This window comes from Rhizobium zaerense (assembly GCF_051810725.1).
In the GTDB taxonomy this organism is placed as follows: domain Bacteria; phylum Pseudomonadota; class Alphaproteobacteria; order Rhizobiales; family Rhizobiaceae; genus Rhizobium; species Rhizobium leguminosarum_I.
The window spans coordinates 462501-519438 of the sequence record NZ_CM132690.1 but is presented as its reverse complement, the minus strand read 5'-3'; the positions used below and the strand labels follow the sequence as shown (position 1 = coordinate 519438).

The following is a 56938-nucleotide window of genomic DNA, read 5'->3' as shown; positions in this document are numbered from 1 at the left end:
ATCCGGCTCCCTATGATAGTCCTCCTCGTCGAGATCGACCACCTTCGAGTTCGGCTTGCGGTCGCGGAAATCGGGCTGCGGGCCAGAGGAAGAGCCGCCCTTGGCATTAACGACGACGAAGCGTTTGGCGATCGCCCGCCAGACGAGATCGCGCACCGGCGGAATGAGAATGAGGATCGCGATGATATCTGTGAGGAAGCCGGGAATGATCAGGAGCAGCGAGGCAATGACGTTCATCGCCGGCCGCAGCAGGTCGCGGCCCGGCATCACCCCATTTCGTCCTTCGCTCGACATTTGGCGCAAAATGCCAATGCCCTGCCGGCGCAGCAGAACCACGCCGAGAGCGAAACCCAGCATGACGAGCGCGAGCGTCAGCCACAATCCGATCGCCCGGCCGACGACGACGAAACCGGCAATTTCGGCGAGCGGCAACAGCAGAATGAAAGCTGGCAGGATCGAAAAACGCATGTCGGTCATGTCCCGGGCTCACCGGTCTCCTCTTGGCGCCGGCGAAGATGCCAGCCATCATTTGAATCATCTGTATAGGCAGACTATATGGGAGTACAAATCAGAGATGTTAACGGCGGCTGCGATACGATATGAGTTCGAACGACTTCATCACATTGTTTTTCCTGGTGGCGGCTGTGCTGATTTTCTTTCAGCTCCGCTCCGTGCTCGGACGCCGCACAGGAAATGAGAAGCCGCCGCGCGATCTCTATACGCCGCGGGATGCGGCTCCGGCCGAAGCCGCCGATGCCGGCAAGGTCGTGACGCTGCCGCGTCGCGATGCGACGACGGAGGATGAGGATCGCTTCGCTGCCATCGATGCTATCGCCGCACCCGGAACGCCGCTTAACGAATCGCTACGCGCGCTGAACAAGGCTGATCCCGCCTTCAGCCCGAAGGAGTTTCTGAACGGCGCCCGCATGGCTTACGAGATGATCGTCATGGCCTATGCCGATGGCGACCGGAAAACGCTGAAGAACTTGCTGTCGCGCGAAGTCTATGACGGCTTCGATGCGGCGATTGGCGAGCGCGATGCCCGGGGCGAGAAGGTGAAGTCCACCTTCGTCGGCATCGATAAGGCCGAAATCACCCATGCGGAGACGAAGGGCAGCGAAGCGCAGATCACCGTGCGCATCGTCAGCCAGCTGATATCGGCCACCTACGACAAGACGGATGTGCTGATTGAAGGCGACGCCGAAAACGTCGCCGAGGTCAACGACCTCTGGACTTTTGCCCGCGACACCCGCTCGCGCGATCCGAACTGGAAACTCGTGGCGACCGAATCGGAACATGAGTGACCACGCATTGGACTTCGTCCTGCAGGCCATAAGCTTCGACACTCTGGAAGGCTGGAAGGATGACGATCCCTCCGGCCTTTTTGAAGTCATGCGAAGCTGCCGACGGCAGATCACCGATGTCAAACCATACCGCACCGGATCGCTGGGCCTGAGTTCGGAAGACCTGCTTCCGCTTCTCGCTGCCGCCGAAGATTTCACGCCGTCATCTCCGGCGTCGGCGCGAAGTTTTTTCGAGACGCATTGTCGGCCCTTTCTGATCCGCCGCAAGGACGGCAATTCCGGCTTCGTCACCGCTTTCTACGAACCCGATATCGACGTGTCGGAGCGGCCGGACGAAATTTTCCGTTTTCCTTTCTATCGGCGTCCGGACGATCTGATCGATCTCGACGATGCCAATCGCCCCGCCGAGCTCGACAAGGCCTACGCTTTCGGCCGTCTGCATGAGGGCCACGTCACTGCTTATCCGGACCGCCGCGCCATCGATCAGGGGTTTCTCGAAGGCCGTGGCCTCGAAATCGCCTGGGCGAAGTCGAAGGTCGATGTCTTCTTCGTGCATGTGCAAGGTGCCGCCCGCTTGCGTTATGAGGATGGTCGTATCGGCCGCATCACCTATGCGGCGAAAGCCGGCCATCCCTTCTCGGCGATCGGCAAGCTGCTGATCGAGCGCGGCGAGATCGATCGGGCGGAGATTTCGATGCAGGCGATCCGTGCCTGGCTGGCGCGCAATCCCGAGCGCGTCGACGAAGTGTTATGGCATAACCACTCTTATGTTTTCTTCCGTGATGCGCCGGTGGCCGATCCGCAGGCAGGTCCGATCGCGGCCGCCAAGGTGCCGCTTCTCGCCGGGCGCGCGCTTGCTGTCGACCGAATGATCCATACCTTCGGCTTTCCCTTTTTCATTCGCGCCGAAAGCCTCACCCATCTCGACCAAGGCCGGCCGTTCCGCCGGCTGATGCTGGCGCTCGATACCGGCTCGGCGATCGTCGGGCCGGCGCGGGGTGATATCTTCACCGGCTCGGGGGACATGGCCGGGGAACGTGCCGGCACCGTCCGCAACGACGCCGATTTCGCCATTCTCATTCCCAATGCCGCCGCCGGAAGATTCGACTGATGGCCAGGGATCGCAAGCTGAGCGCGGATGAGAGGATCCTCTGGGGAAAGGTCGCCCGCAGCACGCGGCCGATGCCCGGCAAGGCGGGGGCGTTGACCGAACTCGATGCCTTTCTTGCCGAAGCCGAAGCGGCGGCCGAACGGGAACAAGAAAAGCAGACGCCCGCCACGCCAACGCCGCTGCAGCCGCCAGCACCGTCGACGGCCAAGCCATCGGCCCGGGTACATCATCCGCTGGAAAAACCGGTCAAGCGTAAAATCGCCAAGGGCCGGCTGGCGCTCGAAGCGCGGATCGACCTGCACGGGCTGGTGCAGAGCGAGGCCCATGCCATCCTTCTCGATTTCCTGATCCGCGCCCATGAGCGCGGCATGCGACATGTGCTGGTCATTACGGGCAAGGGCAGCTCAATGGGCAGCGAGGGCGCGCTGAAGCGGGCTGTGCCTCTCTGGTTCTCGAAGCCGGAATTCCGCTACCTGATCTCCTCCTATGAGCCGGCCGCACAGCATCATGGCGGTGAGGGCGCGCTCTACATTCGCCTGTCGCGGCGGCATGGGGAAAGGCCATGACACCCTTCGGAGAGGCGGTTCGCAGGCTGAGAGCGCGCAAGGGCGTCTCGCAGAAGGAAATGGCGGAAGCCCTGAATGTCTCTCCTGCCTATCTCTCGGCGCTCGAACATGGAAAGCGTGGGCTGCCGACATTCGATCTGCTGCAGCGCATCGCCGGTTATTTCAACATCATCTGGGATGAGGCTGAGGAACTGTTCCTGCTCGCCCGTTCTTCGGACCCGCGCGTCGTGATCGACACCTCCGGCCTGCCCCCCGAATATACCGAATTTGCCAACCGGCTGGCGCGCCGAATCCGCAGCCTTGACAGCGCCGAGATAGGCCGGCTATCGGCTCTTCTCGAAAATAGCGGCAAAGGCGACGGAAAAGCGTCATAATCCCCTGTTTTATGCCTTGTTTTGGGGGGTTGCCATTGGGAAGTGGGTTCAAAAAACCTATATACGAGAGTGAAGAAAGCCGGTGATTCGCAAAGCGCGCCGCAGCTTTACGACAACAGGGAAAATCTCGACAGAATGAGCGATACATCCGCGACGGAAAACGGCGTAAGCACCGAATATGGCGCAGATTCCATCAAGGTTCTGAAGGGCCTCGATGCCGTGCGCAAACGCCCCGGCATGTATATCGGCGATACCGACGACGGCTCCGGCCTTCATCATATGGTTTATGAAGTCGTCGACAACGCGATCGACGAAGCGCTTGCCGGTCATGCCGACATCGTCACCGTCACCCTCAATCCGGATGGCTCGGTGACCGTCACCGACAATGGACGCGGCATCCCGACGGACATTCACACCGGCGAAGGCGTGTCGGCGGCCGAAGTCATCATGACGCAGCTTCATGCCGGCGGTAAGTTCGATCAGAATTCTTATAAGGTTTCGGGCGGCCTGCACGGCGTCGGCGTCTCCGTCGTCAACGCGCTGTCCGTCTGGCTGAAGCTGAAGATCCGTCGTCACGACAAGATCCATGAAATGAGCTTCACCCATGGCGTGGCCGACGCTCCGCTGAAGGTTACGGGCGACGCGCCGAATGAGACCGGCACGGAAGTGAGCTTCATGCCGAGCACCGACACCTTCACCATGACCGAGTTCGACTACGGCACGCTGGAGCATCGCCTTCGCGAGCTCGCCTTCCTGAATTCAGGCGTCCGCATCCTGCTGACCGACAAGCGCCACTCCGATATCAAGCAGGAAGAACTGCGTTATGACGGTGGCCTCGAGGCTTTCGTCGCTTATCTGGACCGCGCCAAGAAGTCGCTCGTCGACAAGCCGGTTGCCATCCACGGCGAAAAGGACGGCATCACCGTCGAAGTCGCGATGTGGTGGAACGACAGCTATCATGAGAACGTGCTCTGCTTCACCAACAACATCCCCCAGCGCGACGGCGGCACGCATATGGCCGGCTTCCGCGCGGCGCTGACGCGCCAGGTCGTTTCCTATGCCGACAGCTCCGGCATCACCAAAAGGGAAAAGGTAACGCTGCAGGGCGAAGATTGCCGCGAAGGCCTGACGGCGGTTCTGTCGGTCAAGGTACCGGATCCGAAATTCTCCTCGCAGACCAAGGATAAGCTCGTTTCCTCGGAAGTCCGTCCTGTTGTCGAAAGTCTCGTCAACGAGGCGCTGAACACCTGGTTCGAAGAACATCCGAGCGAAGCCAAAATCCTCGTCGGCAAGGTCGTCGAGGCCGCCGCAGCACGTGAAGCGGCCCGCAAGGCCCGCGAGTTGACCCGTCGCAAAGGCGCACTCGATATCGCTTCGCTGCCGGGCAAGCTCGCCGACTGCTCCGAGCGTGATCCGACAAAATCCGAAGTCTTCCTCGTCGAGGGCGATTCTGCCGGCGGCTCGGCCAAGCAGGGCCGCTCGCGCGAGAACCAGGCGATCCTGCCGCTGCGCGGCAAGATCCTGAACGTCGAACGCGCCCGTTTCGACAAGATGCTGTCGAGCCAGGAAATCGGCACATTGATCACCGCGCTCGGCACCGGCATCGGCAAGGACGAGTTCAATGTCGAAAAGCTGCGCTACCACAAGATCATTATCATGACGGACGCCGATGTCGACGGCGCCCATATTCGCACCCTGCTGCTCACCTTCTTCTTCCGCCAGATGCCGCAACTGATTGAGCGCGGTCATCTCTATATCGCCCAGCCGCCGCTCTATAAGGTCTCGCGCGGCAAGTCGGTGCAGTATCTGAAGGATGAGAAGGCGCTCGAAGAATATCTTATCAGCCAAGGCCTGGAAGATGCGTCGCTGAGGCTCGGTAGCGGTGAAGTTCGCGCCGGCCAGGATCTGCGCGAGGTCATCCTCGATGCTTTGCGCATGCGCGCGCTGCTCGACAATCTCCATTCGCGCTATAATCGTTCCGCCGTCGAACAAGCGGCGATTGCCGGCGCCCTCAACGCCGAGCTCGCCAGCGATCCGGGGAGAGCGCTGGCGCTGGCAAACGAAGTCGCAGGGCGCCTCGACATCATCGCCGAGGAAACAGAGCGCGGCTGGCAGGGCGATGTGACGACCGATGGCGGTCTGCGCCTGGAGCGCATGGTCCGCGGCGTCAGGGAGATCGTCGTGCTCGACATGGCGCTGATCGGTTCCTCGGATGCCCGCCACATCGACCAGTTGACGGCGCGCCTCAAGGAGATCTATCAGACGCCGCCGTCGCTGCATCGCCGGGAAGGCGACGTCGAAATCTCTGGCCCCCGCGCCCTGCTCGACGCGATCTTCGCAAGCGGCCGCAAGGGCCTCACCATGCAGCGCTACAAGGGCCTTGGCGAGATGAATGCAGAGCAGCTCTGGGAAACGACGCTCGATCCGAACGTGCGCTCGCTGCTGCAGGTCAGGGTCAACGACGCCACCGACGCCGATGGCCTCTTCGCCCGCCTGATGGGGGACGAAGTCGAGCCGCGGCGCGAATTCATCCAGGACAATGCCCTAAGCGTCGCAAACCTCGATATCTAACTGATTTGTCGAAAGTAAAGCCCCGCCGTCCGTGGACGACGGGGCTTTCGTTCGCCTGGTTACGGCTCAGTTCGCAACGAAGCGCCCGTTGAAGGCAACCTCGGAGAGCGGCTTGCGCCGGCTGGGGAATTCGCGGGCCTGATTGCGTTCGGAAAGGACGCTCTTGTCGGCCAGACGACCGACCGCAACGCCAGCTTCGACGCGGTAACCCTCCGGAATATCGAAAGCCTGCCTGATCTCCCCATGCTTGATGCCGCCCATGCCATGGGCATAAAAACCGGAAAGGCGCGCCTGCAGCGCCAAGTACCCCCAGGCCGCACCGGCATCGAAGGAATGGGTGTAGCTCGGCTTTTCCTCAGCTGAGCCGGCGGCCCCGGTGAAGGCGCGCGACACGACGAAGATCAGCGCCGATGCGTTTTTTGCCCATTCCTGATTGGCGTCGACGAGCAACGCGACGAATTTCTCCCAATGCTCCGAGCCCTTGAGGGCATAGACAAAGCGCCAGGGCTGCTGGTTGGAAGAGGACGGCGCCCAATGGGCGGCGTCGAGCAGACTGAGCAGCTGCGCTTCCTCGATGATTTCGCCGGTGAAGGCGCGCGGCGACCAGCGATCGAGAAACATCGGATCGATCGGATAGTCGGATTCGCGGTTATTGCTCTTCGTCATGCTTGTTCCAGGGTTCGGGGCAAAGTTTGGATTGGCGATGGGCTTAGTCCGTCCAGACGATGTCGAGTTCTTCGCGGAAGGCGAAGCGCTTCAGATGATCGTCGATGACATCCTGCATCCTTTCCCGTTGCGAGGGATCGGCGACGGAAAGTGTCATGGTCAGCGCCGCATCGTCGGCTGCAAATGTGACCTCGGCGGCATCGCTGAACGGCACCCGGCCCTGCAGAGGATCGAATTCGACGCTGAACTTGTGGCTCCAGTGTTTGCAAAGCTGCTGCAGGTAGCGGCTTGCATGTTCGGTCCGCACGACGGCCTTCGAGAGATGCATTTCGAACTCCACGTCATTTCGTATAGCAGAGACATATTTCCTGCTTCGCCGGCTTGGCAAGCGCAGCATCGTCGCAGTTGGGGTGTACAGACTGTCTTCAAAAACGCGGCCTCACGCCGGCGTCGAAGCAGGGTAATGAGCCATTTAGTCGATCGATCGGAGAGTTGCGCATGCTGGTGAACGGAAAGTGGACGGAAGACTGGCAGCCCGTTCAGGCAAAGGACGAAAAGGGCGGCTTCGTCCGCCAGACGTCGAGTTTCCGCAATTGGGTGACCCCGGATGGCAGCGCCGGGCCGACCGGCGAAGCCGGCTTTGCAGCCAAGGCCGGCCGTTACCATCTCTATGTCGCCTATATCTGCCCCTGGGCCTCGCGCACACTGATCGGCCGCAAGCTCAAGGGCGTGGAAGACGTCATCTCCGTCTCGGTCGTCGAACCGCTGCTGAGCAAGCAGGGCTGGCGCTTTGGTGATTATCCCGGCGCGACGGAGGATCACGTCAACGGCGTAACCTATATGCATGAAATCTATACCAGGGCAGCACCCGATTTCACCGGCCGAGCCACCGTGCCGGTTCTCTGGGACAAGCAGAGAAAGACCATCGTCAACAATGAATCGGCCGATATTCTGCGTATGCTGAACAGCGGCTTCGGCGGTCTGGCAAAAAATCCGATCGATCTTTACCCGGCGGAGAGGCGCGCCGAGATCGATGCTTTCAACGATCGCATCTATCCTGATCTCAACAACGGCGTCTATCGTGCCGGTTTCGCCACTACGCAGATCGCCTACGAAGAAGCCTTTGCCGATGTGTTTTCCTGCCTCGACTGGGTTGAACAGCAGTTCGAGGGTCGGTCTTTTCTTTTCGCCGACCATCCCACCGAGAGCGATATCCGGCTTTTTGTAACGCTGGTCCGCTTCGACGTCGCCTATCACGGCATCTTCAAATGCAATCTGCGCCGGCTTTCCGATTATGCCAATCTGCGCGCCTTCTGCCGTCGCATGCTGGATTGGCCGGGCATCGGTGAAACGGTGAACCTCAATCACATCAAGCGCGGCTACTATTCGATCGAAAGCCTCAACCCGACGAAGATCATTCCTGTCGGCCCTCATCTGGCGGAAATTTTTAGAGTGTAATGCCGACAGGTACGGGCGATTTTCGGCAGAAAATCATCCGAATCGCCGAAAAGCCGTACCGCTTCGCGGTAAAGCCGTAATGACACCGATGAATAATTCGTTCATAGGTGGCTGCAAATCCGTTTTCGATGAGGAGGAATTCCATGAAGCTGATGCGTGTTGGCGAAGCGGGCAGTGAAAAACCCGCACTTCTCGATGCCGATGGCAAGATCCGTGATCTCTCCGGTCATGTCGCCGATATCGGCGGTGAAGCGATCACACCGGCAGGCCTTGCAAAGATAGCGGCGATCGATCCGAAGAGCCTTCCGGAAATCGCACCCGGCCGCATTGGTGCCTGCGTCGCGGGCACTGGCAAATTCATCTGCATCGGCTTGAATTATTCAGATCATGCTGCCGAAACCGGCGCGACCGTGCCGCCCGAGCCGATCATCTTCATGAAAGCAACATCCGCAATCGTCGGGCCGAACGACAATGTCGTCATTCCCCGCGGTTCGGAAAAGACCGATTGGGAAGTCGAACTCGGCGTCGTCATCGGCAAAACTGCCAAATATGTGACGGAAGCCGAAGCGCTGGATTATGTCGCCGGTTATTGCGTCTCCAACGACGTTTCCGAGCGCGCCTTCCAGACCGAGCGGTCCGGTCAATGGACCAAGGGCAAATCCTGCGACACCTTTGGCCCGATCGGCCCCTGGCTCGTAACCAAGGATGAAATTCCCGAACCGCAGAACCTCGGCATGTGGCTGACGGTCAACGGCCAGAAGATGCAGAACGGCTCATCGAAGACGATGGTTTACGGGGTTGCCTTCCTCGTCTCCTACCTCAGCCGGTTCATGTCGCTGCATCCCGGCGACGTGATCTCGACCGGTACGCCTCCGGGCGTCGGCATGGGCCTCAAGCCGCCGCGCTATCTCAAGAACGGCGACGTGGTCGAACTCGAAATCGAAGGTCTCGGCACGCAGAAACAGACTTTTGTAGCGGATCGTTAACGACGCTTCCTGTTGAGAAACTTAAGTTTTCAGGTCGATTGTGATGCCGGAGATCAATTCTCCGGCATTTCTTGTGTATGTCTGGTTCGCCAATGTTGCTGTGCAACAAAAACCTGTTAGGCTGCGCGACGTGCCCGCGTTACGAAAAGGTCCGATGCCTCTCAATCGGTGTCATCTTTTCGATAGAGAAAGGTGGCGCCTTCCATGTTTTATCAGTTTTATGAATTGAACCATGCCGCCATGGCGCCGTTTCGCGCCGCGGCCGATATCATGCGATTTGCCTATGCCAATCCGCTGAACCCCTTCTCCCACACGCCATTCGGCCGGACGATGGCGGCAAGCCTCGAAATGTTCGAACGCACGACGCGCCGCTACGGCAAACCGGAATTCGGTCTGAAGCAGACGACGATCGGTGAAAAGACGGTTTCCGTCCGCGAAGAAGTCGTCTGGTCGCGACCCTTCTGCAATCTCCTGCATTTCGCCCGCAGTGTTCCAGCTGCCCGCGGCAATGATCCGCGCATTCTGATCGTCGCGCCGATGTCCGGCCACTATGCCACGCTGCTGCGCGGCACGGTCGAGGCGCTGCTGCCGAGCGCCGATATCTACATCACCGACTGGATCGACGCCCGCATGGTGCCGATGACGGAAGGCACGTTCGATTTCGATGATTACGTCGACTACGTCATCGAGATGCTGCATTTCCTCGGTCACGACACGCATGTCATCGCCGTCTGTCAGCCTTCCGTTCCGGTGCTGGCAGCTGCTGCGGTGATGGAGGAAGCCAGAGATCCGCTTTCGCCGGCGTCGATGACGCTGATGGGCGGACCGATCGACACGCGCATCAACCCGACAGCGGTCAACAAGCTCGCCCAGGAGCGGTCGCTGCAGTGGTTCTCCGACAACGTCATCATGAACGTGCCCTGGCCGCAGCCGGGCTTCATGCGCCCGGTCTATCCAGGGTTTCTGCAGCTTTCGGGCTTCATGTCGATGAACCTTGATCGCCACCTCGTCGCGCACAAGGAATTCTTCATGCATCTCGTGAAGAACGACGGCGAGCCGGAAAGACATCGCGATTTCTACGACGAATATCTCGCCGTCATGGATCTGACCGCCGAATTCTATCTGCAGACGGTGGAGGAGGTCTTCATCAAGCATTCGCTGCCGAAGGGCGAACTGATGCATCGCGGCAAACGCGTCGATCCGGCGGCAATTCGCAATGTGGCGCTGCTGACCGTCGAAGGTGAGAATGACGATATCTCGGGGGTCGGTCAGACAATGGCGGCGCAGACCATCTGCGTGAACATTCCCGAAGACATGCGCATGCATTATCTTCAGCCGGATGTCGGCCATTATGGTGTTTTCAACGGCTCGCGTTTCCGCCGCGAGATCGCGCCGCGCATCATCGATTTCGTCCGCCAGCATTCCCGTTCTGCCGTCAAGCCTCCGGTGCCGCGTGTCATCAAGGGCGGCCGGGCAGGCTGAATCAGGGATAGCTGAATTAGCAAAACGGATTCAAGGCCTTGTCCGATTTCGCGGGCAATCGTCTTGAAGGCGGTTATTGCGGTAACCACATCGATTTCAGCGTTCGGTATCCTGCCGGGCGCGGAAAGCGAGGGATACCCGCACGATGAACCAGTCAGCATTGCTTCGACCGGATTGGACTCCGGCTACCATTGCCCTGATGATTCTCGGCTTCATGGTTTTCTGGCCTCTGGGTCTTGCCATGCTTGCCTACATCATCTTCGGCGACCGTCTGCGCGGCTTCAAGCGTGACGTCAACCAGGCGACCGATGGCTTCTTTGCCTCCTGCCGCCGCCCGCATGGCCGTCACCGCTCGCATTTTTCGACCGGCAACGTCGCCTTTGACGACTGGCGCAAGGCCGAACTTGACCGGATCGAGGAAGAGCGCCGCAAGCTTGACGAAATGCGCGAGGAATTCGACTCCTATCTGCGCGAACTCCGCCGCGCCAAGGATCAGGAAGAGTTCGACCGCTTCATGCGCGACCGCAGGAACGCCAAGCGCGATGACAACGGCCCGGTCGCTGAATATCAGACGCCGTAAACGCCTGAGCGATGAATCGATGACCGGCATCTCCCGATGCCGGTTTTTCCATGACTGCCCTTTCGGCGATCATTTAGATTTGCCGGCGAATCGTATAGAAAACACACATGTTCTCGCTTCTGAAAACAAGGTCGAAGGCGCGAAAGCCGGATCCGCCCGAAATGCGGACGCTCGACGTCGCCGGCCGGCTTATGCCGCTGACGATCAAGCAGCATGACCGGGCGACACGCATCACGCTGCGCATCGAACCGGGTGGCCGCGCCTTGAAGATGACGGTGCCGAAAGGCCTTGCGGCGCGTGAGGTCAATGCCTTCCTCGATCGTCATCAGGGGTGGCTGCTCACCAAGCTTGCCAGGTTTTCGACCGATGCCGTCCTGCGTGACGGCGGCGAAATCCTCCTTCGCGGCGTTTCCCATCGCATCCAGCATAGCGGCAGCTTGCGCGGGCTGACGGAGGCGGTTTCCATGGACGGCAGGCCGGTGCTGCGCGTCAGTGGCATGCCGGAACATGTCGGACGGCGCATTGCGGCCTTTCTCAAGAAAGAGGCGCGTGCCGACCTCGCAAGATTGGCGACGACGCATGCCGCAACGATCCGGGCGCCGATCCGCTCGATCTCGATGAAGGATACCCGCAGCCGCTGGGGCTCGTGTTCGTCGGAAGGAAATCTGAGCTTTTCCTGGCGTATCGTCATGGCGCCGCCTTCGGTGATCGATTATCTCGCTGCCCATGAGGTCGCCCACCTCAAGGAAATGAACCACGGTCCGCGCTTCTGGGCGCTCTGTGGCAAACTTTGCCCGGGCATGGACGAGGCGAAATCCTGGCTCAAGCGGCATGGCAGCCAGTTGCATGCCATTGATTTCGACTAGCGCATAACCCCGAAAATCGGAATCGATCTTTCGGAAAGGATTATGCGCAGATTTAAAGTGCCAGAGCGTCCTTAGCGCGTCTTGGACGCGCGGCGCTCCAGCCGAGAGCCGCGCTAAATTCAATGTTCCGTCGCAAATTGGCTCGACTCTTTCCGCATTTCGTGTCACTTCGCTGCCATGAGACCGGATATCAAGATCTGTGGCTTGAAGACGCCTGAGGCTGTTGATCGCGCGCTGAAGCGCGGCGCGACCCATATCGGTTTTATCTTTTTCGAAAAGAGCCCACGCTACATCGAGCCGGACCTGGCGGCAAAACTCGCCGAACCGGCGCGTGGCAAGGCCAAAATCGTCGCCGTCGTCGTCGATCCGACCAATGACGAACTCGATGAGATCGTATCGTTGTTGAAGCCGGATATGCTCCAGCTTCACGGCAATGAGAGCCCCGAACATGTGCTGACGATAAAGGCGCTCTATGGTCTGCCCGTGATGAAGGCCTTTTCGGTACGCACGGCAGACGACCTGAAGCGCGTCGAGGCCTATATCGGCATCGCCGACCGTTTCCTCTTCGACGCCAAAGCGCCGAAGGGTTCGGAACTGCCTGGCGGCAACGGTATTTCCTTTGATTGGAGCCTTCTCGGCTGGCTTGACGGCAGCGTCGACTACATGCTTTCCGGCGGACTGAACAAGGACAATGTCGCGGAAGCGCTTTTCATCACCAAGGCACCGGGTATCGACGTCTCCTCGGGAGTCGAAACTGCGCCTGGCGTGAAGAGCGTCGCGAAGATCGATGAATTTTTTGACGCGGTCGAAAAGGCGAATGCGCCTGTCATGGCCTCAGGGAGTTGAGAGTGAACGAGACGCCTAAACCCAATTCCTTCCGTTCCGGCCCCGATGAAGATGGCCGTTTCGGCATTTATGGCGGTCGTTTCGTTGCCGAAACGCTGATGCCGCTGATCCTCGACCTGCAGGACGAATGGAACAGGGCAAAGATCGATCCGGAATTCCAGGCCGAATTGAAGCATCTCGGCACGCATTATATCGGCCGCCCGAGCCCGCTCTATTTCGCCGAGCGGCTGACGGCCGAACTCGGTGGCGCCAAGATCTATTTCAAGCGCGAAGAGCTGAACCACACCGGCTCGCACAAGATCAACAACTGCATCGGCCAGATCCTGCTTGCCAAGCGCATGGGCAAGACCCGCATCATCGCCGAAACCGGTGCCGGCCAGCACGGCGTCGCCTCCGCGACCGTGGCCGCCCGCTTTGGCCTTCCCTGCGTCGTCTATATGGGCGCCACCGACGTCGAGCGTCAGGCGCCGAACGTTTTCCGCATGAAGCTGCTCGGCGCGGAAGTCAAACCGGTCACGGCAGGCAGCGGCACGCTGAAGGACGCCATGAACGAGGCGCTTCGCGACTGGGTCACCAATGTCGAGGATACCTATTACCTGATCGGAACGGCAGCCGGGCCGCATCCCTATCCGGAGATTGTCCGCGATTTCCAGTCGGTGATCGGCATCGAAGCGAAGGAGCAGATGCTGGCGGCCGAAGGCCGTCTTCCGGATCTCGTCATCGCTGCCGTTGGCGGCGGCTCGAACGCCATCGGCATTTTCCATCCTTTCCTGGATGATCCCTCTGTCAAGATGGTCGGCGTCGAAGCCGGCGGCAAGGGTCTACAGGGCGACGAACATTGCGCCTCGATCACCGCCGGTTCGCCGGGCGTGTTGCACGGCAACCGCACCTACCTGCTGCAGGACGGCGACGGTCAGATCAAGGAAGGCCATTCGATTTCGGCCGGTCTTGATTATCCCGGCATCGGCCCCGAACATTCCTGGCTGAACGATACCGGCCGCGTCGACTATGTGCCGATCATGGATCACGAAGCGCTCGAGGCTTTCCAGATGCTGACCCGCCTCGAAGGCATCATCCCGGCGCTCGAGCCATCGCATGCGATTGCCGAGGTGATCAAACGCGCACCGACGATGGGCAAGGACGAGATCATCCTGATGAACCTCTCCGGCCGCGGCGACAAGGATATCTTCACCGTCGGCAAGATTCTGGGAATGGGACTGTAAGACATGACCGCACGCATGGACAAACGCTTTGCCGAGCTGAAGGCCGAGGGCCGTCCGGCGCTTGTGACCTATTTCATGGGCGGCGATCCTGACTACGACACCTCGCTCGGCATCATGAAGGCGCTGCCGGAAGCGGGCTCCGACATCATCGAACTCGGCATGCCCTTTTCCGACCCGATGGCCGACGGCCCAGCGATCCAGCTCGCCGGCCAGCGGGCGCTCAAAGGCGGCCAGACGCTGAAGAAGACGCTGCAGCTGGCAGCCGATTTCCGCAAGACCAACGATGCGACGCCGGTCGTGATGATGGGTTACTACAACCCGATCTATATTTACGGCGTCGAGAAATTCCTCGACGACGCGCTCGTCGCCGGTATCGACGGCCTGATCGTCGTCGATCTGCCGCCGGAGATGGATGACGAACTCTGCATTCCGGCGATCCGCAAAGGCATCAATTTCATCCGGCTGGCGACGCCGACGACGGATGAGAAGCGCCTACCGAAGGTACTGAAGAACACATCCGGCTTCGTCTACTACGTCTCGATGAACGGCATCACTGGTTCGGCGTTGCCCGATCCGTCGCTGGTGTCGGGCGCGGTCCAGCGCATCAAGCAGCATACCAAGCTGCCCGTCTGCGTCGGCTTCGGCGTCAAGACGGCGGAACATGCAAAGGTCATCGGCGGTTCCGCCGACGGCGTCGTCGTCGGCACCGCGATCGTCAATCAGGTCGCGACCAGCTTGACGCATGACGGAAAGGCAACGGCGGACACCGTTCAGGCGGTTGCCACGCTGGTGCGCGGCCTTTCCACGGGAACACGTTCGGCGCGCCTTGTTGCTGCCGAATAGTTTGCCCACATTGGCAATAAAGCATGTCGCGCAAAAGCGTGCAGCGGTTTTGCGGCAACGATATGCGGGAAACCAGAACCTACGGCGTGGCAGCGAATGAAAGAACGCGACGCGCTTTAGACTATCAGGAGTATTCGAGTTGAACTGGATCACCAACTACGTTCGCCCGCGGATCAATTCCATGCTGGGCCGTCGCGAAGTGCCGGAGAACCTCTGGATCAAGTGCCCGGAAACGGGCGAGATGGTCTTCCACAAGGACCTGGAAGGCAACAAATGGGTCATTCCGGCGTCCGGTTATCATATGAAGATGCCGGCCAAGGCCCGCCTGACCGATCTTTTCGACAATGGCGAGTTCGAATCGCTGCCGCAGCCGAAGGTCGCGCAGGATCCGCTGAAGTTCCGCGATTCGAAGAAATATAGCGATCGCTTGCGCGACAGCCGCCTGAAGACCGAACAGGAGGATACGATCCTTGCCGGCGTCGGAAAGGTGCAGGGACTGAAACTCGTGGCCGTCGTGCACGAATTCAACTTTATCGGCGGTTCGCTCGGCATGGCCGCCGGCGAGGCGATCGTCAAGGCTTTCGAGCGTGCGACATCTGAAAAGTGCCCGCTGGTGATGTTCCCCGCTTCCGGCGGTGCGCGCATGCAGGAAGGCATCCTGTCGCTGATGCAGCTGCCGCGCACGACGGTTGCCGTCGACATGCTGAAGGAATCCGGGCAGCCCTATATCGTCGTGCTGACCAACCCGACGACCGGTGGCGTCACGGCCTCCTATGCCATGCTTGGCGATATTCACCTGGCTGAGCCCGGCGCCGAAATCGGCTTTGCCGGCAAACGTGTGATCGAGCAGACGCTGCGTGAAAAACTGCCCGAAGGCTTCCAAACCGCCGAATATCTGCTGGAGCATGGTATGGTCGATATGGTCGTCAAACGTCACGATATTCCGGAAACGCTGGCGCGCCTCTTGAAGATCCTGACGAAGAAGCCTGTTACTGTGGCGAACGACATGAATAGCGGCGCGATTGCTCTGGCGGCGAGCGCCTGATAACCGACAAGCAGGCGGGGTGCCGAATTGATACCCAGAGGCCAAACCGCGGTGAGCGAGGCAGCACAGGAGATCGACAAGCTCATGGGATTGCATCCCAAGGGCTTTGATCTGTCTCTCGATCGCATCACCCGTCTTCTCGATATGCTCGGCAATCCGCACAGGAAACTGCCGCCGGTTATCCATGTCGCCGGCACCAACGGCAAGGGGTCGGTCACCGCCTTCTGCCGCGCTTTGCTCGAAGCCGGCAGCTACAGCGCTCATGTCCACACCTCGCCGCATCTCGTCAATTGGCACGAACGGTACCGCATCGGCGTCAAGGGCGGACGCGGACAGCTTGTCGACGACGCTGTCTTTGCCGAGGCCGTGCGTCGGGTAGCCGATGCCAATGCAGGACAGCACATCACCGTCTTTGAAATCCTGACGGCGGTTACTTTCATCCTGTTTTCGGAACATCCGGCCGATGCCGCGATCATCGAAGTCGGTCTCGGCGGCCGCTTCGACGCCACCAATGTCATCTCCGATCCGGCCGTCTCGGTAATCATGCCGATCTCGCTGGATCACCAGCCTTATCTCGGCGACAGGGTCGAGTTGATCGCGGCCGAAAAGGCCGGCATCATGAAGCCGGGCTTTCCCGTTGTCATCGGTCATCAGGATTATGACGCAGCACTTGACGTACTGATGTCGACGGCCGAACGGCTGCATTGCCCGAGCGCCGTCTTCGGGCAGGATTTCATGGCGCATGAGGAATATGGCCGGCTTGTTTACCAGGACGAGTTCGGTCTTGCCGACCTGCCGCTGCCGCGCCTTCCTGGCCGGCATCAGTATGCCAATGCCGCCGCCGCCATTCGCGCCGTCAAGGCGGCGGGATTCATCGTCACCGAAACGATGATGGAAAAAGCGATGAGTTCGGTCGAATGGCCGGGCCGGCTGCAGCGTCTGAGCGAGGGCCGGCTGCTGTCGCATGCGCCCGCCGGCGCCGAGATCTGGATCGATGGCGGACATAATCCGGGGGCCGGCGAAGTGATCGCCGAAGCCATGGCCAATTTCGAGGAGCGCCAGTCTCGGCCGCTTTTCCTGGTTACCGGCATGATCAATACGAAGGATCCGGTCGGCTATTTCAAGGCCTTTACCGGCTTGGTCGAGAAGGTTTTCTGCGTGCCGATCCGCGGCAGCGAAGCGATGATCGACCCGGTGATATTGTCGAATGCCGCTTATGATGCCGGCCTGGTTGCCGAACCAATGTCGACGGTCGGCGATGCACTGGAAGCGATAAAAGCCGTCGTCGATCCGGAGGCATTGCCGCCGCGCATCCTGGTCGGCGGCTCTCTCTATCTCGTCGGCGACGTGCTTGCCGACAATGGCACGCCCCCGAAATGAAGGCTGCAAAATGAAAAAAGCCCGGTCGAAGCCGGGCTTTTTCTTCAACGTGCTATGAATTAAGCGAATATCAATCAGGCAGCGCTCGAAATCCAGTTCGAAAGAGCCGTCTTTGGCTTTGCTCCGACCGAGATATCGGCAACTTCGCCGCCCTTGAAGATTGCAAGGGTCGGAATGGAGCGCACGCCGAACTGTGCGGCGAGTTCCGGGTTCTCATCGATGTTCAGCTTGGCGACCTTGACCTTGCCTTCCATCTCGACGGCTATTTCTTCGAGGCTCGGAGCAATCATCTTGCACGGGCCGCACCATTCGGCCCAGAAATCGACGACGACGGGTTCTGCGGATTCCAGAACTTCCGACTGGAAGTTATTGATATCGACTTTCACGGTAGCCACGGGCTGCTCCTTTAACGGAATTGGGTGTTGAACCACATGTGATGGTGCGGTGCCGAATTTTCAATGTCCGGTATTTCACTTTGTCTTGACCGCTGCAAGCGCCAAACCGAGCGCCTCTTCGCTCAACGTGAAGAGCGAGGCGTTCTCGGTATAGACAAGCATGCAGTCGATGGACTTATCGGGATAGAGCGGCGCCAGGATCTCCCGATAGATCGCCAGCTGCGCCCGGTGTGCGAAGGGGATGGCCTCCTCTGTCGCCGGCGGCACCCGATTGGTCTTGTAGTCGAGAATGACGACGCGATCGGCAAGAACGGCAAGCCGGTCGATGCGGCCGGAGACGGCATAGCGCCGGTCTTCGAGCGTCAATGTTCCCATGATCGACACCTCTGGCTGGGCCTGCGCACCGAGGACGGACTGAAGACCTTCCTCGTCCAATAGTTTCAGAACCGAATCGACAAGCTTGCGCCGTTCGGCTTCCGGCCAGAATCGAGCCGCTCGTTCAGCATAACGGCTCGCCGCATCAGGTCGTTCGCCAGGTGGAACTTCGGGAAGCGCCTGCAGCATGCGGTGGATCAGCCTGCCTTTCTCCAGTGAACGATCGCTGCGCTCCTTCTCGCCGAACAGCGGCGAAACGACCAGCAGGCCGCCTTCGTCCTCATCGATGATCGTCCCGGCGCCGGAGGGGCTGAGCGGCCGCGGCAGCTCAGCCTGCGGCGGCAATGGCCGCAAAAGGCCATCCGGCAAGGTCTCCTCGCTGCCGCGCTCCTCGCTGCGGTCGATACGCTCAAAGCTTCGTTCCACCCGCGGCACGCGCCATTTGATGCCCGGCCATTCCCCATCGGGACCGGAGAACGTGGTCGCCTCCACATGCGGATGGTCGTCGCGCAGCGCCGTCGAAATCATCATATGCCAAGTATCGTTGTTCACACGTACGCCACGATAGCCGCAGACGACCAGCCGGTCGGCCGCGCGCGTCATGGCGACATAGAGCAACCGGCGATATTCCTCTTCCGCCAGCATCTGGATACGCGTCGCATCGTCCTGGGTCAGCGAGTTGGCGAGATCGGAGACAGGAACCCAGACGGGCATCGGCGGCTCGTCGGGACCGGTCTCGATCAGGCGAAGCTTCGGCAGATGCGTATGCGTAAAGGCCTTCGAACCGCCGTCGACGAGGAAAACGATCGGCGCTTCAAGACCCTTGGAGGCATGCACCGTCATGATGCGCACCTCGTTGCGTCCCTTGTCCTGCTCGCGTTTCACTACGGGCGCCTCGAGCTCCAGCGTCGAGATGAAGGATTGCAGCCCGGGAAGACCGGAGCTTTCGTGGTCGAGTGTGAAGGTCAAGAATTCGTCGAGGATATCGCTGACTTCGGTCCCGAGACGGGCAAGGAATTGCCGCCGCCCGCCATGACTGCCCAGCACACGCGCATAGAAATCATGAACGGACAGGCGCCTGGACTGCCGGAGAAACAGCTCCAGCCTCTCGACGGCTGCACGGAAACGTTCGGTGCCGTCGGCGGCGAAGCTTTTCAGATGGCTCCAAACGCTCTCATTGTCGCTGCGTAGCGCGGCAACCGCAAAGATGTCGTCCTCGGAGAGATCGAAAAGCGGGCTCTTGAGCACGGCGGCGAGCGAAAGGTCGTCTTCCGGTAGAAGCAGGAAACGGCCGAGCGCCAGCAGATCCTGCACGGCGATATGGCTGGTCAGCACCAGCCTGTCCGCGCCGGCGACCGGAATATCGCCGCGGCGTTTCAACGCCCGTGTCAACGCATTGACGAAGGCGTCGCGCTTGCGCACCAGCACCAGGATGTCGCCGGCCTCGATCAGGCGTTCCTTGCCTTTTTCGACGATCGTCTCGCGGCCAACAAGCGTGCCGATCGAATGGGCGATCCGCCGCGCGAGGATTGCGGCCGGCGCGCTTTCCGGCGTCGCGTCGAAGGGCGCCGTCCAGTCTTCTTCCTTCACCACCGCTTCCGGCGCAACCATCTCCCAGAGATCGACGGCGCCGGGATGTCCGATGCGGCTGGAGCGATGCACGACCGGTTCGTCAAGCGCGCTGAGGCCGCGCGCGTTCTCGGGCGCCTTGAAAATATGGTCGACGGCCTCGAGCACATCGGCGGTCGAACGGAACGACAGCGGTAGCCGCACGGAGGAAAAGCTCTGCCCGCTATCGGAAACTCGCCGCCGCGTTCGGTCGCTTTCCTCGGAAAAACGCTCTGGCCGCGCGCCCTGGAAAGAATAGATCGACTGCTTTTCGTCGCCGACGGCAAAGAGCGTGCGCACGATCGGCCGGGCACTTTCGCCGGAGAAGAAATCCCCGGCGAGCGACTGGATGACACTCCACTGGATCGGGCTGGTATCCTGCGCCTCGTCGACGAGGATATGGTCGATGCCGCGATCGAGCTTGTAGTGGATCCAGGGACCGACGCCACTTTTCATGAGCAGGTCGGCGGTGCGGGTGATCAGATCCTCGAAATCGAGCTGGCTGCGCTGCTTCTTCAACTCCTCGTAGTCGTGGTTCAGCCGATCGGCGAGCACGAGTGCTGCCTGCGTGGCGCCGTACACCCGCATCAGTTTCAGCCGGTCGCGGCTTGCTGCGACATGCGCGCGGGCAATGGCGATGGCGTCCGCCAGCTGCGGTGCCTCGGCAAGCATGGCCTTGACGAAGAATTGCGAGTCCGCCTTGGGCTCGCCCTTCATTGTCAGAAAGATTTTCTCGAGGAACTCAGCGCGCCTTGCGTCATCGCGCTCCCGCCCGGTGAGCCTGAGGCCGTAGGCAACCTCTTGCGCCTTCGTGCCACCCTTCTGGTCGGCCAGCGAGAGATAAAGCTCTAGCGTGCCGCCCGAAAGCCCCGGCAAAGGCCAATATTGCGCCGCGATCCGGCTTTCCGTGTCGCCGGCTGCAAGGCCAAGCCTTTTGCGCAGGACCTTCTCCACACCGCCCTGCTGTTCGGCCGTCGCGGTAAAACGACGAATGGCGTTGCGGTTGGCAACGATGTCGCCGAGCAGGTTTTCCAGTCCGGATTCGTCGCCGAGGTTGAGCACGTAGGTGAATGCCTCGGCAAGGGTGCTGTCTCCCTCCGGCGCGGTTGCGGTCAGCAGCGCCCGGCGCGCATCGGAAAGCAGCGCCACCGCCGCGCGATCGTCGAGAACCGAGAAATGCCCGGCAACGTTGGCCTCCAGCGGGAACTGATGCAGAAGCGCTTCGCAAAAGGCATGAATCGTCTGGATCTTCAATCCGCCGGGCGTCTCCAGCGCCTTGGCAAACAACCGACGGGCCTCGGCAAGCTTCAGTCCGTCGGGAGCCGTACCCTCGATCTGCGCGATCCGCCGGCTAAGCTCTTCATCATCGAGCACCACCCACTCCGCCAGCCGTTCGAAAACGCGGTTCGACATTTCTGAGGCGGCAGCCTTGGTATAGGTGAGGCATAAAATGGCGGAGGGCCGCGAGCCCGCAAGCAGCAGCCGGATAACGCGCTGTGTCAGGACATGCGTCTTGCCGGACCCGGCATTGGCCGAGACCCATGCCGAACGCAACGGATCGGAGGCAATCGCCTGCTGAATTGTCGTCCAGCCGATCCAGGCACCCGGATCGTCGTCGTTGGGCAGGGCGGTCACATCACTCATCACCGCCCTCTTCGGTTTCGGCCGTCGACCATTCGGAGACGCGGGCGAGATGATCGTAGGCGCCGCCGAAATCGAATTGCTGGGCCGGGATCAGCCGAGAGGTGAAGCCTCTTTCGTTGGATTGCAGCAATCCGACGAACTTGACCAGCTGATCGATCGATTCGGCGGCGAGATCCATCGCCGATTTCGCTTTGTCGCTGCGGGCCGAGCTCTCGTTGTTGACGGTATCGACCTGGAAGCGGCTTCCGGGTCGCAGACGCACATAGAGAAGGTCCTGCGGCACGAGGCTGCCGGCATCGCGGAAGGCGCCGGCGTTCAGGGCTGCGGCCTCTAGAGCGAGCTGCGGATCGAGAAGCACGCGTGCCTGCGCCGGCGACGGATTGTAGCCGGTCTTGTAGTCGATGATGTCTGCCGAGTTTGGTCCTGTCATGTCAATCCGGTCTGCGACGCCAGTGAGCCGGATATTGATCGACTCCAGCTCCATGCCGCCCCGTACTTCCGTCAGCGTTTTCAGGATGCCATGTCGTCGTCCGGACTCCCATTCGAGGAAGGCGCGGGCCACTTCGCGAAAGCGCGGTCGCCACACGGCATCGATATGCGGCGGCAGTTTTTCCATGTCGAAAAGCTCGGAAAGGATACGCTCCATCGCCGCTGCCGCATCAGGCGTCCCGGCGATGTGAGCCTCGCGGATGAAGCGGTCGACGATCTTGTGGTAGAGCGTTCCGCGTTCGGCCGCTCCTGGATCGCGGTTGAACGCATCGACCGGGTCAAGCCGCAGGACACGGCGGGCATAGATGGCATAGGGATCACGGCGCAGCCGGCCGACTTCGCTGAAGGAATAGGATTTCGGCTGCAGTGCGAGCGGCGGTTTCGGCGAGGGTCGTTGCGCCGGCGCTTGGGCCTCACCCCGATCGATGAGCGCGGCCCATTGGAGAAACCGGTTGCCGCGACCCCTCAATTCCGCTTCGAACGCTTCTCCGCCGAGCGCCAGCAGCCGCTGCAGGCAACGCGAGGCGACGGTCGGCGTCGAGCCCTGGCGCAGCGCACGCGAATAGATCAGATGGCGGGTGCCGTTCGCCGTCTCGAAATCATGCGCCAGTTGGCCGATGCGCCGTTCCGGTGGCTCGAGGCCGATCTCCGTCTTCATCATGCGCGGAATGAAAGGATTATTGGCGGTCTGCCCCGGCCATGTGCCCTCGTTCAGTCCGCCGAGGATCAGCGTATCGACGCTCTGCAGGCGAGCTTCCAGCGTGCCGAAGATGAAAAGCCTGGGATGGCTGAGCGCCCGTGGCTTCACCGCATGACCGGCGGCAAGGGCTGCCATGATGTCGATCCATTGCGGTCCGTCGGCCTCCATCTGGCCGTCCGTATCGATCACTTCACCGAGCAGGGTGGCGAGGGCATCTCCCGCTTCGTTCGACCAGAGATCGGCGAGATTGCCTTGCGGATCGACCGCGACCGCTTCAAGCGAACGGCCGGTGCGCTCTGCCCATTCGGACAATGTGAAGCGCACTGTTCTTCCGCGATCTTCCGGCCGGTGCCGGATCAGCGCCGAAGCCAGAGGCTCGGTGGCTTGTGCGACCCGGCGGGCAAGGTCGTATGCGGCGTCGGCGGCATCGGGCGAAAGCGCTTTTCGCCATTGCGGCGCGTGCCTGTCGAGGGCCTGTTCGGCAAGTTGGTGCGTGAGCAGCGGTTCGAGCGTACTGATATCCACCTCTGCCACGCCGCCGCGCAGTGCCAGCAGCTCGAGCGCCTCAGTAGCGGAAATCAATGCACCGCGCTCGAGGCCGAAGCGGGCAAGCGGATGTTTGAGCAGCGAGATGATCGCCACCGGATCGCCCGGCCGCAGCGCTGCCTCCAGCAGCAATTGCAGCAAAGTGCCCTGCGGCATGGCCGAAAGCGGTGTGCCCGCCGAATCATCGGCGAGGATGCCGAAACGGGAAAGCTCGGCCATCACCCGCCGCGCGAGATTGCGGTCCGGAGTGATGAGTGCTGCCCGGCTCTCGCCGTCCTGTCCCGGCCTCTCTAGTGCAAGCCGGAGCGCGATGGCAATCGCGGTGGCTTCCTCGCGCTCATTGGCGGCTTCGATTATCGAGACATCAAAGAAGGCCGAAGTCAGTGCGCCGGTCGGGAGGTCGCTCTTCCACGCCCCCCAGTCGCTGGTCGCCTCCGCCGGGGCAAGGGCCCGCGACAGGATTTCGGCGCGCCGCTCAAGATCAGCCTCCGGTCTGTCGAGAAGCGTGACATCGGCGCGTGTCAGCTTCAGCCGCTTGAGCAGCACCGACAGGCCATATTGCGGATGGCTCCGGCTTGCGGGATTGGCGTGTTGGCCGGGCGCCGGTTCCGGCGTGACCATCTGCCAGTGCCTTTCGGGCATGGAGAGATCGAGACCTGGAAGCACGATCACTCCTTCCGGCAGATGGGCGACGGCGGCAATGAGATCGGCGGTGGCGGGAACGGAACCCGTCGAACCCGCGATGATGATCGGTCCAACGGGTTTCATCGCCGAAAGCCGACTTGCCTCCGCCCTGAGAATGGCGTTTCTGTGCCGCGCCGGCGAGGATTTGCCGAGTTCGGACAGCCGCCCGGGCCAGAAGGCGCTGGCGATCTGCAGGAACTCCGCCGTCAGCTGCCACCAGGCGGCATAATCGCCGGTATCGAGTTTTGACAGCTCCGACCAGTCGAGATCCTCGGTTTCGATGGAATCGATCAGCTCCGCAAGGTTGCGGGCGAGCCAGATCGCATCCGCCGGACTTGCGGGCGCAACCAGCGGTGAGTCTGAATGAATGTGGCGGACGATCTCCGGCAGCTTGTTTCGCCAGGCGAGGATCAGGCGCGCAAGCTCCAGCAGACGGGCGGTATTCGACAGCGGCTGGGCGAGATCAATCGTTGCCGGCAGTGCCTCGTCGAAATAGCCGCTATCGTCATCGGTTTCGCCGAGAGGACGGATAACCGGCAGGATCGCCGATCGGCCGCCGAGCAAATCGACGAATTCGGACCGCAGCACACGCACGGCGCGCCGGGTCGGCAGGTAGATCGTCACCCTGGCGAGCGATAGCGGATCATCGGCGTCGTGCCCGAAAAACGGCGTCAATCGGCCGTCGCAAAGTGTCGTCGCCAGCGTTTTCAGGAAAGAGAGACCTGCCGGGATCGTCAGGATGCGTGGCTGGTGCCGCTCCGCCATGGCTCACGCAAACGTCCGCAATCGCCGGATCGTTTCCTCCGCCTCGCCAACCGCGTCGGGCGTTCCCACAGTCAGCCAGTGACCTTCGAGCACGATGCCGAAAAGCCGTCCGCGCGCGATCGCCTTGTCGAAATAGATATTGAGGTTGAAAGCATCCTTCGGTGCATCGTCGAGCAACGACGGGTTCATGACGATCGCTCCGGCATAGACGACGGGATTGGACGGATCGTCACGATAACGCGTCAGCCGACCATCGGCTGCGAGACTGAAGTCATTTTTGCCGTTGTGACCCGTCGTATCCTCGATCCCAACACAAAGCAGGGCCATATCCATGCGTTCGGCATCGAAGAATCCGGCTAAGCGCTGCAGGTTCGTCGGCCGGCCCGGCTGTTCGCCGATCCAGAAGAGATCGGCATTCATGACGAAGATATTGTCGCGGTCAAGCAGCCTCAGTCCCTTCGCCAGGCCGCCGCCGGAATTCATCAGCGCGTCCCGCTCGTCTGATATGAGGATGTCGAGGCCGTGATAATTCCCGAGATGTTCGAGCATCTGGTCGGCGTGGTGGTGAACGTTGACGACGGCGCGTTCGATGCCGGCCGCCACCAGGCAATCCAGCGCGTAGTCGATCATCGGCTTGCCGTCGATCTTCACCAGCGGCTTCGGGATCGTGTCGGTGATCGGGCGCATGCGGGTTCCGAGACCCGCGGCCAGTACCATGGCTTGTCTGATGGTCATTCTGATCCGAAACTTATGATCTGCTCCGGCCTATTCCAGCCCTTGCGCACCAATCGCGCAAGGGGGCAAGCGTTTCATGCTCAAGCGCGACGTTCAGATAGGAAAGCGTGCGCGGCATATGTTTCAGATAGCCCGGCTTGCCGTCGCGCTGCAACAGGCGCACCCAGAGGCCGGCAAGCTTGCAATTGCGCTGCGCCGACATGATCGCCCAGGCCTTCATAAATCCGGCTTCGTCGAAACCGCGCTCAGCGCGGCGAAGCGTCAGATAATCATCCATCAACTGCCGGAAGAGATCCGGCTCGATCGTCACACGCGCATCCTGGACGATCGAGGCGAGATCATAGGCCGTGGGGCCGATCATCGCGTCCTGGAAGTCGATGAGGCCGATCCGTTCGATGCCCTTCGCGTGCGCTCTCCAGATGATATTGGGCGAGTGGAAGTCGCGCAGCAGCAGGTTCTTCTCGGCCGTAGCAAGCTCGTCGACGAGCGCATCCCAGATCGCCAGATATTCCGCCCGTTCTGTTTCCGTTGCGGGAGCGCCTTGGCGCTTCCATGGCAGGTGCCAGTCGAGCACCAACTGCACCTCCATCTTCATCGCCGTGCGGTCGAAATCAGGAATATGGTGGATATGGCTCTTTCCAACCGGGATGTCCTGCGGAAATTTCAAGGCGTGCAGCCTGGCCAGGCAGGCAACGCTTTCGCGATAGCGTTCGATAATAGGCCGTCCCTGGGCATCCAGCACGCCCTCGCTGCCGAGATCTTCGATCAGCAGGATACCCTTGTTATAATCCACCTTGTAGACTTCGGGCGCCGCAAAACCGTCCTTGCGCAGCGCATCGGCGATCGCCACGAAGGGATAGGCGTTTTCGGCAAGATGAGCGACTTTGGGATAGGGTTTGCCGTCGAAAACCGGCGGGCCTTCAGCAAGCGGCGGCCAGTCCATCAGGATGATGCGTCGGTTCCCAGGTTGCGGATAGATCGCCTCATAGGCGCGCAGCGAGGCATCGCCGGTCAGGAATCGGCGTTTCGCTGCGGGGTAACCGGCGGTATCGAGGAACTCACGGATCGCCAGGACCCGGCGGATGCGTGAATTTTGCGCGCCAGCGGCTTCGATCGTCGCCCGCCGGCCGCTGCCTTCATGCGCCAGCGTCAGGGTGATGCGCTCCGCGGGCAGCTCGCTCTCCGCCATCTCAGGCCATTCGACGAGACAGATACCGTTCTGGAGGGCCTCGTCGAAGCCGAGTTCAGTCAATTCGGCAGGGTCGCCGAGCCGGTAGAGATCGAAATGCGAAAGGGGGATGCGCAGATCGTAGGATTGTACCAGCGTGAAGGTCGGGCTCGGGACTTCAAGCCCCTCGTCATCGGCCATGGCCCGCAGGATCGCCCGAGCGAGCGAGGATTTCCCTGCGCCGAGATCGCCGGAAAGGGCGAGGCAATCGCCGGCTTTCAAGGCCAGCGCCAGGTCCTCGCCGAGGCGGATGGTAGCCGCTTCGTCCTTCAGGAACAGCGAAATCGTATCATTGGTCGTCATTCGGCAGCGGCGGAATGCGGTACATTGACCGAGGGGATACGGCAGACGACCGTCGTGCCCTTGCCCGGCTCGCTGTCGATCGTCACGTCGCCATGATGCAGACTGACAAAGCTGTCGACGATTGAGAGGCCGAGGCCGGCGCCGCCGCGTTTGCCGCTTTTCGCCCCCGTGGCAAAACGGTCGAAGACGGTGGCGATCATGTCAGGTGAGATGCCGGGGCCGCGATCGCTGACGGAGAAAACGAAATCCGTGCCTTCGCGATGGCATTCCAGCGAGATCGAAGTGCCTTCGGGCGAGAAATTCGCCGCATTGGAAAGAAGCTTCAGCAGGATCTGCTTCAGCCGCTGCGGATCGGCAACGATCGAGCCGAGATAGGCGGGTGCCGTGATTTCAAGCGCAACGCCGCTTTCGTGGAGACGATCGGCGATCTGCATCGAGACGTCGTCGAGCAGATCGTTGAGATCGATATCCGCATAATTGAGGCGCATGATGCCGGCGTCGACGGTCGCAAGGTCGAGAATATCGTTGACGAGCGTCAAGAGAACCGAGGACGAGGTCGAGATATGGTCGATATATTCGGCCTGCCGTTCGGTGAGCGGCCCGACGCCCGGCGTGCGCAAGAGATCGGTGAAGCCGATAATGTTGGTCAGTGGCGAACGCAGTTCATAGGAAACATGCTGAACGAAATCGTTCTTCAGCTCGTCGGCCTTGCGCAACGCTTCGTTCTTCTCGGTCAGCGCGCGCTCGGCACGCACACTGTCGGTCATGTTGACGAAGGTCAGCATGGTCTGGGCGTTCGGCAGCGGAATGACGGCGTAGTCGAGCACGAGGCCGGAGAAGAGTTCCAGCGTTCCCTGACCCGAGCGGCGTTCGTCGTCGAAGCTGGTGATCAGTTCCGCGAAAGTCTTCCAGCCGTCCGGTCGGTCATAAGACTGGGTGCAGGCCTCGCCCAGCGCGCGGATATGGGTGCCGGGCTTGGCTTCGGTTTCGGTGATCCCCCAGAGCGCGCGGAAGGCCGGGTTGGAAAGTCGGATGCGCCCGTCCGGGCCGAACACCGCCACACCTTCGGAAAGATGGTCGATCGTTTCGCCCTGCACCTTGACCAGCGTGTTGTAGCGCGTTTCAAGATCGACCTGCTCGGTCAGATTTTCGAACACCCAGGTGGCGCCACCCTGCGGATGCGCGGTCGCAAAGACCCGCAGCGTCTGCCCGTTCGGCAGGTGCCAGAGATCCGTTTGCGTGTCGAGCGCGCGATAGACGGAAAGGGCTGATTCCTTCCAGCTTTTCCAGTTGAGTTGGTCCGGCAACTTCTTGGCTGCGCGCAGCCGCTCGAGCAACTCGCTATTATCGGGCCGGCCTTCGAGGAAGGCGATATCAAGCTCCCAGAGTGCGACGAAGGCCTGGTTGTAGAATTGCAGCCGGCGGTCGCCGTCGAAGATGGCGACGGGCGTGGCGAGATGATCGAGCGTTTCGGCATGGCTCTTCAGCGTCCGTTCCAGCTCGGCGCGCACCGCCTCTATGTCGGACACGTCGATCGCAATGCCGGCCGAGCCGCCTGGAACCCTGACGTCGACGACGTCGAAGAATGTGCGGTTGCCGTGCACGACCGTCGAGATCTTGTCGTGGAAGGGTGATTCCGGCGTCGTCGTGGCGCGAATGCGTTCGCGCGCCACGGTCGTCAGCATCTCACGGCCTTCATTGATCGCCTGCTGCGGCGATCGCGCCTCGACAGCCTCGCCATAGGCCTGGTTGACCCAGGTGAGGCGGCCCACCGGGTCGCGCTGCCAGGCCGGCATGTCGATCGCGTCCAGCATGGTCTGGAAGGCCGAGATCGAGGTCATCAGCCGGTCGCGCTCGATCCTGAGCTCGGCGAGCTCGGCGCGCAGATTGTTGAGCGCCACGAAACGGACAAAGGCGCGCCCGCCGGAAACCCGGCCCTGCGCCTCGAGGATTTCGTCGCGGATGGTTTCGACCACCATGTCGAAGCTCTGTGCCTCGTCGCGCAGCCGGTCGATCGCCTTTTCCAGCTCGGAAGCCGAGCGTGATTTCAGCCATAGGCCGAAGGCCAGGAATTCGCCGTCCTGCGGCGCGCCGGTTTCAGGCGGAAGCTGGCCGAGCAATTCGGGACGCGCATTGCCGTCCCAGATGACGATCCGCCGGTTTTTGTCGGCGATCAGAGCCTGGTATTGCGAAATGCGCTGCTGGGCATCGGAGAGCGCCGAGCGGATTTCCCGGCTCTCGTTTTCGAGGTTGCCACGCTGACGCACGAGCCACAGCGTCGACAGCAGTGCTGCCGATATGACGCCGATGACAACGGAAACACCGATCACTTGCGAGGATGTGAAGAGGTGAGCCGTGGCCGCCGCCTGCTGCTCCGCCTGTGCCAGGGCCGGCCGCGCCAGCGCGGCGAGCGCCGTGCCGGCCGCGCAGCTTTTCAGGAAGCGCGCCAATGGTCCGTGCTCTTGCTTTACGGCCTCGTGTGCCGTTGCAGATTTATATCCTTGACCTGCCATGAGCGGGCGGCGATGGGCGCGAGCGCCATCATCCGCCTGACCGGGCAGGCTGCTTTCTATTTCCGACATCCGCGGTATGTCTCCGTCCTTCAATGTGCCGCATTACGACAAGACATCCCATTTTCGCGACGGCCGGACAGGGTCCGGCGCCACGAATCAAGTCTTAAAACAATACTTCGGAAGGGAATCGGCGGGAAGGGAGCGCCCAAAAAATAAGCCGCGGCATTTGTCAATGCCGCGGCTTCTACATCTTGTGGATATTAACTATCGGATTAATATCTGTAGTGGTCGGACTTGAACGGGCCCTTCGGCGAGACGCCGATATAGGCAGCCTGTTCCGCGGAAAGCTCGGTCAGCTTCACGCCGAGCTTGTCGAGATGCAGGCGTGCGACCTTTTCATCGAGATGCTTCGGCAGGATATAGACCTGGTTGGAATACTGGTCGGGCTTGGTGAAAAGCTCGATCTGCGCCAGCGTCTGGTTGGTGAACGAAGCCGACATCACGAAGGACGGATGGCCGGTGGCGTTGCCGAGGTTGAGCAGGCGGCCCTCGGAAAGAAGAATGATGCGGTTGCCCTTGGGGAATTCGATCAGGTCCACCTGCGGCTTGACGTTGGTCCATTTGAGATTGCGCAATGCTGCGACTTCGATTTCGTTGTCGAAGTGACCGATATTGCCGACGATCGCCATATCCTTCATCGCCCGCATGTGGTCGATGCGGATGACGTCCTTGTTGCCGGTCGTTGTGATGAAGATATCGGCCGAGGAAACGACGTCCTCGAGCAGGACGACTTCATAGCCGTCCATCGCAGCCTGCAATGCGCAGATCGGATCGGCTTCGGTCACCTTGACGCGGGCGCCGGCGCCGGAGAGCGAAGCGGCAGAACCCTTGCCGACGTCGCCATAGCCGCAGACGACGGCAACCTTGCCGGCCATCATGACGTCGGTGCCGCGGCGGATGCCGTCGACCAGCGATTCCTTGCAGCCATATTTGTTGTCGAACTTCGACTTGGTGACCGAGTCGTTGACGTTGATCGCAGGGAAGGGCAGCAGGCCCTTCTGGCTAAGCTGGTAAAGGCGGTTGACGCCGGTCGTCGTTTCTTCGGTGACGCCCTTGATCGCATCGCGCTGTTTGGTGAACCAGCCAGGCGAAGCGGCAAGGCGCTTCTTGATCTGCGCGAAGAGGATTTCCTCTTCTTCGGAATGCGGATGAGACAGCACGTCCTCGCCGGCTTCGGCGCGGGCGCCAAGCAGGATGTACATGGTGGCGTCGCCGCCGTCATCGAGGATCATGTTGGAAAGGCCGCCGTCAGCCCACTGGAAGATCTTGTCGGTGTAGACCCAGTAATCTTGGAGCGACTCGCCCTTGATGGCGAAGACAGGCACGCCGGAAGCGGCGATCGCGGCAGCGGCATGATCCTGCGTCGAGAAGATGTTGCACGAGGCCCAGCGGACTTCGGCGCCGAGCGCGACCAGCGTTTCGATGAGCACGGCCGTCTGGATGGTCATGTGCAGCGAGCCGGTGATGCGCGCGCCCTTCAACGGCTTTGTCTGGCCGAATTCGGTGCGGCAGGACATCAGCCCCGGCATTTCGGTTTCGGCGATCGTAATTTCCTTGCGGCCGAAATCCGCAAGCCCGATATCGGCGACGACATAATCTTTTTCAGTGCTCATAGAGGCCTCCAGGCTGAAAAACGTCTCAAAATTGGCGCAGGCGCGAAGATGACCCACGTGCAAGCGCACGGCATGTCCGCCGTTTAGCAGGCTTCGCCGGTGATGGCAATAAGGATATAAAGAAGTCTTTATATGTTTATATGAACTCGTCGGAGCTCACATCTCCTCGCCGAACCTGTTCTGGATCAGCTGATCCAGCGCCTCCAGCGCTTCCTCGGCCTGGCTGCCGCTCGCCGAGACGACGACGCTCGAGCCGGGGCTTGCCGCAAGCATCATCAGCCCCATGATGGAGGTGCCGCCGACCGTCATTCCGTCCTTGGAAACGGTGATGGCGGCATCGAAGGTCTCGACCATCTGCACGAATTTGGCGGAAGCGCGCGCGTGAAGACCGCGCTTGTTGATGATAAGGAGTTCCCGGGAGAGCGATGTCATGAATGCCCGTTATTTTCCGCTGAGCACGCGGCTCGCGACATTGATATATTTCCGCCCGGCTTCGGAGGCCTCCACCAGCGCCTTCTCCATGTTGTTCTCGCCGCGCACCCCGGCAAGCTTGATCAACATCGGCAGGTTGACGCCGGCAATGACTTCGGTATGGCCGCTGCTCATGACTGATATGGCAAGATTGGACGGCGTGCCGCCGAACATGTCGGTCAGGATGACGACGCCGTGGCCATCATCGGCACCGGAAACGGCTTCCAGAATGTCTTGCCGTCTCTGGTCCATGTCGTCTTCGGGGCCAATGCAGACCGTCTCGATGAATTTCTGAGGACCGACGACGTGCTCGACAGCATGACGAAACTCTTCAGCCAGCTTGCCATGAGTGACAAGCACAAGTCCGATCATGATATTACTGCTCCCATATACGCAAACGGTGGCCCCAATATCGCAATGCAGCAATTACGTCCACCGGTGGGGGCACATCTTGGCTATGAAAAGCCGAAGTGCAAGATAAAAATGCGAATATATAAGGCAGATTGACCAATCCGGAAGGCCTCAGCGCCCGATATCCGGCACTTTTGCCATCAGGATCGCAAGGGGTGAGGAAACGCCTGTGAGCAACCGCAATGCGGGAAGCGAAAAACCGGCGGCAAGGTTCACCATTTCGCCCTCGGGAGGCACCCGGTTTTCACCGGTAGCGCTGCCGGGAAGCACGGCATAATGCATGGCCGCCCTGGGAATATGGTCCTGACGAACGATGCCGGTGCCGCGAAGTTCGATCAGCCCGGCGATCGACGGCGGGCATGCGGCGATTACCGCGCCGGCCTCTCTTGAGAGAAGAACCTGGTCGTCGGCGACCAGCGCCGTGAAAAGACCGAGCCGGCGCGCCTCGGTCATGCAGGTGAAGGCCAGCATCGATTTTCCCCAGCCGGAGGGGCCGCTGAATAGCAGCCCCGTCTTGCCAACGACGATCGCCGTCGCATGGACGTTGAAACCTGCCTCGGTCATGCTGCGGCGCCGATTGGCAAAGAGAGGATGAAGCGCGCGCCGAGTATATGCCCGCTCTCGGCATCGGTGATGTTTTCGGCTCTCAGCGAACCGCCATGCGCTTCGGCGATCTGCCGGCTGATCGACAGGCCGAGCCCCGAATTCTGGCCGAAGCCTTCCGCCTCCGGCCGGTCCGTATAAAAGCGCTCGAAGATACGGTCGATATTTTCCGCCTGGATGCCGGGGCCGTTGTCTTCGATCGTTGTGACGCAGCGCGAGCGTGTCCGCACCAGCCGCACGGTAATCTTGCCGCCTTGCTCGGGTACGAACGAGCGGGCATTCTCGATCAGGTTGGCGATGATCTGGCCGATGCGCAGATCGTGGCCGTTGACGACAAAGCGCGTCTTGACGTTCGGTTTGCGTTCGACGGCATATTCGATCTGCACTTGCTTCTTGCTGCTCCTGACCTGGCGTGACACCTCGATGAGGTCGCGCAGCAGCACCTCCATGTCGATCGAGCCGGCATCGACGCGCGCGAGTTCCGCATCAAGGCGCGAAGCGTCGGAGATATCGCTGATCAGCCGGTCGAGGCGGCGGACGTCATGCTGGATGACGTCCATCAGCCGTTTCTTGGAATCGTCGGATTTGGCAAGTGGCAGCGTTTCGACGGCGCTACGCAGCGAGGTCAGCGGATTCTTGAGCTCGTGGCTGACATCCGCCGCGAAACTCTCGATCGCATCGATGCGGTCGTAGAGCGCCGTCGTCATCTCGCGCAGTGCAATGGAAAGATTACCGATCTCATCCTGGCGGGCGGAGAAGTCGGGGATCTCTTCACGCGCCTTGGCCCCACGCCGGACGCGGATGGCAGCCGCCGAAAGGCGGCGCAGCGGATTGGCGATGGTCGATGAAAGCACCAGCGACAGCAGCACGTTGACGAGTGTTGCGACGCCGAAGACGCGCATGATGGCAAGCCGCTCTGCATGAACGATATTGTCGATGTCGCCCGCCTGCGTCGACAGCAGCAGCACCCCGAGCACGGCGCGGAAACGCTGGATCGGCACGGCGACGGAAACGATGAGTTCGCCTTTTTCGGTGGTGCGCACGACCGCACCGCGCACGCCGGTCAGCGCGTTCATCACTTCGGGATAGATCGAGCCATCACCGCCCGGCGCTTCCTTGTAGAGCGGCAGATTGCCGGGCTGCAGCGCCTTGTTGAACAGAGTGGCGAACCACTCGCTCCAGGTCTGTTTCTCCTCTTCAACCGGCGGCAGGTCGAAGCGCAGCACCTGGCCGCGCGAATAGAGATGGCGCGAATCGAGCAACAAATTGGCGTCGGCATCGAAGATGCGGGCGCGTGTACGCGTCGGAGAGATCAGCCGGCGCAGCACCGGCGCGACCTTTTCAGGATCGATCGGGAATTCGAGGTCCTCGTCGTTCGGCACCGGGGTGATGCTCTGGCCGGCCTGTAGCTCGAGCAGCTTCTGCGGATCGATGGTGATCGAGTTGGTATCGACCGACGCGGAGGCCGAAATGGCGCCGGCGATGATTTCGCCCTGCGTCAAAAGGCTTTCGGCGCGGGCGTCGATCAATCCCTCGCGAAACTGGTTGAGATAGAGGATGCCGCCGACGAGCACCACGAGCGCGACGAGATTGAAGAACAGGATGCGCCGCGTCAGGCTTGAAAAGACGGCATTGCCGAAGATCCGGCGGATCAGCGTGAAGGGATGCGACCAACGGCGGCCTCGGACGCGACGGGTGCTCACGCCCTCCGCGTCGTCCAGATCCCTTTCCTGCACCAACTGTGCCAATGACAGGCCCTTTCGAAAGGTTGGGCCGGATAAACCGGCCGGCAACCTTCAATATCTCCAGCTGTGCCGCTCGGGCTCAAGCTGCTTCGCGGAAGCGGTATCCCACTCCGTAGAGTGTTTCAATCATATCAAAGTCGGTGTCGACCATCTTGAATTTCTTGCGCAGCCGCTTGATGTGGCTGTCGATGGTCCGGTCGTCGACATAGACCTGTTCGTCATAGGCTGCGTCCATCAGCGCGTCGCGGCTTTTGACGACGCCGGGGCGCTGCGCCAGCGAATGCAGGATCAGGAATTCGGTCACCGTCAGCGTCACGGCCTCGCCTTTCCAGGTGCAGGTGTGGCGCTCCTGGTCCATGACCAGCTGCCCGCGCTCCAGTGAGCGGGCCTGCTGGACCGCACCGGTCTTCGGCGCGCCGGTGGGGCTCGTGCCGGCGGCGGCAGCTTCGCGGCTGGACGCGCGGCGCAGGACGGCGCGCACGCGCTCCACCAGCAGACGCTGCGAAAACGGTTTGGTGATGAAATCGTCGGCGCCCATCTTCAGGCCGAAGAGTTCATCGATCTCCTCATCCTTGGAGGTGAGGAAGATGACGGGAATGTCCGACTTCTGCCGCAGGCGGCGCAACAGTTCCATGCCGTCCATGCGCGGCATCTTGATGTCGAAGATCGCCAGCTGCGGCGGTCGCGCCAGCAGGCCGTCGAGCGCCGAGGCACCGTCCGTATAGGTCTCGACCTTATATCCTTCAGCCTCCAGTGCGATCGACACCGAGGTAAGGATGTTGCGGTCGTCATCAACGAGCGCGATTGTCGCCATGGTGTTGGTCTCCGTCATCAGTGCGCATTCTCCCGGATTTGCTCTCCCCAGGCGGTCTCAGTGACCGGATGCGCTTATGGAGGATAAAGGTGGAACAAATTGTGGCAAAGATAAAGGGGAGGATTGTCGCAAAATTCGCCGGTAATCTCAGGTGGCGCTTCCAAATGTTTAAACGCGACCCATTCAAACGATTTAAAATTGAGATGATAAATTTAAATCGATTAATTATTTGATATCACTGCATTTTCTCCAATTTTCGATCTTGTGTTTTAAAATTTCTGCCCGTATTTTCACGCTCAGTTTTAACGGCAACGAGCCTGAGCGAAGGGAACTAGCCATGGAAATGTTCGGAGTTCATAACCCGGCAATAGAGCTGGCAACGGTTGGATTGGGCGGCGCAGCCAGCGTTCGCTACAACTTTTCCGCCGCCGCGCTCTATGAAGAAGCGATCCGCCGGGGCGAAGCCGAACTGACCGCTCAGGGTGCGCTGCGGGCTCTCACCGGCCAGCACACGGGCCGTTCGCCACGCGACAAGTTCGTCGTTCGCGATATCAATACCGATGGCGAAATCTGGTGGGACAACAACAAGCCGATCTCGCCGGAGCATTTCGCCGTGCTGCGCGACGATATGCTGGCGCATGCCGCAGGCAAGGAGCTTTTCGTCCAGGATCTCGTCGGCGGCGCGGAGGAAGGTCATGCCCTGCCGGCCCGCGTCGTGACCGAATTCGCCTGGCATTCGCTGTTCATCCGCAATCTGCTGATCCGCCCCGACGCCGCAGCGCTGTCGAGCTTCATCCCGAAGCTGACGATCATCGATTTGCCGAGCTTCAAGGCCGATCCGGCTCGCCACGGCTGCCGTTCGGAAACGGTGATCGCCTGCGATCTCACCAACGGTCTCGTCCTCATCGGCGGCACTTCCTATGCCGGCGAAATGAAGAAATCGGTCTTCACCGTGCTCAACTACCTGCTGCCGGCCAATGGCGTGATGCCGATGCACTGCTCGGCCAATGTCGGCCCGGAGGGTGACGCGGCGGTCTTCTTCGGCCTTTCCGGCACGGGCAAGACGACGCTTTCGGCCGATCCGGCCCGGACGCTGATCGGTGACGACGAACATGGCTGGAGCGAAAACGGCATCTTCAACTTCGAAGGCGGCTGCTACGCCAAGACCATCCGCCTTTCGGCCGAAGCCGAGCCGGAAATCTATGCGACGACACAGCGTTTCGGCACCGTGTTGGAAAACGTCGTGCTGAACGAAAGCCGCGAGCCGGATTTCAACGACGCGTCGCTGACCGAGAACACCCGTTGCGCCTATCCGATGGATTTCATCCCGAACGCTTCGGAAACGGGCCGTGCCGGGCATCCGAAGACGATCATCATGTTGACCGCCGATGCCTTCGGCGTCATGCCGCCGATCGCCCGATTGACGCCTGACCAGGCGATGTATCACTTCCTCTCCGGCTACACCGCCAAGGTGGCCGGCACAGAAAAGGGTGTCGTCGAGCCGGAAGCGACCTTTTCCACCTGCTTCGGCGCGCCCTTCATGCCGCGGCATCCGGCCGAATACGGCAATCTGCTCAAGGAGCTGATTGGTCGTCATGGCGTCCAATGCTGGCTTGTCAATACCGGCTGGACCGGCGGTGCCTACGGCACCGGCAAGCGCATGCCGATCAAGGCGACGCGCGCGCTTCTCGCTGCCGCCCTGACCGGCGAACTTGGACAGGCCGAATTCCGTGCCGACACCAATTTCGGCTTCGCCGTGCCGGTCTCCGTCGACGGCGTCGACGGCAGCATTCTCGATCCGCGCTCGACCTGGACCGATAAGGCAGCCTATGACGCGCAGGCCGAAAAGCTGGTCTCGATGTTCATCGCGAACTTCGCCAAGTTCGAAAATCATGTCGACGGCGGCGTCCGCGATGCCGCCCCCGGCGTCAAGGTCGCTGCCGAATAAGACGAAATTTCTGACTCACGTGAAACCCGGCATCGCAGGATTGCCGGGTTTTTCTTGATGACGGCCGATATTTTCAATTCGCCGCTGATGTGAGATAGAACGCCGCATGGCCAGCGACGCGCTCTATATCGATGACAGGATCACCATCGCGGGATGGGAGCTGACGGAACAGTTCATTCTGGCGGGCGGCCCCGGCGGGCAGAATGTCAACAAGGTCTCAACCGCCGTCCAACTGTTCTTTAACATCGCGAATTCGCCGTCCCTCAATGATCGTGTCAAAACCAACGCGATCAAGCTCGCCGGCCGGCGTTTGTCGAAGGACGGCGTGTTGATGATCGAGGCGAGTCGGTTTCGCAGCCAGGACCGCAACCGCGAGGATGCGCGCGAGCGGCTGAAGGAACTGATCCTGGAGGCCGCCAAGCCACCGCCGCCGCCGCGCAAGAAGACCAAGCCGACCAAGGGTTCGGTCGAACGCCGCCTGAAGGAAAAATCCGGTCGCTCCGAAGTCAAGAAAATGCGCGGCCGACCCGGCGGCGGCAGTGGTGAATGACATGGCCGAGCTCTTGACCGGCATTCGCCATCTCCCCGGTTATCTCGACCGCGCGCGTCAGGAGGCATTGGTCGAGATTATCCGCACTGTCGTCGCCGAAGCGCCGCTTTATGTGCCCGCCATGCCCGGCACCGGCAAGCCGATGTCCGTGCGCATGACCAATTGCGGGCCGCTCGGCTGGGTGACGGACAAAGAACGCGGCTATCGCTACCAGTCGACGCATCCGGCAACCGGCAGGCCCTGGCCTGATATGCCACAGCAATTGCTCGATATCTGGAATGACGTTTCGGGTTACGACAAGCCGCCGGAGGCCTGCCTCGTCAATTTCTACTCCGACGAAGCGCGCATGGGCCTGCATCAGGACAAGGACGAACCGGATCTCAAGGCCCCGGTGATCTCGATCTCGCTCGGCAATAGCTGCCTCTTTCGCATCGGCGGCCTCAGCCGCAATGATCGCACGCTATCTTTCAAGCTTTCGAGCGGTGATCTGGTCGTACTGGGCGGCGAGGGGAGGTTGTGTTTCCATGGCGTCGACCGCATCCATCCGGCGACTTCGACGCTGCTGAAGAATGGCGGCCGCATCAATCTGACGCTCCGCCGCGTCAATTCCTAAAACACAATCGCTGCTACAGTTTTCGCAGCGCGACCTGTTCGATCAGGTGATCCTTGCCCTTTTTCAGGATGAGATCGGCGCGTGGACGCGTCGGCAGAATGTTCTGCCGCAGGTTCTTCAGGTTGATGTTGGCCCAAAGATCCTCGGCGATTTCGAGCGCTTCCGCATCTGATATCGAGGCATAGCGATGGAAATAGGAATTCGGATCGCGGAAGGCGGTCTCGCGCAGCCGCATGAAGCGCGTGACATACCAGTTGTGGATCTCGTCTTCGGCGGCATCGATATAGATCGAAAAGTCGAAGAAGTCGGAGACCATCGGCACGATCTTGCCGCCGGCCGGCAGGTCGCGCGATTGCAGCACGTTGATGCCCTCGAAGATCAGGATGTCGGGCCGGTCGACGATCTTGTATTCGTCCGGCAGCACGTCGTAGACGAGGTGCGAATAGCTGGGCGCCTTCACATCCGGCCGCCCGGCCTTGATCGCCGAGAGAAAGCGCAGGATTGCACCCGTGTCGTAGCTTTCCGGAAAACCCTTGCGCTGCATCAGCTTTTCCCGCTGCAGCACGGCGTTCGGATGCAGGAAGCCGTCGGTGGTGACGAGATCGACCTTCGGACTGGAAGGCCAGCGCCCCAGCAACTCCTTGAGGATACGGGCGGTGGTCGATTTTCCCACAGCGACCGAGCCGGCGATGCCGATGACAAAGGGCGTCTTCGTCACATCAGACAGGCTGAGGAAGCGGTTGCGCTGTTCGAACAGCATCTGCGAGGATTCGACATGTGCCGAGAGCAGCCGAGACAGCGACAGATAGATGCGCCGGACCTCATCGAGATCAATCGGGTCGCCCATCGAACGCAGCCGTTTGACCTCGTCGCTCGTCAGCGTCAACGGCGTGTCGGCGCGGAATTTCGCCCATTGTTCGGAAGAGAAGAAGTGGTAGGGCGAATAGGATTCCGACTGGAAATGATCCAACGTTTCCGGCACCCCGATAATCTCAGTCGCGATACTCATGAAGTCTGCCGGCTGGCCTTTTCCTTGAGGCCGGACTGCGCGGTTCTGCGCTCGAGTTCGGCCATGACATTCTCTAGCGGTATTTCAGCAATCTTCAATACGACCAATAGGTGATAGAGCACATCGGCGGCCTCGTAGGTCAGATTGTCGCGGTCGCCGGTTACCGCCGCCATCACGGCTTCGATCGCCTCTTCGCCGAGTTTCTTTGCCGCTTTCGGCTGACCGGCGGCCACAAGCTTGGCTGTCCAGGATTGCTCCAGCGAGGCTTTCGATCGCTCTTCGACGATGCTTTCGAGATCGGAAAGGGAAAATCCGCTCATATGTCCGCTTTCAAGGTTCAGTCGAGACGCATGTCGATGCCGCACTTCGACATATAGTGCTTCGCCTCGCTGACGGAATAGGTGCCGAAGTGGAAGATCGACGCGGCGAGGACGGCATTGGCATGGCCCTCCTTCACCCCGGCAACGAGATCGTCGAGATCGCCGACGCCGCCGGAGGCGATCACCGGCACACGCACCGCATCGGCGATCGCTCGCGTCAGTTCCAGATCGTAACCCACCTTGGTGCCGTCACGGTCCATCGAGGTGACCAAGAGCTCGCCGGCGCCGCGCGCCACCATCTTTTGGGCGAATTCGATGGCATCGATGCCGGTCGCGTTGCGGCCGCCATGGGTATAGATTTCCCAGGCGCTGAGATTGTCGCCGCCGACCGCCTGGGTGCGCCTGCGCTTTGCATCGATCGACACGACGATGCACTGGTCGCCGAACTTGTCGGCCGCCTCGGCAACGAAGTCGGGATTGCTGACGGCTGCCGAATTGATCGAGACCTTGTCGGCGCCGCACAGCAGCAGTCTGCGGATATCGGCGATGGTACGCACCCCGCCGCCGACCGTCAGCGGCATGAAGCATTGGTCGGCCGTGCGCGACACGACATCGAAGATCGTCTCGCGATTGTCCGAGGAAGCGGTGATGTCGAGGAAGCAGAGTTCGTCGGCGCCTGCCGCATCATAGGCCTTCGCGGCTTCGACGGGATCGCCGGCATCGACGAGATTGAGGAAGTTGACGCCCTTGACGACACGGCCGTCCTTGACGTCGAGGCAGGGAATGACACGGGCCTTGAGGGTCATTTACGCGGTCTCCTTGGTCCGGGCCGCCTTGATCAGCGCCAGCGCTTCCTTGGGATCGATACGGCCGTCGTAAAGCGCACGGCCTGAAATCGCCCCTTCCAATTTCCACGCATCGGGCTGCAGCATGCGTCTAACATCGTCGAGAGAGGCAAGGCCACCCGAGGCGATGACGGGAATGGAGACGGCGTCGGCAAGTTCCAGCGTCGAGGTCCAATTGATCCCGGCAAGAATGCCGTCACGGTCGATATCGGTGTAGATGATCGCGGCGACGCCGGCGCCCTCGAATTTCCTGGCGAGTTCGATGATCCCGAGTTCGGAGGCTTCCGCCCAACCCTCGACGGCCACCTTGCCGCCCTTGGCATCGATACCGACGGCGACATGACCGGGAAATTTCCGGCAGGCCTCGATGACCAGCGCCGGATTTCTGACCGCGACGGTGCCGAGAATGACGCGCCGCAGCCCACGCGACAGCCAGGCCTCGATATGATCGAGCGTGCGAATGCCGCCGCCGAGCTGCACTGGATTGTCAGTCGCCTTCAAGATCGCTTCGACGGCATCGCCATTGGCCGAATGTCCCGCGAAGGCGCCGTCGAGATCGACCACATGCAGCCATTCGAAACCCTGGTCTTCGAAGGATCTCGCCTGGGCGGCCGGATCGGTGTTGTAGACCGTCGCCTGCTGCATGTCGCCGAGCTTCAGGCGGACGCATTGGCCGCCTTTCAGATCGATCGCGGGAAAAAGGATCATGTCGTCTTACGTCCGTAGAGTGGTCGGTACCATCAGCGCATTCCACGCATCTACGATATCCGAGCGGAAAAAGACAGCGGCAATGGCAGCCGCGCCGAAAAGCAGAAGCAGGAGCAGGGTGACGGCAAAGCCGGCACGAACCTGACGCCAGAAGCCCATGCGCCTCTTCATTGCTTTCTCGATGTTTCGCACCTGGCGCAACGCATCGCTGTTGACGGCGGACAGCCGGATCTGCGGCTCCATCGCCTCGACATAGGTTTCGGCGTAACTCGAAAGGATCTGCGAGGCGCGGTCGCGCAGCGTATTGCGCAGGTCGGTCGAGAGATAATTGCTGTTGACGGCGGCAAGTTCGGCATCATCGGGTGAACGGCCGGCATTTCGCTTGCGGTGGCTGAGAACGAAATCGCGCTTTTGCCGCTCGTAGAGTGCATAGGCGAGCAGACCGATCAGATCGTCCTCACCTTCGATATAAAATTCCAGCACGGCCTCGGCGATGTCGCCGGCGCTGACTCCGTTTTGCCGCCGGCTCGAACCGTCGTTTGCGGGGAAAGAATCATGGATCATCGGTCCAGCCTTTCTTTCAGCGTCTTGGCTGCGTTGGAAAGCGCTTTCCGATGAATGGCTTCGTCGACACGGCGGATGATCGTGCCACCGGGAAGCTTGATATCGGAAAAGGGAGGCAAGCCTTCCCTGGAGGGCCGCAATGTGTAGAACACCTTGCCTGATTTCCGTGACGCCGGCATCGAGCGCACTCCTGTTCCATCATTTCCTTACTCGAACAGGATGATTTTAGGCCGGTTCGGCCTTAAATTTGAATCCTGTTCTACATTATATAGTCAGAGCATGATGTCGTCCGAAAACCGCGCACACTTTTCGGCATCATGCTCTAGGAAAATAAGGCGGCTGTATTAAAAGCCAGCCCTTGAAGCAATTCCTGCAAAACTGCGCAGCGGTTTTGCATCCTGAATTGCCTGAGCAGGCTCTACGGGTTCCAGCGCAGGAAATTGGCGATCAGAGCCAGGCCGAGCTTCTGGCTCTTTTCCGGGTGAAACTGTGCTCCGACCATGTTGGCGCGTCCGACGAAAGCTGTCATCGGACCGCCATAATCGGCTGTCGCAATAACATCCTCGGCGTTTTCGGCGGCAAGATGGTAGGAATGCACGAAATAGGCGTGCAGCCCTTCCGACCCCGTCGGAATACCATCGAAAAGCGGATGTTCGCGCTTGAGGTCGAGCGTGTTCCAGCCGATCTGCGGGATCTTCAGCGCGGGATCATCCGGCGTCATCTCGACGACGTCACCGGGGATCCAGTTAAAGCCGTGCGTCACGGTCTTCTCGAGGCCGCGCGAGGACATGAGCTGCATGCCGACGCAAATGCCGAGGAACGGTCGTGCCTTCTTCTCGACCGCCTCGATCAGCACCTCGGCCATCCCAGGCACGGCATCGAGGCCGCGCCGGCAATCGGCATAGGCACCGACACCGGGGAGCACGATACGATCGGCCGCGGCAACATCCTCCGCCCTGTCGGTGAGATCGATATTGGCATCGATGCCAGCTTCGCGGGCGGCACGCTCGAAAGCCTTGGTCGCCGAGCGCAGGTTACCGGAGCCATAGTCGATAATCGCGACGCGCATCGTCAGCGTCCCCCATCAAAACCAAAGAGACCAAGCGACGTTGCATGGCCGTGAGGGCTGTTCGGACGGCCCCTGTTCTGCCAGTCCGGTGCCGCTGCGTCGTCGCTACCCGCGATGACAGCCCTGTCCGAGAAATAGATCTGCTCAGCAATGCCGATCGTATCGGCTGCAATGAGTTCGTCTTCATTCCAACCCTTGGCGGTAAGGTTGCGGACTCGGAAATTCTGGCCCTCGAGACCGACCAGAATATTCACGCCCAACAGGATTGCCGCTCCCGCCGCCCCGAGGCCCGGTTCGTCCATCAGCGCGCCACCGATCCCCTGCAGCAGAAAGGCGACGGCCGCATGCAGCCAAAGCCGATGCGCCAGCAGCCAAGCCCATGGAAACAGGAAGCCGAACAGCGTGAAGCCGTCGCGGATGGTTCGAGTCTCATCGACCGTGGCGCTCGTGCTGCCGGGCGGTGTCAGGAAGATATAGCTGGATGTCATTGTCGCCGCTCCCTTGAAGGGCTCAGACGAGCGTGCCCTTGGTCGAGGGAACACGGCCTGCCTGTCTCGGATCGATCTCTGTTGCCGTGCGCAACGCGCGGGCAACGGCCTTGAAGCATGTCTCGGCAATATGGTGATTGTTGGCGCCATAATGGTTGAGAATATGCAAGGTGATGCCGGCATTCTGGGCGAGCGCATGGAAGAATTCGCGAACGAGCTCGGTGTCGAAAGTGCCGATCTTCGGAGCGCTGAAGCCGACATTCCAGACGAGGAACGGACGGCCGGAAAGATCGACAGCAGCCTTGGTCATCGTCTCATCCATGGCGAGATCGATCGACGCATAGCGGGTGATGCCGCGCCGGTCGCCGAGCGCCTTGGAGATCGCCTGGCCGATGGCGATGCCGGTATCTTCAACCGTATGATGGTCGTCGATATGCAGGTCGCCCTTGGCATCGATCTCCATGTCGATGAGGGAATGTCGGGAAAGCTGGTCGAGCATATGGTCGAAGAAGCCGACACCCGTTGAAATCGTCGATTTGCCGGTGCCGTCGAGGTTGACGGAAACGGAAATCGAGGTTTCGTTGGTCTTGCGGGAAACGCTGCCCGTGCGGCTTGCTGCGGTCTCGGCCATATGGCCCTCCATCGGGAATAAGGCCGTTCCTTATCAGGCGCATCGGGAAATATCCAGAAGCCGGGCAAGAGAAAAGCCGGCCCATTTGCAATCGGCGCCAGTCCACTTACATAGGGCTCAACAGGGTCGGCATGCGGCCCGGCAGACAGGTGTTTTATGACAACAATCATTACAGTTCGAAAAGGCGGCAAGGTGGTGATGGCGGGCGACGGCCAGGTGAGCCTCGGCCAGACCGTCATGAAGAGCAATGCCCGCAAGGTGCGCCGTATCGGCAAGGGCGAAGTCGTCGCCGGTTTCGCCGGCGCCACTGCCGATGCCTTTACTCTGCTCGAAAGGCTTGAGAAGAAGCTGGAGCAATATCCCGGTCAATTGATGCGTGCCGCCGTCGAGCTCGCCAAGGACTGGCGCACCGACAAATACCTGCGCAATCTCGAAGCCATGATGCTCGTCGCCGATAAGTCGATCACGCTGGCGATCACCGGCAATGGCGACGTTCTGGAGCCGGAGCATGGCACGACGGCCATCGGTTCCGGCGGCAATTTTGCCCTCGCGGCCGCCCTCGCACTCATGGATACCGACAAATCGGCCGAAGAGATTGCCCGCCGTGCTCTCGATATCGCCGCCGACATTTGCGTCTACACGAACCACAATGTCGTGGTGGAATCGCTGGATGCCGAAGGCTGAACCTTATGCCTTCCGGCCGCTTGCCGCGACTGATCTGCCGCTCCTCGCCAAATGGCTGGAAAGCCGGCATGTCAGGCGCTGGTGGGGCGATCCGGCCAGGGCGCTGGCTTCGATGGAAAAGCATATCGATGCGGCTTCCGTCTCGTGCTTCATCGTCACGCTGAATGGAAAGGACTTCGCTTTTATCCAGGCCGCCGATCTCGACGACGAGGACGATGAAGCGCTCGCCGGTCAGCCGAAGGGCACCTACGGCATCGACCAGTTCATCGGCATCGAGGAATTCGCGGGCAAGGGTCACGGACCGGCCTTTATGATAGTGTTCTGCGATATGCTCTTTGCAAAGGGCGCGCAGCGCATCCTCGTCGATCCGCATCCTGACAATGCATTCGCAATCAGAGCCTATACCAAGGCGGGCTTTCAAGGACTTGGCGAAACAACGACGAATTACGGCCGGGCGCTGTTGATGGCCCTGGACCGCCAGGAGAATGATACGCAATGACCACTTTTTCCCCCCGCGAGATCGTTTCCGAGCTCGATCGCTATATCATCGGCCAGCATGACGCCAAGCGCGCCGTTGCGATTGCGCTGCGCAATCGCTGGCGCCGCCAGCAGCTGGACCCCAGCCTGCGCGACGAAGTCATGCCGAAGAACATCCTGATGATCGGCCCGACCGGTGTCGGCAAGACCGAGATCTCTCGCCGCTTGGCAAAACTCGCCGGCGCACCCTTCATCAAGGTGGAAGCCACCAAATTCACAGAAGTCGGCTATGTCGGCCGCGACGTCGAGCAGATCATCCGCGATCTGGTCGAGGTCGGCATCGGCCTGGTTCGCGAGAAGAAGCGGGCCGAAGTGCAGGCCAAGGCGCATGTGAGCGCCGAGGAGCGTGTTCTCGATGCGCTGGTCGGCACGACCGCATCGCCCGCCACGCGTGAAAACTTCCGGAAGAAGCTCCGGGACGGCGAACTTGACGACAAGGAAATCGATATCGAGGTAGCCGATGCCGGTTCCGGCATGGGCGGCTTCGAAATTCCCGGCATGCCGGGCGCCAATATCGGCGTGCTGAACCTGTCGGAAATGTTCGGCAAGGCGATGGGCGGCCGCACCAAGAAGGTCCGCACCACCGTCAAGGCCTCGTATAGTGACCTGATCCGCGACGAATCCGACAAGCTGATCGACAACGAAGTGATCCAGCGCGAGGCCGTTCGCTCCACCGAGAACGACGGTATCGTCTTCCTCGACGAAATCGACAAGATCGCCGCCCGCGACGGCGGCATGGGCGCCGGCGTTTCGCGCGAAGGCGTCCAGCGCGACCTGTTGCCGCTCGTCGAAGGCACGACGGTTTCGACCAAGTACGGTCCTGTCAAGACGGACCATATCCTGTTCATCGCTTCCGGCGCCTTTCATGTCTCCAAGCCCTCGGATCTTCTGCCGGAACTGCAGGGCCGCCTGCCGATCCGCGTCGAATTGCGTCCGCTGAACAAGGATGATTTCCGCCGGATCCTGACCGAGACGGAAGCAAGTCTCATCCGCCAATACCGCGCGCTGATGGAAACCGAAAGCCTGAGCCTGGAATTCACCGATGACGCGATCGACGCACTTGCCGATGTCGCCGTACATCTGAACTCCTCGGTCGAAAATATCGGCGCACGCCGTCTGCAGACGGTGATGGAGCGGGTGCTGGACGATATTTCCTACAACGCGCCGGATCGGGGCGGGACGGCCGTGACGATCGACGCGGCCTATGTGCGCGAACATGTCGGCGATCTCGCACAGAATACCGATCTCTCGCGCTTCATTCTGTGATATCGGCGCATCGCTTCATGCCTTTCCCGGCATGAATGACGGATTGTGACGAACGCGACTCTCGACAGCGGGCCTTTTACTTTCTAGTGAAGGCCCGTTTTGTTTTCCGCTCCGGCTTTATTCGGCCAAGATTCTGGTCCAGGCAGCCGCATCGCAAACAAGACGATGGAACGGACGGGATAACGGATCGTGCGACGCCTTTTGACAAGCCTTATGATTGCCGTTGCCCTGGTGAATTCGGCGCCTGCCTTCGCAATGCAAACGGTGCCGGCTGGAAATCGTCACGCCGAGCAGCCCGATATTCCGGGCGCTTCCATCAGGCGCACCAAGGGTACCAAGAGCAGCTTCGATCTGAAATACGAAAAAGTTCATGAGCTTCTGGCGACCGACCGCGAGCTGATGAGCAAGATCCGCAAGGTCTCCAGCGCTTACGGCATCAATCCCATCCATGTCGTCGGCGCGATCGTCGGCGAACACACCTATAATGTCGACGCCTACGACCGGTTGCAGGCCTACTATGTCAAAGCCGCCTCCTATGCCGGAGAAAGCTTCCGCTTCGCTTATGATGGCGAAAGCGTCGACGAATTCGTGGCGCGGCCGCAATTTTCCGAATGCAAGGGCAAGAGCGATTCCTACACGCTTTGGTCCTGCCGCGAAGATGTCTGGGAAAGCGATTTCCGCGGCAAGACGGTTGATGGCACAAGCTTCCCCAACAACCGTTTCAGCGCGGTCTTCTTCCAGCCCTTCTATGCCGGTCAGACCTTCGGCCTCGGCCAGGTCAATCCGCTGACGGCGCTGATGCTCTCCGATCTCGTGACCCGCGTGTCCGGTTATCCAAAGCTGAACGAAAAGAATGCCGGCGGCGTCTACAAGGCCATCATGGATCCCGATATCTCGCTCGCCTTCGTCGCGGCCTCGATCCGCAGGTCGATCGACGATTACAAGGAGATCGCCGGCATGGATATCTCAGGCAATCCCGGCCTGACGGCGACGCTTTATAATGTCGGCAATTCGCGCCAGCGCGCCGCAGCCCTTGCTGCGAAGAACCACGGCGGCGGCGCGACCGTCTGGCCCGAGGAGAATTATTACGGCTGGCTGATCAACGACAAGCTGGACGAACTCAAGGGCCTGCTCTAGCTTCAAGCTTGCCGGGAAGGCCTAGATCTTCCCTGAAAGGCTTTGACGATGGACATGCGTCCGGACCCCTTCGTTCCGCCGGCACCGCTGCCGCGCACCGTGCCGCCGAGCCGGCTGGAAATCATCCGCATCATCCTGCGCAATCCGCTCGAACTCTGGGGCGAACCGTCCTACACGCTGCCCTGGATCAAGACGAGTTTCTTCGGCCAACACACGCTAATCGTCAACGATCCTGGGCTGATCAAGCACGTGCTGGTCGACAACGCCGGCAACTACCGCATGTCCGACATTCGCCAGCTGGTGCTGCGGCCGATCCTGCGTGACGGTCTGCTGACGGCGGAGGGCCAGGTCTGGAAACGGTCGCGAAAAGCGGTCGCCCCGGTCTTCACGCCGCGCCACGCGAAAGGTTTTGCCGGCCAGATGCTGCGGCAATCGGAGGACTATGTTCGCAAATACCAAGACGTCCATGCGGCTGGCCAAGTTTTCGATATCGCCACCGACATGACCGATCTGACCTTTGCGATTCTTGCCGAAACACTCTTCTCCGGCGAAATCGTCTCCTCGAGCGGCCATTTCGCCGACGACGTCAACCAACTTCTCCACCGCATGGGCCGCGTTGACCCGATGGACCTGCTGCGCGCGCCTTCCTGGGTTCCACGTGTGACACGCATCGGCGGTCAGAAGGTGCTGGAGAAATTCAGAGCGATCGTCCGCGATACCATGGATATGCGGCTTGCGAAGATGAGGGCCGATCGAGCCGCAGCACCGGAAGATTTTCTGACGCTGCTTTTGGAGCAGGCCGGTCCCGACGGCCTGACCAAGGAGGAGATTGAGGACAATATTCTGACCTTCATCGGCGCCGGGCATGAAACGACCGCGCGTGCGCTTGCCTGGACGCTCTATTGCGTCGCCAACAGTCCGCATATCCGCGAAGCGATGGAGACGGAGATCGACGCTGTTCAGGGAACCGGCGCCGAGCCTGTGGAATGGCTGGATCTGCTGCCGGTCACGCGGGCGGCGTTTGAGGAAGCGCTGAGACTCTACCCGCCCGCGCCCTCGATCAATCGCGCCGCGATCGCCGATGATGTCTGGACGAATGCCAAGGGCGAGAAGATCGAGATACCGGCCGATATCACCGTGCTCATCATGCCCTGGACACTGCATCGCCATGAACTCTATTGGGAAAAACCGCGCGCCTATATGCCGGAACGCTTCCTGCCCGAAAATCGCGGCAGCATCGGCCGCTTCCAGTTTCTGCCGTTCGGTGCTGGCCCGCGTGTCTGCATCGGCGCAACCTTCGCGCTGCAGGAGGCGGTGATTGCGCTTGCAGTCATGATGCATCGCTTCCGCTTCGATCAGACGGAATCGACCAATCCCTGGCCGGTGCAGAAACTGACGACGCAGCCGCAGAACGGGCTGCCGATGCGCGTGACGCCGCGCATAATTTCCACGAGGGCATAAATCTTTCGAATTATTGCAGAATTGACTGTGAATGAAAGCCGGGCAAAGTGGCAGCATTCAAAGTCGTTGCCAGGGAGAATGCCGCATGAGTCGCGTTGATAAGAACGGTCTTGCCATCGAAACCGTCCTTCATGATTTCCTCGTCGAGGAGGTGCTGCCGGGTCTGGCGGTCGATGCGGACAGGTTCTTTGCCGATTTTTCGGCTGTAGTCCACGATCTCGCCCCTAAGAATCGTGCGTTGCTGGCAAAACGCGACGAGCTGCAGGTAAAGATCGACAACTGGTATCGTCGGCATGGCGCCCCGGTGGATATGGATGACTACCAGTCCTTTCTCCGCGAAATCGGTTATCTCCTGCCTGAGGGATCCGACTTCCAGGTTTCGACCGACAATGTCGACCCGGAGATCGCCTCAATCGCCGGCCCGCAGCTCGTCGTTCCCGTCATGAACGCCCGTTACGCCTTGAACGCCGCCAATGCTCGCTGGGGCTCGCTCTATGATGCGCTCTACGGTACGGACGCGATTCCCGAGAGCGACGGCGCCGAGAAAGGTAAGGGCTACAATCCGAAGCGCGGCGAGAAGGTCATCGCCTGGGTCCGCGATTTCCTCGATACATCGGCGCCGCTGCAGGACTGCCGTTGGAAGGACGTCGGAAGCTTTGCCGTCAAGGATGGAGCGCTGGTCGTCAGATCGATCGATGGCGAGCAGGCCATGCTGACGGACGGCAGCCATTTTGCCGGCTACCGCGGAGATCCGACCGCTCCAACGCATATTCTCCTGAAGAACAACGGCATTCACATCGAAATCGTCATCGATGCAGCGACCGCGATCGGGAAAGCCGATCCGGCTCATATTTCCGATGTCTGGCTGGAATCGGCAATCACGACAATCATGGACTGCGAGGATTCGATTGCCGCTGTCGATGCCGAAGACAAGGTCGTCGTATATCGCAACTGGCTCGGCCTGATGAAGGGCGACCTGCAGGAAGAGGTGGCAAAGGGCGGAGCGAGCTTCATCCGCAGGCTCAATCCGGATCTGCAATATTCCGGTCCGGACGGCACCTCCTTCGAGGTGCATCGCCGCTCGCTGATGCTGGTGCGCAATGTCGGCCACCTCATGACCAATCCGGCGATCCTCGACCGCGACGGCAACGACGTGCCTGAAGGCATCATGGATGCCGTGATCACCGGCTTGATCGCGCTTTACGATATTGGCCCATCCGGGCGGCGGAAGAATTCCCGCACCGGCTCCATGTATGTGGTCAAGCCGAAGATGCATGGCCCCGACGAAGTCGCCTTCGCCGTCGAAATCTTCTCGCGGGTCGAAGATGCGCTTGGCCTGCCGCGCAATGCCATCAAGATGGGCATCATGGATGAGGAGCGCCGCACGACTGTCAACCTCAAGGAATGTATCCGCGCTGCCCGCGAGCGCGTCGTCTTCATCAATACCGGCTTCCTTGATCGCACCGGCGACGAGATCCACACCTCGATGGAAGCCGGCCCGATGATCTGCAAGGGCGACATGCGCCAGGCGGCGTGGATTTCCGCCTATGAGAACTGGAATGTCGACATCGGCCTCGAATGCGGCCTTTCCGGCCACGCCCAGATCGGCAAGGGCATGTGGGCGATGCCGGATCTGATGGCGGCGATGCTCGAACAGAAGATCGCCCACCCGAAGGCCGGCGCCAACACCGCCTGGGTGCCGTCGCCGACGGCGGCAATCCTGCACGCCACCCATTACCACCGGGTCAATGTCGCCCGCGTCCAGCAGGGACTGAAGGACCGCGCCCGCGCCAAGCTGTCCGACATTCTCTCCGTGCCGGTTGCGGTGCGGCCGAACTGGACGCCGGAGGAAATCCAGCGCGAACTCGACAACAATGCCCAAGGCATTCTTGGTTATGTCGTGCGCTGGGTCGATCAGGGCGTCGGTTGCTCGAAGGTGCCCGACATCAACAATGTCGGGCTGATGGAAGATCGCGCGACGCTGCGCATTTCGGCCCAGCATATGGCGAACTGGCTGCACCACAACGTTGTCACCGAAGCTCAGATTGTCGAGACGATGAAGCGCATGGCCGCCGTCGTCGATCGGCAGAATGCGTCGGATCCCGCCTATCAGCCGATGGCCGGCAATTTCGATGATTCGATCGCCTTCCAGGCTGCCCTCGATCTCGTCTTGAAGGGTAGGGAACAGCCGAACGGCTACACCGAGCCGGTGCTTCACCGCCGTCGCCTCGAACTCAAGGCGAAACAGGCCGCGTGACGGCTTGACGGAGAAGGCGAAAAGGCCGTCGGAACAACAGTCCGGCGGCCTTTTTTATACCGAATTCGATAATTAGCTTACTGAATGACGACGACCTTGGACGTGCCCTTGCCGGGACGGACGCGGCTGTAGAGATCGATGACATCCTGGTTCATCAGGCGAATGCAGCCCGAGGAAGCGGCGGTGCCGATCGAGGCCCACTCCGGCGTGCCGTGCAGGCGGAAGAGCGTGTCCTTGCCGTCCTCGTTGAAGAGATACATGGCGCGTGCGCCGAGAGGATTGGTGAGGCCCGGACCCATGCCGTCTTCGACGTACTTGGCGAGATCGGGCCGGCGGACGGCCATTTCCTTTGGCGGGTGCCAGTTCGGCCATTCCTGCTTCCAGGCGACGTAGGCGGTGCCGGCCCATGCGAAGCCCTGCTTGCCGACGCCGATGCCGTAGCGCATCGCCTTGCCGTTGGCCAGGATGTAATAGAGGAAGCGCTCGCGCGTGTTGACGATGATCGTACCGGGGCGCTCGGTGGTCTGGTAGCTGACGACCTGGCGGCGGAACTGCGGCTTGACCCTGTCGATCGGGATCGCCGGCAGGGAGTACCCGGCATCCTTCGTCACGCCGTAGGCGTCGTTGAAGATCTGTGCTGTCTGTACCGTCGGGCCTGCGCCCTTGTCGTCGGCGGATGCGCTGTCTGATGTCGTGGAGCAACCGGCCAGGGCGAGCGTCGCCAGCAGGCCAAATACAGGGAATGCATTGCAGATGCGCATGGAGGACTCTTGAAGTTTTGGGGCAAGGAGAATGGTCTTTCGACCATCGTTGATTATGGTTTATTTTCGATTAACTTGCGCTTTGCAAGGCTGCTGCAGCGCGACAAATCCGTCTGCCGCGCAAATTAGAAGCGCATGGTTTTTTTGCAACAACGCGCCAGCCCCTCTGATGGTTATCCATGACGATTTTGAGCGTTTACAATAACAATCCGTTAATCGATGGCCGGCAATCGGACAGGGCCATGATGGTGCGGCGCGGAACGCAGATATTGCTGCATGAAATGCGTCACGCCGTGCTGCCCGAACTGTCGCTGGCCAGCGGCCGCCGCGCCGATCTGATCACGCTTTCGGAAAAGGGCGAGGTCTGGATCATCGAAATCAAGACGTCGATCGAGGATTTCAGGGTGGATCGCAAATGGCCGGAATACAGGCTGCATTGCGACCGCCTGTTCTTTGCGACTCACCAGGATGTGCCGCTGGAGATCTTTCCCGAGGAATGCGGGCTGTTCCTGTCGGATGGTTATGGCGCGCATATGATTCGCGAGGCGCCGGAGCACCGCATGGCGCCCGCAACGCGCAAGTCGGTCACGCTTAATTTCTCGCGCGCCGCCGCACAAAGGCTGCTGATGGCCGAATGGGCGAACGGAAAACCGTTCAACGTGGATGATGTCTGATGCCGCGCTATGCTGTCTATTTCGGCGCGCGTTTGGCAAGGATACGCTGCAGCGTCCGCCGATGCATGTTGAGCCGGCGCGCCGTTTCGGAAACATTGCGCTCGCACATTTCATAGACCCGCTGGATATGCTCCCAGCGGACCCGGTCGGCCGACATCGGATTTTCGGGAAGCTCGGCCTTTTCGCCCGGCCGCTGCGTCAGCGCTGAAAACACGTCGTCGGCATCCGCAGGCTTTGCGAGGTAGTCGACAGCGCCGAGCTTCACGGCCGTCACCGCCGTTGCGATATTGCCATAGCCGGTCAGCACGATGATCCTGGTGTCGTCGCGTCGCTGGCGGATCGCCTCGATGACGTCGAGCCCGTTGCCGTCGCCGAGCCGAAGATCGACCACCGCATATTTCGGCGGCCGGCCTCTCGACTTCGCAACGCCTTCCGCCACTGATTCGGCCGTCTCCACCTGGAAGCCGCGCGTCTCCATCGCCCGGGCCAGGCGGCGCAGGAACGGTCCGTCGTCGTCGACGATCAGCAGGCTGGCGTCGGGACCGATATGATCCTCGTCCGACGCGGCGAAATTGTCATGATTCTGTTCTGTCATCGTCTCGGTCCCGGCGGTTGAGCGCCCGATCTGCGTTAACCGCTATATCCTGTTTATGCCGACAAAGTCATTTTGTCGAATTTGCGTCGATCAGCATGCGCGGCCATTCGATTCGGATGCGCGCGCCCGCACTTTCCGGATCGCGGTTCTCGAAAACCAGCGACGCCCCCGAGCGCTCCAGCAGCGTCTTGGCGATGAAAAGCCCGAGCCCGAGGCCACCGGCCGTATCCTCCTTCTGCCGCTTGGTCACATAGGGCTCGCCGATCCGCGTCAGAATATCAGGCGCATAACCGTTGCCGTCGTCTTCGATGACGATCAGCACTTTGTCGTGATCGTGCTCGACGGTGACGGTCACTTTCTCCCGCGCGTAATCGACGGCGTTTTCGATCAGGTTGCCGAGCCCGTACATGATGCCGGCATTGCGGTCGATGACCGGCTCACCCTTGCGCGGGCTCTTTTCGATGAGCTCGAGAGCGATACCGAATTCCCGGTGCGGGGCGACGATCTCCTCGATCATCGAGGAAAGCGGCAGCCGGCGCATATGCGCCTCGCCTTCGGAGGAAAGCGTCGTCAGCCGCCGCAGGATGTCGCGGCAGCGTTCGCTCTGGCTGCGCAGCAGCATCACGTCCTCGCGGAAACGATCGTCGTCCTCGAGTTCCCGCTCCATTTCCTTGGCGACGACGCTGATCGTCGCAAGCGGCGTGCCGAGTTCATGGGCGGCCGCAGCCGCCAGCCCATCGAGTTGGGAGAGGTGCTTTTCCCGCTGCAGCACCAGTTCGGTCGCCGCCAGCGCATCGGCAAGCTGGCTCGCTTCCATCGAAACCCGATAGGCATAGAAGGCGGCAAACGCCATCGTCGAGGCGATCGAGCACCAGACACCGAACTGCATAACGTTGTGCACATTGATCTCGACCCCGTCGAACCAGGGCAGCGGGAAGGGCGAAAAGGCAAGCACCGTGATGCAGACCATCGCAAAGCCGATCAGCGCGGTGCTGTAGCGGATCGGCTGCGAGGCAAAGGATATGATGACGGGAACGCAGACGAGCGCCGCGAAAGGATTGGCAAGGCCGCCGGTGATGAAGAGCAGCGCGCAGAGCTGCAAAAGGTCGAAGCCGAGCAGGGCAAAGGCGGCTGGCGGTTCCAGCCGATGCGTCGGTGGATAGCGGATCGTCAGGTAAAAATTCACCCAGGCCAGGGCGGCGATCAGCGAAGAGCTGGCAATCAGCGGCAGGGGAAATTTCAGCCAGAAGGCAACGATGAAAACCGTCAGCGCCTGTCCGCCGACCGCAAGCCAGCGCAGCCGCACCAGCGTCTGCAGGCGCAGCCTGCGGCTGTTGTGCCGGTCCTCCAACGTATAGCCTTCCGTCTTGTCGATCATGCCAGGCTTGTCGATCATGCCTAGGGCTCCTTGAATGGCCCTCATGTACCACGCGGTTTTGCCCGTGTCGTCGGCAACGCATCCTCCGGCCGCTCCGGCCAGGGATGCCGGGGATAGCGGCCGCGCATATCGGCACGCACATCCTTCCACGAGCCGGCCCAGAAGCCCGGCAGGTCGCGTGTCGTCTGGATCGGCCGGTGCGCCGGCGAGGTCAGCTCGAGCAGCAGTGGCAGCCGGCCACCGGCAATGGCTGGATGCTGCTTCAGTCCGAACAGCTCCTGCACGCGGATTGTCAGCACCGGCTCCTCGCCCTCATACTGGATCGGATGCCTTTGGCCGGTCGGCGCTTCGAAATGGGTTGGCGCAAGCCGGCTAAGGTCGCGCTGCAATTCGTGCGGCACCAGCGATATCAGCCCGTTCGAAAGCCCGGCTGCCGAAATCTCGGAAAGGCCGCGGGCCTCGGTCTGAAAGGGGCCGAACCACTCGTCCAGCCGGGAAAGCAGGGCGCCGTCGCTAACATCAGGCCAGGGTTCGCCGATCATCCGGTGAAGGAATCCGATCCGCTCGCGCAGCTGCACGGCCTCCTTCGAGAAGGCAAGCTGATCGAGCCCCAGCTCGCGCACCCCCTCCACCAGCGCCTGGGTGACTGCTGGCCCGGAAGGTCGCGGCAGGGGCGTCTCGTCGAAGACGATTGCACCCAACCGGGTCGCCCGCCGCGCCCTGACTTGCCGGCTCTGCCGGTCGAAGAATATCTGATCGCCGGTTTTGATCTCGCCGGGAAGCTCGGCTTCAACGTCGCCACGCGTCACCTCGGCTGCCGCCAGAACCCGCGCCTGCGCCGCCCGTCCGGTCAGGTCGGCAATCACCAGCATTTGGCTGCCGGCCAGCCTCTCGGTTTCCGGCAGCTCCGCTCCCCGCCCGTTCGCCATCACGAATCGGCCGCGCCCGCCGCGCTGAAGTGCGATTCGATCCGGAAATGCGTGCAACAGAAGCTGGCCGGCAAGCGCCGGCGCCGTTGAGTAAACCCTGTCGAGGCCGCTTGCCAGCCGTCCCGCCAGCCGCCGCGAGGCCTCCGCTCTTTCGCCCCGCCCGGCCTTGAAGCGTCGCAGCCGCTCCTCGATATCGATGCTCGTTCCGCCAAGCCCCTGTTCGGTGAGAAGCACGGCGATGATCGCCGCATCCCGGGCGTGTCCCGCTTCTCCCGCCGAGACGACCATGGCGGCAAGCCGCGGCGGCAAAGCCAGGTCGCGCATCACCTTGCCGCGCGCGGTCAGCGCCCCGTCCTTGTCGAGAGCGCCGAGCTGGCCGAGCAGCACCCGCGCTTCCCTCAGCGTCGTTTCCGGCGGCTGATCGACGAAGGCAAGCGATGCCGGATCTTGAACGCCCCAATGTGCGAGGTCGAGCACCAACCCCGAGAGATCGCTGGAAAGGATCTGCGGTGGTGTGAAGGCCGGCAGTGCCGCCGTCTGTCCCTGGTGCCATAGCCTTATGGCGATACCCGGCTCCGTTCGTCCGGCACGGCCGGCCCGCTGATCGGCCGAAGCCCGCGACACGCGCACCGTCTCCAGCCGTGTGATTCCAGTCGAGGCCTCGAACACCGGCAGACGCTGAAGCCCGCTGTCGATCACGATCCTGACGCCGTCGATGGTAATCGACGTTTCGGCGATCGACGTCGCAAGCACAATTTTTCGCGTCCCTGGGGATGCCGGCCGGATCGCCGCATCCTGCTCCTTCTGGCTGAGATTGCCGTAGAGCGGCGCAATCAGCGTCTCGGCTCCGAATCGTCCCTGCAGACGTTCCATAGTCCGCGTGATTTCTGCCTGGCCGGGCAGGAAAGCGAGGATCGAGCCCGCCTCATTGGCATGGGCATCGAGTATCGCCCGCGTGACAACGTCCTCGATGCGTTCGCCGCCCGGCCGGTCCTGGTAACGGATATCGATCGGAAAGCTGCGCCCCAGGCTTTCGATCACCGGTGGGTGGTCGAGCAGGGCGGCCACGCGTTCGACGTCGAGGGTCGCCGACATGACCAGGATACGCAGATCCTCGCGCAGCGCCGACTGGACGTCGAGCGCCAGAGCGAGTCCGAAGTCTGCGTCCAGCGAACGCTCATGGAATTCGTCGAAGATCACCGTCGAGACACCGGCCAGTTCCGGATCGTCGAGGATCATCCGGGCAAAAACCCCTTCGGTCACCACCTCGATCCGTGTCGCTGCCGATATCCTGCTGTCGAGGCGCATGCGGTAGCCGACCGTCCCGCCGACCTGTTCGCCGATCAGCGATGCCATCCGGCCTGCCGCCGCCCGCGCCGCCAGCCGCCGCGGCTCCAGCAGGATGATCTTGCCGTCGCCGCGCCAGCCCTGGCCGAGCAGGTAAAGCGACACAAGCGTCGTCTTGCCGGCGCCGGGCGGTGCCGAAAGGACGGCGCGCCGCTGCTCGGCCA

The 56938-nt window shown here is 61.1% G+C and carries 53 protein-coding genes (2 of these 53 only partly in view); 25 read left to right on the top strand and 28 right to left on the bottom strand.

From position 1 onward, the window contains the following. A protein-coding gene (locus ACS4RR_RS02580; RefSeq protein ID WP_032985381.1) for an FxsA family protein crosses the window boundary here: on the bottom strand, nt 1-468 show its 5' portion. It extends 39 nt beyond the left edge of the window; only the first 468 of its 507 coding nucleotides appear in the window; its start codon is at nt 466-468; its stop codon lies beyond the left edge, outside the window. A gap of 131 nt (nt 469-599) precedes the next feature. Between ACS4RR_RS02580 and ACS4RR_RS02575 the strand changes: the two genes are divergently transcribed. From ACS4RR_RS02575 to gyrB, 5 genes are all read left to right on the top strand, one after another. Next, nucleotides 600-1304: a Tim44/TimA family putative adaptor protein gene (locus ACS4RR_RS02575; protein WP_017966003.1), complete on the top strand. Its 705-nt coding sequence runs from the start codon at nt 600-602 to the stop codon at nt 1302-1304. Beyond that, nucleotides 1297-2415 carry a murein transglycosylase A gene (mltA, locus tag ACS4RR_RS02570; protein WP_260109740.1) on the top strand — a complete coding sequence of 373 codons (1119 nt, stop codon included), beginning with the start codon at nt 1297-1299 and terminating at the stop codon, nt 2413-2415. Before ACS4RR_RS02575 ends, mltA begins: the two co-directional genes overlap by 8 nt. Continuing rightward, nucleotides 2415-2981, top strand: coding sequence for a Smr/MutS family protein (locus ACS4RR_RS02565; protein ID WP_017966001.1), 567 nt, complete (start codon nt 2415-2417; stop codon nt 2979-2981). Before mltA ends, ACS4RR_RS02565 begins: the two co-directional genes overlap by 1 nt. Continuing rightward, nucleotides 2978-3355 carry a helix-turn-helix domain-containing protein gene (locus tag ACS4RR_RS02560; protein ID WP_017966000.1) on the top strand — a complete coding sequence of 126 codons (378 nt, stop codon included), beginning with the start codon at nt 2978-2980 and terminating at the stop codon, nt 3353-3355. The genes ACS4RR_RS02565 and ACS4RR_RS02560 overlap by 4 nt, the downstream gene beginning before the upstream one ends. 135 nt (nt 3356-3490) lie before the next feature. Then, nucleotides 3491-5926, top strand: a complete 2436-nt coding sequence (gene gyrB, locus ACS4RR_RS02555; RefSeq protein ID WP_026154339.1) for a DNA topoisomerase (ATP-hydrolyzing) subunit B — start codon at nt 3491-3493, stop codon at nt 5924-5926. 66 nt (nt 5927-5992) lie between these two features. Here gyrB and ACS4RR_RS02550 read toward each other — a convergent pair whose 3' ends face one another. Next, a complete protein-coding gene (locus ACS4RR_RS02550; protein WP_456189678.1) occupies nt 5993-6592 on the bottom strand; it encodes a nitroreductase family protein in 600 nt (199 codons plus the stop codon). A 43-nt stretch (nt 6593-6635) separates the two neighbouring features. After that, nucleotides 6636-6920: a DUF2218 domain-containing protein gene (locus ACS4RR_RS02545; protein WP_026154338.1), complete on the bottom strand. Its 285-nt coding sequence runs from the start codon at nt 6918-6920 to the stop codon at nt 6636-6638. A gap of 170 nt (nt 6921-7090) precedes the next feature. Between ACS4RR_RS02545 and ACS4RR_RS02540 the strand changes: the two genes are divergently transcribed. From ACS4RR_RS02540 to ACS4RR_RS02495, 10 genes are all read left to right on the top strand, one after another. Further along, the gene (locus ACS4RR_RS02540; RefSeq protein WP_456189677.1) at nt 7091-8050 is read left to right on the top strand and encodes a glutathione S-transferase family protein; all 960 of its coding nucleotides are present in this window, start codon (nt 7091-7093) and stop codon (nt 8048-8050) included. A gap of 143 nt (nt 8051-8193) precedes the next feature. Further along, a complete protein-coding gene (locus tag ACS4RR_RS02535; protein WP_407767806.1) occupies nt 8194-9036 on the top strand; it encodes a fumarylacetoacetate hydrolase family protein in 843 nt (280 codons plus the stop codon). Nucleotides 9037-9240: 204 nt separating this feature from the next. Further along, on the top strand, nt 9241-10518 hold the full coding sequence (locus tag ACS4RR_RS02530; RefSeq protein WP_456189676.1) for a polyhydroxyalkanoate depolymerase: 1278 nt from the start codon (nt 9241-9243) through the stop codon (nt 10516-10518). A 145-nt stretch (nt 10519-10663) separates the two neighbouring features. Then, a complete protein-coding gene (locus ACS4RR_RS02525) occupies nt 10664-11098 on the top strand; it encodes a DUF2852 domain-containing protein (RefSeq protein ID WP_170258032.1) in 435 nt (144 codons plus the stop codon). A gap of 107 nt (nt 11099-11205) precedes the next feature. Then, the gene (locus tag ACS4RR_RS02520) at nt 11206-11964 is read left to right on the top strand and encodes a M48 family metallopeptidase (RefSeq protein ID WP_260297431.1); all 759 of its coding nucleotides are present in this window, start codon (nt 11206-11208) and stop codon (nt 11962-11964) included. A 177-nt stretch (nt 11965-12141) separates the two neighbouring features. Then, a complete protein-coding gene (locus tag ACS4RR_RS02515; RefSeq protein WP_017965991.1) occupies nt 12142-12810 on the top strand; it encodes a phosphoribosylanthranilate isomerase in 669 nt (222 codons plus the stop codon). 2 nt (nt 12811-12812) lie between these two features. Next, the gene (trpB, locus tag ACS4RR_RS02510) at nt 12813-14033 is read left to right on the top strand and encodes a tryptophan synthase subunit beta (protein WP_407767239.1); all 1221 of its coding nucleotides are present in this window, start codon (nt 12813-12815) and stop codon (nt 14031-14033) included. Nucleotides 14034-14036: 3 nt separating this feature from the next. Further along, nucleotides 14037-14876 carry a tryptophan synthase subunit alpha gene (gene trpA, locus ACS4RR_RS02505; RefSeq protein ID WP_162114942.1) on the top strand — a complete coding sequence of 280 codons (840 nt, stop codon included), beginning with the start codon at nt 14037-14039 and terminating at the stop codon, nt 14874-14876. A gap of 139 nt (nt 14877-15015) precedes the next feature. Beyond that, on the top strand, nt 15016-15921 hold the full coding sequence (accD, locus tag ACS4RR_RS02500) for an acetyl-CoA carboxylase, carboxyltransferase subunit beta (RefSeq protein WP_260297432.1): 906 nt from the start codon (nt 15016-15018) through the stop codon (nt 15919-15921). 27 nt (nt 15922-15948) lie between these two features. Beyond that, a complete protein-coding gene (locus tag ACS4RR_RS02495) occupies nt 15949-17301 on the top strand; it encodes a bifunctional folylpolyglutamate synthase/dihydrofolate synthase (RefSeq protein ID WP_260297433.1) in 1353 nt (450 codons plus the stop codon). A gap of 74 nt (nt 17302-17375) precedes the next feature. Here the strand turns inward: ACS4RR_RS02495 and trxA are convergent, their stop codons facing one another. The 12 genes from trxA to ACS4RR_RS02435 form a co-directional block, all read right to left on the bottom strand. Next, on the bottom strand, nt 17376-17696 hold the full coding sequence (gene trxA / locus ACS4RR_RS02490) for a thioredoxin (protein WP_003544118.1): 321 nt from the start codon (nt 17694-17696) through the stop codon (nt 17376-17378). A 75-nt stretch (nt 17697-17771) separates the two neighbouring features. Further along, a complete protein-coding gene (addA, locus tag ACS4RR_RS02485; RefSeq protein WP_456189675.1) occupies nt 17772-21323 on the bottom strand; it encodes a double-strand break repair helicase AddA in 3552 nt (1183 codons plus the stop codon). After that, a complete protein-coding gene (addB, locus tag ACS4RR_RS02480) occupies nt 21316-24507 on the bottom strand; it encodes a double-strand break repair protein AddB (protein ID WP_456189674.1) in 3192 nt (1063 codons plus the stop codon). Before addB ends, addA begins: the two co-directional genes overlap by 8 nt. Before the next feature lie 3 nt (nt 24508-24510). Then, a complete protein-coding gene (locus ACS4RR_RS02475; protein WP_456189673.1) occupies nt 24511-25242 on the bottom strand; it encodes a nucleotidyltransferase family protein in 732 nt (243 codons plus the stop codon). A gap of 13 nt (nt 25243-25255) precedes the next feature. After that, complete coding sequence (tsaE, locus tag ACS4RR_RS02470; RefSeq protein ID WP_456189672.1) at nt 25256-26773, bottom strand: tRNA (adenosine(37)-N6)-threonylcarbamoyltransferase complex ATPase subunit type 1 TsaE; 1518 nt, start codon at nt 26771-26773, stop codon at nt 25256-25258. Then, nucleotides 26770-29355, bottom strand: coding sequence for a sensor histidine kinase (locus ACS4RR_RS02465; protein WP_456189671.1), 2586 nt, complete (start codon nt 29353-29355; stop codon nt 26770-26772). The genes tsaE and ACS4RR_RS02465 overlap by 4 nt, the downstream gene beginning before the upstream one ends. A 203-nt stretch (nt 29356-29558) precedes the next feature. Next, a complete protein-coding gene (gene ahcY, locus ACS4RR_RS02460) occupies nt 29559-30959 on the bottom strand; it encodes an adenosylhomocysteinase (protein ID WP_017965981.1) in 1401 nt (466 codons plus the stop codon). Nucleotides 30960-31115: 156 nt separating this feature from the next. Next, nucleotides 31116-31391, bottom strand: a complete 276-nt coding sequence (locus ACS4RR_RS02455; protein WP_003544133.1) for an HPr family phosphocarrier protein — start codon at nt 31389-31391, stop codon at nt 31116-31118. A gap of 9 nt (nt 31392-31400) precedes the next feature. Next, entirely contained in the window at nt 31401-31802 is a 402-nt protein-coding gene (locus tag ACS4RR_RS02450; protein ID WP_003544139.1) for a PTS sugar transporter subunit IIA, read from the bottom strand. A gap of 150 nt (nt 31803-31952) precedes the next feature. After that, nucleotides 31953-32405 (bottom strand): HPr kinase/phosphorylase, encoded by a 453-nt coding sequence (locus ACS4RR_RS02445; RefSeq protein ID WP_170260868.1) that lies wholly within the window; start codon nt 32403-32405, stop codon nt 31953-31955. After that, complete coding sequence (locus ACS4RR_RS02440; protein ID WP_162114934.1) at nt 32402-34192, bottom strand: sensor histidine kinase; 1791 nt, start codon at nt 34190-34192, stop codon at nt 32402-32404. The genes ACS4RR_RS02445 and ACS4RR_RS02440 overlap by 4 nt, the downstream gene beginning before the upstream one ends. Before the next feature lie 76 nt (nt 34193-34268). Beyond that, nucleotides 34269-35003 (bottom strand): response regulator transcription factor, encoded by a 735-nt coding sequence (locus tag ACS4RR_RS02435; RefSeq protein WP_206119754.1) that lies wholly within the window; start codon nt 35001-35003, stop codon nt 34269-34271. A 337-nt stretch (nt 35004-35340) separates the two neighbouring features. Here ACS4RR_RS02435 and ACS4RR_RS02430 point away from each other — a divergent pair, with 337 nt between their 5' ends. The 3 genes from ACS4RR_RS02430 to ACS4RR_RS02420 all read left to right on the top strand — a co-directional run bounded on the left by ACS4RR_RS02430 (nt 35341) and on the right by ACS4RR_RS02420 (nt 38114). Beyond that, nucleotides 35341-36951 (top strand): phosphoenolpyruvate carboxykinase, encoded by a 1611-nt coding sequence (locus tag ACS4RR_RS02430; RefSeq protein WP_456189670.1) that lies wholly within the window; start codon nt 35341-35343, stop codon nt 36949-36951. Nucleotides 36952-37057: 106 nt separating this feature from the next. Continuing rightward, on the top strand, nt 37058-37501 hold the full coding sequence (gene arfB, locus ACS4RR_RS02425) for an alternative ribosome rescue aminoacyl-tRNA hydrolase ArfB (RefSeq protein ID WP_170260874.1): 444 nt from the start codon (nt 37058-37060) through the stop codon (nt 37499-37501). A gap of 1 nt (nt 37502) precedes the next feature. After that, complete coding sequence (locus ACS4RR_RS02420) at nt 37503-38114, top strand: alpha-ketoglutarate-dependent dioxygenase AlkB (protein ID WP_170260876.1); 612 nt, start codon at nt 37503-37505, stop codon at nt 38112-38114. A gap of 13 nt (nt 38115-38127) precedes the next feature. Here ACS4RR_RS02420 and coaA read toward each other — a convergent pair whose 3' ends face one another. The 9 genes from coaA to hisB all read right to left on the bottom strand — a co-directional run bounded on the left by coaA (nt 38128) and on the right by hisB (nt 43748). Continuing rightward, nucleotides 38128-39123, bottom strand: a complete 996-nt coding sequence (gene coaA / locus ACS4RR_RS02415) for a type I pantothenate kinase (protein WP_003544165.1) — start codon at nt 39121-39123, stop codon at nt 38128-38130. Beyond that, entirely contained in the window at nt 39120-39443 is a 324-nt protein-coding gene (locus ACS4RR_RS02410; RefSeq protein ID WP_017965974.1) for a phosphoribosyl-ATP diphosphatase, read from the bottom strand. Before ACS4RR_RS02410 ends, coaA begins: the two co-directional genes overlap by 4 nt. A 17-nt stretch (nt 39444-39460) precedes the next feature. Further along, entirely contained in the window at nt 39461-40249 is a 789-nt protein-coding gene (gene hisF, locus ACS4RR_RS02405; RefSeq protein WP_017965973.1) for an imidazole glycerol phosphate synthase subunit HisF, read from the bottom strand. Beyond that, on the bottom strand, nt 40250-40996 hold the full coding sequence (hisA, locus tag ACS4RR_RS02400; RefSeq protein WP_162114930.1) for a 1-(5-phosphoribosyl)-5-[(5-phosphoribosylamino)methylideneamino]imidazole-4-carboxamide isomerase: 747 nt from the start codon (nt 40994-40996) through the stop codon (nt 40250-40252). It abuts the gene before it with no gap. Nucleotides 40997-41002: 6 nt separating this feature from the next. Then, nucleotides 41003-41560, bottom strand: a complete 558-nt coding sequence (locus tag ACS4RR_RS02395; RefSeq protein WP_162114929.1) for a hypothetical protein — start codon at nt 41558-41560, stop codon at nt 41003-41005. Beyond that, nucleotides 41557-41739: a hypothetical protein gene (locus tag ACS4RR_RS02390; protein WP_032985170.1), complete on the bottom strand. Its 183-nt coding sequence runs from the start codon at nt 41737-41739 to the stop codon at nt 41557-41559. Before ACS4RR_RS02390 ends, ACS4RR_RS02395 begins: the two co-directional genes overlap by 4 nt. Before the next feature lie 239 nt (nt 41740-41978). Further along, nucleotides 41979-42629: an imidazole glycerol phosphate synthase subunit HisH gene (hisH, locus tag ACS4RR_RS02385; RefSeq protein ID WP_162114928.1), complete on the bottom strand. Its 651-nt coding sequence runs from the start codon at nt 42627-42629 to the stop codon at nt 41979-41981. Between the two features lie 2 nt (nt 42630-42631). Then, nucleotides 42632-43117 (bottom strand): DUF2628 domain-containing protein, encoded by a 486-nt coding sequence (locus ACS4RR_RS02380; protein WP_170279900.1) that lies wholly within the window; start codon nt 43115-43117, stop codon nt 42632-42634. Nucleotides 43118-43139: 22 nt separating this feature from the next. Further along, entirely contained in the window at nt 43140-43748 is a 609-nt protein-coding gene (gene hisB / locus ACS4RR_RS02375; RefSeq protein WP_017965967.1) for an imidazoleglycerol-phosphate dehydratase HisB, read from the bottom strand. Nucleotides 43749-43904: 156 nt separating this feature from the next. Between hisB and hslV the strand changes: the two genes are divergently transcribed. From hslV to ACS4RR_RS02345, 6 genes are all read left to right on the top strand, one after another. Further along, entirely contained in the window at nt 43905-44432 is a 528-nt protein-coding gene (gene hslV / locus ACS4RR_RS02370) for an ATP-dependent protease subunit HslV (RefSeq protein WP_017965966.1), read from the top strand. Then, on the top strand, nt 44419-44931 hold the full coding sequence (locus tag ACS4RR_RS02365; RefSeq protein WP_162114926.1) for a GNAT family N-acetyltransferase: 513 nt from the start codon (nt 44419-44421) through the stop codon (nt 44929-44931). Before hslV ends, ACS4RR_RS02365 begins: the two co-directional genes overlap by 14 nt. Beyond that, a complete protein-coding gene (hslU, locus tag ACS4RR_RS02360) occupies nt 44928-46235 on the top strand; it encodes an ATP-dependent protease ATPase subunit HslU (RefSeq protein ID WP_011649875.1) in 1308 nt (435 codons plus the stop codon). The genes ACS4RR_RS02365 and hslU overlap by 4 nt, the downstream gene beginning before the upstream one ends. A gap of 189 nt (nt 46236-46424) precedes the next feature. Then, nucleotides 46425-47372 carry a DUF1402 family protein gene (locus ACS4RR_RS02355; RefSeq protein WP_456189669.1) on the top strand — a complete coding sequence of 316 codons (948 nt, stop codon included), beginning with the start codon at nt 46425-46427 and terminating at the stop codon, nt 47370-47372. Between the two features lie 48 nt (nt 47373-47420). Beyond that, on the top strand, nt 47421-48833 hold the full coding sequence (locus tag ACS4RR_RS02350) for a cytochrome P450 (protein ID WP_456189668.1): 1413 nt from the start codon (nt 47421-47423) through the stop codon (nt 48831-48833). An 85-nt stretch (nt 48834-48918) separates the two neighbouring features. Continuing rightward, the gene (locus ACS4RR_RS02345) at nt 48919-51090 is read left to right on the top strand and encodes a malate synthase G (RefSeq protein ID WP_456189667.1); all 2172 of its coding nucleotides are present in this window, start codon (nt 48919-48921) and stop codon (nt 51088-51090) included. A gap of 77 nt (nt 51091-51167) precedes the next feature. Here the strand turns inward: ACS4RR_RS02345 and ACS4RR_RS02340 are convergent, their stop codons facing one another. Next, nucleotides 51168-51851 carry a L,D-transpeptidase gene (locus ACS4RR_RS02340; RefSeq protein ID WP_017965961.1) on the bottom strand — a complete coding sequence of 228 codons (684 nt, stop codon included), beginning with the start codon at nt 51849-51851 and terminating at the stop codon, nt 51168-51170. A gap of 179 nt (nt 51852-52030) precedes the next feature. On the opposite strand from ACS4RR_RS02340, the gene ACS4RR_RS02335 reads away from it, so the two are divergent. Further along, nucleotides 52031-52525: an MmcB family DNA repair protein gene (locus tag ACS4RR_RS02335; protein ID WP_456189666.1), complete on the top strand. Its 495-nt coding sequence runs from the start codon at nt 52031-52033 to the stop codon at nt 52523-52525. Nucleotides 52526-52541: 16 nt separating this feature from the next. Here ACS4RR_RS02335 and ACS4RR_RS02330 read toward each other — a convergent pair whose 3' ends face one another. The 3 genes from ACS4RR_RS02330 to hrpB all read right to left on the bottom strand — a co-directional run. Continuing rightward, the gene (locus ACS4RR_RS02330) at nt 52542-53120 is read right to left on the bottom strand and encodes an ActR/PrrA/RegA family redox response regulator transcription factor (RefSeq protein ID WP_011649881.1); all 579 of its coding nucleotides are present in this window, start codon (nt 53118-53120) and stop codon (nt 52542-52544) included. 67 nt (nt 53121-53187) lie between these two features. Then, nucleotides 53188-54516: an ActS/PrrB/RegB family redox-sensitive histidine kinase gene (locus ACS4RR_RS02325; RefSeq protein ID WP_456189665.1), complete on the bottom strand. Its 1329-nt coding sequence runs from the start codon at nt 54514-54516 to the stop codon at nt 53188-53190. A 23-nt stretch (nt 54517-54539) separates the two neighbouring features. After that, nucleotides 54540-56938: the 3' portion of an ATP-dependent helicase HrpB gene (gene hrpB / locus ACS4RR_RS02320; RefSeq protein WP_456189664.1), read on the bottom strand. Its footprint extends 67 nt past the window's final position; only the last 2399 of its 2466 coding nucleotides appear in the window; its start codon lies off the right edge, out of view; its stop codon occupies nt 54540-54542.

Bases quoted from the DNA above. Each gene is read 5' to 3' on its own strand.
- ACS4RR_RS02340 (WP_017965961.1), bottom strand. From the start codon at position 51,851: ATGCGCATCTGCAATGCATTCCCTGTATTTGGCCTGCTGGCGACGCTC.
- ACS4RR_RS02410 (WP_017965974.1), bottom strand. From the start codon at position 39,443: ATGAGCGGATTTTCCCTTTCCGATCTCGAAAGCATCGTCGAAGAGCGA.
- ACS4RR_RS02520 (WP_260297431.1), top strand. From the start codon at position 11,206: ATGTTCTCGCTTCTGAAAACAAGGTCGAAGGCGCGAAAGCCGGATCCG.
- ACS4RR_RS02535 (WP_407767806.1), top strand. From the start codon at position 8,194: ATGAAGCTGATGCGTGTTGGCGAAGCGGGCAGTGAAAAACCCGCACTT.
- ACS4RR_RS02325 (WP_456189665.1), bottom strand. From the start codon at position 54,516: ATGATCGACAAGCCTGGCATGATCGACAAGACGGAAGGCTATACGTTG.
- ACS4RR_RS02445 (WP_170260868.1), bottom strand. From the start codon at position 32,405: ATGACCGAGGCAGGTTTCAACGTCCATGCGACGGCGATCGTCGTTGGC.
- ACS4RR_RS02365 (WP_162114926.1), top strand. From the start codon at position 44,419: ATGCCGAAGGCTGAACCTTATGCCTTCCGGCCGCTTGCCGCGACTGAT.
- ACS4RR_RS02380 (WP_170279900.1), bottom strand. From the start codon at position 43,117: ATGACATCCAGCTATATCTTCCTGACACCGCCCGGCAGCACGAGCGCC.
- ACS4RR_RS02530 (WP_456189676.1), top strand. From the start codon at position 9,241: ATGTTTTATCAGTTTTATGAATTGAACCATGCCGCCATGGCGCCGTTT.
- ACS4RR_RS02550 (WP_456189678.1), bottom strand. From the start codon at position 6,592: ATGACGAAGAGCAATAACCGCGAATCCGACTATCCGATCGATCCGATG.
- arfB (WP_170260874.1), top strand. From the start codon at position 37,058: ATGGCCAGCGACGCGCTCTATATCGATGACAGGATCACCATCGCGGGA.
- hslU (WP_011649875.1), top strand. From the start codon at position 44,928: ATGACCACTTTTTCCCCCCGCGAGATCGTTTCCGAGCTCGATCGCTAT.
- hisH (WP_162114928.1), bottom strand. From the start codon at position 42,629: ATGCGCGTCGCGATTATCGACTATGGCTCCGGTAACCTGCGCTCGGCG.
- hisF (WP_017965973.1), bottom strand. From the start codon at position 40,249: ATGACCCTCAAGGCCCGTGTCATTCCCTGCCTCGACGTCAAGGACGGC.
- ACS4RR_RS02565 (WP_017966001.1), top strand. From the start codon at position 2,415: ATGGCCAGGGATCGCAAGCTGAGCGCGGATGAGAGGATCCTCTGGGGA.
- ACS4RR_RS02330 (WP_011649881.1), bottom strand. From the start codon at position 53,120: ATGACAGAACAGAATCATGACAATTTCGCCGCGTCGGACGAGGATCAT.
- addA (WP_456189675.1), bottom strand. From the start codon at position 21,323: ATGAGTGATGTGACCGCCCTGCCCAACGACGACGATCCGGGTGCCTGG.
- tsaE (WP_456189672.1), bottom strand. From the start codon at position 26,773: ATGACGACCAATGATACGATTTCGCTGTTCCTGAAGGACGAAGCGGCT.
- ACS4RR_RS02430 (WP_456189670.1), top strand. From the start codon at position 35,341: ATGGAAATGTTCGGAGTTCATAACCCGGCAATAGAGCTGGCAACGGTT.
- ACS4RR_RS02560 (WP_017966000.1), top strand. From the start codon at position 2,978: ATGACACCCTTCGGAGAGGCGGTTCGCAGGCTGAGAGCGCGCAAGGGC.
- mltA (WP_260109740.1), top strand. From the start codon at position 1,297: ATGAGTGACCACGCATTGGACTTCGTCCTGCAGGCCATAAGCTTCGAC.
- gyrB (WP_026154339.1), top strand. From the start codon at position 3,491: ATGAGCGATACATCCGCGACGGAAAACGGCGTAAGCACCGAATATGGC.
- ACS4RR_RS02575 (WP_017966003.1), top strand. From the start codon at position 600: ATGAGTTCGAACGACTTCATCACATTGTTTTTCCTGGTGGCGGCTGTG.
- ACS4RR_RS02395 (WP_162114929.1), bottom strand. From the start codon at position 41,560: ATGATCCATGATTCTTTCCCCGCAAACGACGGTTCGAGCCGGCGGCAA.
- hisA (WP_162114930.1), bottom strand. From the start codon at position 40,996: ATGATCCTTTTTCCCGCGATCGATCTGAAAGGCGGCCAATGCGTCCGC.
- ACS4RR_RS02455 (WP_003544133.1), bottom strand. From the start codon at position 31,391: ATGACATCGCTCTCCCGGGAACTCCTTATCATCAACAAGCGCGGTCTT.
- ACS4RR_RS02345 (WP_456189667.1), top strand. From the start codon at position 48,919: ATGAGTCGCGTTGATAAGAACGGTCTTGCCATCGAAACCGTCCTTCAT.
- ACS4RR_RS02475 (WP_456189673.1), bottom strand. From the start codon at position 25,242: ATGACCATCAGACAAGCCATGGTACTGGCCGCGGGTCTCGGAACCCGC.
- ACS4RR_RS02335 (WP_456189666.1), top strand. From the start codon at position 52,031: ATGACGATTTTGAGCGTTTACAATAACAATCCGTTAATCGATGGCCGG.
- ahcY (WP_017965981.1), bottom strand. From the start codon at position 30,959: ATGAGCACTGAAAAAGATTATGTCGTCGCCGATATCGGGCTTGCGGAT.
- ACS4RR_RS02525 (WP_170258032.1), top strand. From the start codon at position 10,664: ATGAACCAGTCAGCATTGCTTCGACCGGATTGGACTCCGGCTACCATT.
- ACS4RR_RS02450 (WP_003544139.1), bottom strand. From the start codon at position 31,802: ATGATCGGACTTGTGCTTGTCACTCATGGCAAGCTGGCTGAAGAGTTT.
- hisB (WP_017965967.1), bottom strand. From the start codon at position 43,748: ATGGCCGAGACCGCAGCAAGCCGCACGGGCAGCGTTTCCCGCAAGACC.
- coaA (WP_003544165.1), bottom strand. From the start codon at position 39,123: ATGAGTATCGCGACTGAGATTATCGGGGTGCCGGAAACGTTGGATCAT.
- addB (WP_456189674.1), bottom strand. From the start codon at position 24,507: ATGGCGGAGCGGCACCAGCCACGCATCCTGACGATCCCGGCAGGTCTC.
- ACS4RR_RS02465 (WP_456189671.1), bottom strand. From the start codon at position 29,355: ATGTCGGAAATAGAAAGCAGCCTGCCCGGTCAGGCGGATGATGGCGCT.
- hslV (WP_017965966.1), top strand. From the start codon at position 43,905: ATGACAACAATCATTACAGTTCGAAAAGGCGGCAAGGTGGTGATGGCG.
- ACS4RR_RS02390 (WP_032985170.1), bottom strand. From the start codon at position 41,739: ATGCCGGCGTCACGGAAATCAGGCAAGGTGTTCTACACATTGCGGCCC.
- ACS4RR_RS02540 (WP_456189677.1), top strand. From the start codon at position 7,091: ATGCTGGTGAACGGAAAGTGGACGGAAGACTGGCAGCCCGTTCAGGCA.
- trpA (WP_162114942.1), top strand. From the start codon at position 14,037: ATGACCGCACGCATGGACAAACGCTTTGCCGAGCTGAAGGCCGAGGGC.
- ACS4RR_RS02420 (WP_170260876.1), top strand. From the start codon at position 37,503: ATGGCCGAGCTCTTGACCGGCATTCGCCATCTCCCCGGTTATCTCGAC.
- ACS4RR_RS02545 (WP_026154338.1), bottom strand. From the start codon at position 6,920: ATGCATCTCTCGAAGGCCGTCGTGCGGACCGAACATGCAAGCCGCTAC.
- ACS4RR_RS02435 (WP_206119754.1), bottom strand. From the start codon at position 35,003: ATGGCGACAATCGCGCTCGTTGATGACGACCGCAACATCCTTACCTCG.
- ACS4RR_RS02515 (WP_017965991.1), top strand. From the start codon at position 12,142: ATGAGACCGGATATCAAGATCTGTGGCTTGAAGACGCCTGAGGCTGTT.
- ACS4RR_RS02350 (WP_456189668.1), top strand. From the start codon at position 47,421: ATGGACATGCGTCCGGACCCCTTCGTTCCGCCGGCACCGCTGCCGCGC.